Source organism: Paenibacillus sp. sgz302164 (assembly GCF_056120505.1).
Genome location: NZ_JBVYOL010000019.1, coordinates 1 through 57,671, shown reverse-complemented (window position 1 = coordinate 57,671; position 57,671 = coordinate 1). Strand labels below are relative to the sequence as shown.

General features: G+C 54.5%; 51 protein-coding genes, 1 riboswitch and 1 other annotated feature (1 of these 53 running past the window's edge). Of the genes, 39 read left to right on the top strand and 12 right to left on the bottom strand.

Annotated features, from left to right (window positions below; all coding sequences use genetic code 11):
* From AC0LWT_RS27270 to ileS, 23 genes are all read left to right on the top strand, one after another.
* A protein-coding gene (locus AC0LWT_RS27270; RefSeq protein WP_474684439.1) for a stage V sporulation protein D crosses the window boundary here: on the top strand, positions 1-1,575 show its 3' portion. 360 nt of this gene lie to the left of the window's left edge; 1,575 of the gene's 1,935 nt are visible here — the last part of the coding sequence; its start codon lies beyond the left edge, outside the window; the stop codon is at positions 1,573-1,575.
* A gap of 116 nt (positions 1,576-1,691) precedes the next feature.
* Complete coding sequence (locus tag AC0LWT_RS27265; RefSeq protein WP_474684438.1) at positions 1,692-3,182, top strand: UDP-N-acetylmuramoyl-L-alanyl-D-glutamate--2,6-diaminopimelate ligase; 1,491 nt, start codon at positions 1,692-1,694, stop codon at positions 3,180-3,182.
* Positions 3,179-4,570, top strand: coding sequence for a UDP-N-acetylmuramoyl-tripeptide--D-alanyl-D-alanine ligase (locus tag AC0LWT_RS27260; RefSeq protein WP_474684437.1), 1,392 nt, complete (start codon positions 3,179-3,181; stop codon positions 4,568-4,570). Before AC0LWT_RS27265 ends, AC0LWT_RS27260 begins: the two co-directional genes overlap by 4 nt.
* 88 nt (positions 4,571-4,658) lie before the next feature.
* Positions 4,659-5,594 carry a phospho-N-acetylmuramoyl-pentapeptide-transferase gene (gene mraY, locus AC0LWT_RS27255; RefSeq protein ID WP_474684514.1) on the top strand — a complete coding sequence of 312 codons (936 nt, stop codon included), beginning with the start codon at positions 4,659-4,661 and terminating at the stop codon, positions 5,592-5,594.
* A 3-nt stretch (positions 5,595-5,597) separates the two neighbouring features.
* Positions 5,598-6,992: a UDP-N-acetylmuramoyl-L-alanine--D-glutamate ligase gene (murD, locus tag AC0LWT_RS27250; protein ID WP_474684436.1), complete on the top strand. Its 1,395-nt coding sequence runs from the start codon at positions 5,598-5,600 to the stop codon at positions 6,990-6,992.
* A gap of 59 nt (positions 6,993-7,051) precedes the next feature.
* Complete coding sequence (gene spoVE, locus AC0LWT_RS27245) at positions 7,052-8,149, top strand: stage V sporulation protein E (protein WP_474684435.1); 1,098 nt, start codon at positions 7,052-7,054, stop codon at positions 8,147-8,149.
* A gap of 6 nt (positions 8,150-8,155) precedes the next feature.
* Positions 8,156-9,226 (top strand): undecaprenyldiphospho-muramoylpentapeptide beta-N-acetylglucosaminyltransferase, encoded by a 1,071-nt coding sequence (murG, locus tag AC0LWT_RS27240; protein WP_474684434.1) that lies wholly within the window; start codon positions 8,156-8,158, stop codon positions 9,224-9,226.
* A gap of 184 nt (positions 9,227-9,410) precedes the next feature.
* A complete protein-coding gene (gene murB / locus AC0LWT_RS27235) occupies positions 9,411-10,316 on the top strand; it encodes a UDP-N-acetylmuramate dehydrogenase (RefSeq protein WP_474684433.1) in 906 nt (301 codons plus the stop codon).
* Between the two features lie 15 nt (positions 10,317-10,331).
* Positions 10,332-11,600, top strand: coding sequence for a UDP-N-acetylglucosamine 1-carboxyvinyltransferase (gene murA, locus AC0LWT_RS27230; protein WP_474684432.1), 1,269 nt, complete (start codon positions 10,332-10,334; stop codon positions 11,598-11,600).
* A gap of 239 nt (positions 11,601-11,839) precedes the next feature.
* Entirely contained in the window at positions 11,840-12,778 is a 939-nt protein-coding gene (locus tag AC0LWT_RS27225; protein WP_474684513.1) for a cell division protein FtsQ/DivIB, read from the top strand.
* Positions 12,779-13,039: 261 nt separating this feature from the next.
* Positions 13,040-14,302: a cell division protein FtsA gene (gene ftsA / locus AC0LWT_RS27220; protein ID WP_474684431.1), complete on the top strand. Its 1,263-nt coding sequence runs from the start codon at positions 13,040-13,042 to the stop codon at positions 14,300-14,302.
* A gap of 39 nt (positions 14,303-14,341) precedes the next feature.
* Positions 14,342-15,460 carry a cell division protein FtsZ gene (ftsZ, locus tag AC0LWT_RS27215; protein WP_474684430.1) on the top strand — a complete coding sequence of 373 codons (1,119 nt, stop codon included), beginning with the start codon at positions 14,342-14,344 and terminating at the stop codon, positions 15,458-15,460.
* Between the two features lie 241 nt (positions 15,461-15,701).
* Positions 15,702-16,622, top strand: coding sequence for a sigma-E processing peptidase SpoIIGA (gene spoIIGA / locus AC0LWT_RS27210; protein ID WP_474684429.1), 921 nt, complete (start codon positions 15,702-15,704; stop codon positions 16,620-16,622).
* A gap of 93 nt (positions 16,623-16,715) precedes the next feature.
* Positions 16,716-17,438, top strand: a complete 723-nt coding sequence (sigE, locus tag AC0LWT_RS27205) for an RNA polymerase sporulation sigma factor SigE (RefSeq protein WP_474684428.1) — start codon at positions 16,716-16,718, stop codon at positions 17,436-17,438.
* A 195-nt stretch (positions 17,439-17,633) separates the two neighbouring features.
* Positions 17,634-18,416, top strand: a complete 783-nt coding sequence (sigG, locus tag AC0LWT_RS27200) for an RNA polymerase sporulation sigma factor SigG (protein ID WP_474684427.1) — start codon at positions 17,634-17,636, stop codon at positions 18,414-18,416.
* A 132-nt stretch (positions 18,417-18,548) separates the two neighbouring features.
* Positions 18,549-18,848: a YlmC/YmxH family sporulation protein gene (locus AC0LWT_RS27195; RefSeq protein WP_474684426.1), complete on the top strand. Its 300-nt coding sequence runs from the start codon at positions 18,549-18,551 to the stop codon at positions 18,846-18,848.
* A 113-nt stretch (positions 18,849-18,961) separates the two neighbouring features.
* Positions 18,962-19,831, top strand: coding sequence for a peptidoglycan editing factor PgeF (pgeF, locus tag AC0LWT_RS27190; RefSeq protein WP_474684425.1), 870 nt, complete (start codon positions 18,962-18,964; stop codon positions 19,829-19,831).
* Positions 19,832-19,857: 26 nt separating this feature from the next.
* Positions 19,858-20,562: a YggS family pyridoxal phosphate-dependent enzyme gene (locus AC0LWT_RS27185; RefSeq protein WP_474684424.1), complete on the top strand. Its 705-nt coding sequence runs from the start codon at positions 19,858-19,860 to the stop codon at positions 20,560-20,562.
* 17 nt (positions 20,563-20,579) lie between these two features.
* A complete protein-coding gene (locus AC0LWT_RS27180) occupies positions 20,580-21,002 on the top strand; it encodes a cell division protein SepF (RefSeq protein ID WP_474684423.1) in 423 nt (140 codons plus the stop codon).
* A 32-nt stretch (positions 21,003-21,034) separates the two neighbouring features.
* Positions 21,035-21,310 carry a YggT family protein gene (locus AC0LWT_RS27175; protein ID WP_474684422.1) on the top strand — a complete coding sequence of 92 codons (276 nt, stop codon included), beginning with the start codon at positions 21,035-21,037 and terminating at the stop codon, positions 21,308-21,310.
* Between the two features lie 2 nt (positions 21,311-21,312).
* Entirely contained in the window at positions 21,313-22,095 is a 783-nt protein-coding gene (locus AC0LWT_RS27170) for a YlmH family RNA-binding protein (protein ID WP_474684421.1), read from the top strand.
* 156 nt (positions 22,096-22,251) lie between these two features.
* Complete coding sequence (locus tag AC0LWT_RS27165) at positions 22,252-22,728, top strand: DivIVA domain-containing protein (RefSeq protein WP_474684420.1); 477 nt, start codon at positions 22,252-22,254, stop codon at positions 22,726-22,728.
* Positions 22,729-22,786: 58 nt separating this feature from the next.
* Positions 22,787-23,035 (top strand) — a binding site (T-box leader).
* Between the two features lie 57 nt (positions 23,036-23,092).
* Positions 23,093-25,861 (top strand): isoleucine--tRNA ligase, encoded by a 2,769-nt coding sequence (gene ileS / locus AC0LWT_RS27160; RefSeq protein ID WP_474684419.1) that lies wholly within the window; start codon positions 23,093-23,095, stop codon positions 25,859-25,861.
* A gap of 53 nt (positions 25,862-25,914) precedes the next feature.
* Here ileS and AC0LWT_RS27155 read toward each other — a convergent pair whose 3' ends face one another.
* Complete coding sequence (locus AC0LWT_RS27155; protein ID WP_474684418.1) at positions 25,915-26,610, bottom strand: TraR/DksA C4-type zinc finger protein; 696 nt, start codon at positions 26,608-26,610, stop codon at positions 25,915-25,917.
* A 154-nt stretch (positions 26,611-26,764) separates the two neighbouring features.
* Here AC0LWT_RS27155 and lspA point away from each other — a divergent pair, with 154 nt between their 5' ends.
* Genes lspA through AC0LWT_RS27140 form a run of 3 tightly spaced genes read left to right on the top strand, consistent with a single transcriptional unit; the run spans position 26,765 to position 29,384 of the window.
* Positions 26,765-27,283 carry a signal peptidase II gene (lspA, locus tag AC0LWT_RS27150; protein ID WP_474684417.1) on the top strand — a complete coding sequence of 173 codons (519 nt, stop codon included), beginning with the start codon at positions 26,765-26,767 and terminating at the stop codon, positions 27,281-27,283.
* Positions 27,258-28,187, top strand: coding sequence for an RluA family pseudouridine synthase (locus AC0LWT_RS27145; RefSeq protein ID WP_474684416.1), 930 nt, complete (start codon positions 27,258-27,260; stop codon positions 28,185-28,187). The genes lspA and AC0LWT_RS27145 overlap by 26 nt, the downstream gene beginning before the upstream one ends.
* A gap of 39 nt (positions 28,188-28,226) precedes the next feature.
* Positions 28,227-29,384: an aminotransferase A gene (locus AC0LWT_RS27140; protein WP_474684415.1), complete on the top strand. Its 1,158-nt coding sequence runs from the start codon at positions 28,227-28,229 to the stop codon at positions 29,382-29,384.
* A 185-nt stretch (positions 29,385-29,569) separates the two neighbouring features.
* Here the strand turns inward: AC0LWT_RS27140 and AC0LWT_RS27135 are convergent, their stop codons facing one another.
* The 7 genes from AC0LWT_RS27135 to AC0LWT_RS27105 all read right to left on the bottom strand — a co-directional run bounded on the left by AC0LWT_RS27135 (position 29,570) and on the right by AC0LWT_RS27105 (position 39,017).
* Positions 29,570-30,697 (bottom strand): N-acetyldiaminopimelate deacetylase, encoded by a 1,128-nt coding sequence (locus AC0LWT_RS27135; RefSeq protein ID WP_474684414.1) that lies wholly within the window; start codon positions 30,695-30,697, stop codon positions 29,570-29,572.
* Between the two features lie 20 nt (positions 30,698-30,717).
* Positions 30,718-31,428, bottom strand: a complete 711-nt coding sequence (gene dapD / locus AC0LWT_RS27130; protein WP_474684413.1) for a 2,3,4,5-tetrahydropyridine-2,6-dicarboxylate N-acetyltransferase — start codon at positions 31,426-31,428, stop codon at positions 30,718-30,720.
* A gap of 128 nt (positions 31,429-31,556) precedes the next feature.
* The gene (locus tag AC0LWT_RS27125) at positions 31,557-33,077 is read right to left on the bottom strand and encodes an MDR family MFS transporter (RefSeq protein WP_474684412.1); all 1,521 of its coding nucleotides are present in this window, start codon (positions 33,075-33,077) and stop codon (positions 31,557-31,559) included.
* Positions 33,078-33,410: 333 nt separating this feature from the next.
* Complete coding sequence (locus AC0LWT_RS27120; protein ID WP_474684411.1) at positions 33,411-33,722, bottom strand: hypothetical protein; 312 nt, start codon at positions 33,720-33,722, stop codon at positions 33,411-33,413.
* A 151-nt stretch (positions 33,723-33,873) separates the two neighbouring features.
* Positions 33,874-34,068 (bottom strand): hypothetical protein, encoded by a 195-nt coding sequence (locus tag AC0LWT_RS27115; protein WP_474684410.1) that lies wholly within the window; start codon positions 34,066-34,068, stop codon positions 33,874-33,876.
* Positions 34,069-35,397: 1,329 nt separating this feature from the next.
* Positions 35,398-37,290 (bottom strand): ABC transporter ATP-binding protein, encoded by a 1,893-nt coding sequence (locus tag AC0LWT_RS27110; RefSeq protein ID WP_474684409.1) that lies wholly within the window; start codon positions 37,288-37,290, stop codon positions 35,398-35,400.
* Complete coding sequence (locus tag AC0LWT_RS27105) at positions 37,287-39,017, bottom strand: ABC transporter ATP-binding protein (protein WP_474684408.1); 1,731 nt, start codon at positions 39,015-39,017, stop codon at positions 37,287-37,289. The genes AC0LWT_RS27110 and AC0LWT_RS27105 overlap by 4 nt, the downstream gene beginning before the upstream one ends.
* Before the next feature lie 148 nt (positions 39,018-39,165).
* Here AC0LWT_RS27105 and AC0LWT_RS27100 point away from each other — a divergent pair, with 148 nt between their 5' ends.
* The 9 genes from AC0LWT_RS27100 to AC0LWT_RS27060 all read left to right on the top strand — a co-directional run bounded on the left by AC0LWT_RS27100 (position 39,166) and on the right by AC0LWT_RS27060 (position 49,035).
* A complete protein-coding gene (locus AC0LWT_RS27100; RefSeq protein WP_474684407.1) occupies positions 39,166-39,627 on the top strand; it encodes a MarR family winged helix-turn-helix transcriptional regulator in 462 nt (153 codons plus the stop codon).
* Between the two features lie 346 nt (positions 39,628-39,973).
* The gene (gene pyrR, locus AC0LWT_RS27095) at positions 39,974-40,528 is read left to right on the top strand and encodes a bifunctional pyr operon transcriptional regulator/uracil phosphoribosyltransferase PyrR (RefSeq protein ID WP_474684406.1); all 555 of its coding nucleotides are present in this window, start codon (positions 39,974-39,976) and stop codon (positions 40,526-40,528) included.
* On the top strand, positions 40,525-41,433 hold the full coding sequence (locus AC0LWT_RS27090; protein ID WP_474684405.1) for an aspartate carbamoyltransferase catalytic subunit: 909 nt from the start codon (positions 40,525-40,527) through the stop codon (positions 41,431-41,433). Before pyrR ends, AC0LWT_RS27090 begins: the two co-directional genes overlap by 4 nt.
* A 20-nt stretch (positions 41,434-41,453) precedes the next feature.
* Positions 41,454-42,737, top strand: coding sequence for a dihydroorotase (locus tag AC0LWT_RS27085; RefSeq protein WP_474684404.1), 1,284 nt, complete (start codon positions 41,454-41,456; stop codon positions 42,735-42,737).
* Positions 42,738-42,850: 113 nt separating this feature from the next.
* Positions 42,851-44,023 (top strand): glutamine-hydrolyzing carbamoyl-phosphate synthase small subunit, encoded by a 1,173-nt coding sequence (carA, locus tag AC0LWT_RS27080; protein ID WP_474684403.1) that lies wholly within the window; start codon positions 42,851-42,853, stop codon positions 44,021-44,023.
* Positions 44,010-47,219: a carbamoyl-phosphate synthase large subunit gene (gene carB, locus AC0LWT_RS27075; RefSeq protein WP_474684402.1), complete on the top strand. Its 3,210-nt coding sequence runs from the start codon at positions 44,010-44,012 to the stop codon at positions 47,217-47,219. Before carA ends, carB begins: the two co-directional genes overlap by 14 nt.
* A 16-nt stretch (positions 47,220-47,235) precedes the next feature.
* Positions 47,236-47,967 (top strand): orotidine-5'-phosphate decarboxylase, encoded by a 732-nt coding sequence (gene pyrF / locus AC0LWT_RS27070; protein WP_474684401.1) that lies wholly within the window; start codon positions 47,236-47,238, stop codon positions 47,965-47,967.
* Between the two features lie 41 nt (positions 47,968-48,008).
* Positions 48,009-48,650 (top strand): orotate phosphoribosyltransferase, encoded by a 642-nt coding sequence (pyrE, locus tag AC0LWT_RS27065; RefSeq protein ID WP_474684400.1) that lies wholly within the window; start codon positions 48,009-48,011, stop codon positions 48,648-48,650.
* A gap of 68 nt (positions 48,651-48,718) precedes the next feature.
* Positions 48,719-48,806, top strand: a riboswitch (cyclic di-GMP riboswitch).
* Between the two features lie 19 nt (positions 48,807-48,825).
* The gene (locus tag AC0LWT_RS27060) at positions 48,826-49,035 is read left to right on the top strand and encodes a YjfB family protein (RefSeq protein ID WP_474684399.1); all 210 of its coding nucleotides are present in this window, start codon (positions 48,826-48,828) and stop codon (positions 49,033-49,035) included.
* Positions 49,036-49,380: 345 nt separating this feature from the next.
* On the opposite strand, the gene AC0LWT_RS27055 is transcribed toward AC0LWT_RS27060, so the two are convergent.
* Entirely contained in the window at positions 49,381-49,677 is a 297-nt protein-coding gene (locus tag AC0LWT_RS27055) for a hypothetical protein (RefSeq protein ID WP_474684398.1), read from the bottom strand.
* 538 nt (positions 49,678-50,215) lie between these two features.
* Positions 50,216-51,097 (bottom strand): LysR family transcriptional regulator, encoded by an 882-nt coding sequence (locus AC0LWT_RS27050; protein ID WP_474684397.1) that lies wholly within the window; start codon positions 51,095-51,097, stop codon positions 50,216-50,218.
* 123 nt (positions 51,098-51,220) lie between these two features.
* Between AC0LWT_RS27050 and dapA the strand changes: the two genes are divergently transcribed.
* Complete coding sequence (dapA, locus tag AC0LWT_RS27045; protein WP_474684396.1) at positions 51,221-52,096, top strand: 4-hydroxy-tetrahydrodipicolinate synthase; 876 nt, start codon at positions 51,221-51,223, stop codon at positions 52,094-52,096.
* Between the two features lie 23 nt (positions 52,097-52,119).
* Positions 52,120-52,506, top strand: a complete 387-nt coding sequence (locus tag AC0LWT_RS27040; protein ID WP_474684395.1) for a RidA family protein — start codon at positions 52,120-52,122, stop codon at positions 52,504-52,506.
* A gap of 68 nt (positions 52,507-52,574) precedes the next feature.
* Here AC0LWT_RS27040 and AC0LWT_RS27035 read toward each other — a convergent pair whose 3' ends face one another.
* Both AC0LWT_RS27035 and AC0LWT_RS27030 read right to left on the bottom strand, forming a co-directional pair.
* Positions 52,575-53,081: a GNAT family N-acetyltransferase gene (locus AC0LWT_RS27035; RefSeq protein WP_474684394.1), complete on the bottom strand. Its 507-nt coding sequence runs from the start codon at positions 53,079-53,081 to the stop codon at positions 52,575-52,577.
* Between the two features lie 27 nt (positions 53,082-53,108).
* Positions 53,109-54,494, bottom strand: a complete 1,386-nt coding sequence (locus AC0LWT_RS27030) for a dipeptidase (RefSeq protein ID WP_474684393.1) — start codon at positions 54,492-54,494, stop codon at positions 53,109-53,111.
* Between the two features lie 336 nt (positions 54,495-54,830).
* Here AC0LWT_RS27030 and AC0LWT_RS27025 point away from each other — a divergent pair, with 336 nt between their 5' ends.
* Positions 54,831-55,496, top strand: a complete 666-nt coding sequence (locus tag AC0LWT_RS27025) for a GntR family transcriptional regulator (protein ID WP_474684392.1) — start codon at positions 54,831-54,833, stop codon at positions 55,494-55,496.
* Positions 55,497-55,515: 19 nt separating this feature from the next.
* Positions 55,516-57,207 (top strand): dihydroxy-acid dehydratase, encoded by a 1,692-nt coding sequence (ilvD, locus tag AC0LWT_RS27020; protein ID WP_474684391.1) that lies wholly within the window; start codon positions 55,516-55,518, stop codon positions 57,205-57,207.
* Positions 57,208-57,671: the final 464 nt, after the last annotated feature.

Sequence of the window (57,671 nt, the reverse complement as noted above, 5' to 3'; positions counted from 1 at the left end):
AAGCCTACAGGCCGCAAAATTACAGTTGAAAAAGCGCAGGAAATCCGCAATTTGAAGCTGCCCGGCATCGTCGTCGCGGAAGATAACAAGCGTTATTATCCGTTCGGCACGCTGGCCGCCCATATACTCGGGTTTACAAACGCATATAACGAAGGATTGACCGGTGTAGAAGCCAAGTACAACAAATATTTGAACGGCATTCCCGGCAGCATTTCCTACATGGCCGATGCGGCGGGAAGGCAGCTGGAAGGCACGACGGACGAGTATGTGAAGCCCAAAGACGGCCTGAACCTGCAGCTGACGATCGACAGCCACTTGCAGTCCATTATGGAGCGGGAGCTTGACCAGACGATGCTGCAGTACCAGCCGCAAAACGTGCTGGCAATCATGATGGACCCGAACAATGGGGAAATACTGGCGATGGGCAGCAGACCGACCTATGAGCCCGGCAATTATAAAGAATACGCGTCCGAGACGTATAACCGGAACCTGCCGATATGGAAAACGTACGAGCCCGGTTCCACGTTTAAAATTATTACGCTGGCAGCTGCGTTAGAGGAGAAAAAGGTAGATTTAAAGAACGAAGGTTTTTACGACCCCGGCTTCATCGAAGTGGGAGGGGCGAGGCTGCGCTGCTGGAAACGGGGCGGGCACGGCAGCGAGACGTTTTTGCAAGTTGTCGAAAATTCCTGCAACCCGGGATTCGTCGTGATGGGGCAGCGCCTCGGAAAAGATAAGCTGTTCGACTACATTTCGAAATTCGGCTTCGGCAAAAAAACGGGCATCGATCTGGGCGGGGAAGAGAACGGAATCCTGTTCAAGCCTTCGCAGGTCGGTCCGGTGGAACTGGCCACAACCTCATTCGGGCAAGGGGTTTCGGTGACGCCGATTCAGCAAATTTCGGCCGTCTCGGCGGCAATCAACGGGGGCAAGCTGTTCAAGCCCCATGTCGCCAGATCGTTCTCCAACCCGGAAACCGGAGAGGTTGTAGATGTGATCGAACCCGAGCTGGTGCGCAACGTCATATCGGAAAATACGTCCAAGCAGGTGCGTGAAGCGCTGGAAAGCGTAGTCGCCAAAGGAACGGGCCGCAATGCGTTCATCGACGGATACCGGGTCGGCGGCAAAACCGGTACGGCGCAAAAAGTAGTGAACGGCCGCTATTCGCCGGATGAGCATATCGTTTCGTTCATCGGCTTCGCTCCGGCCGACAATCCGCGCATCGTCGTGTACGCTGCCGTAGACGATCCGCAGGGCATTCAGTTCGGCGGTCTGATCGCCGCTCCGCTGGTCAGAAACATGATGGCGGACGCTCTGCGCTACATGAAAGTTGAGCCCAGCAAGCAGCAATTGGACCGCGATTATCGCTACGGAGAAACGCCGGTCGTCGAAGTGCCCAATTTGATTGGCGCTACGGTCGAAGACATTTATGAAGATTTGAATATGAACTTCAAGCTGGCAAAGTCGGGGAACGGCAAATACGTGATGAGCCAAGCGCCGAAACCGGGCGCCAGGGTCGAACAAGGATCGACGATCCGCATTTTTTTGTCGAACAGCGAACCGCCGCAGCAATAAATTTCCTTTACTTGCGAAAAAAAGATGGGCCGCAGACATGTTTTGCTTTTCTCGGCGCATAAAATTGTCCATAATAGATACGATTGCAATTTTGTTTAAAACGGGAGGGTTTGCCGATGAGACTGAAAGAGCTTGCTTCCGCACTGCTCGTTGCCCATATACACGGAGATGGCAATACGGAGATTACCGGCATCGAGTCCGATTCGCGCAAAGTGCACGCGGGCGATTTGTTTCTTTGTATCCCGGGACTGGCCGCGGACGGCCATGATTTTGCCCCCAAAGCCGTAGAGCTGGGGGCTGCGGCGCTCGTTACGGAGAGAGCGTTGGACCTGCCGGTGCCTCAATTGGTCGTAAAAGACGCCAGGTATGCCATGGCGGCATTGTCGGCTCATTTTTACGGGTACGCCGGAAGCACCATGAAAGTCATCGGAGTGACGGGGACGAACGGCAAGACAACTTCAACTTATTTGATCGAGCGGATTTTGAGCGATCAAGGATATAAAACAGGCTTGATGGGGAACATCCACATCAAAATCGGCGCGGAATATTCGGAGAACAAGGCGACCAACACCCAGGAAGCTTTGGAGCTTCAGCGCATTCTCAGAAAAATGGCGGATCAGCATACCGATTACTGTATTATGGAAGTATCTTCGCACGGGCTGGATATGGGAAGAGTCAAAGGGGTTCGTTTCCGCACGGGCCTGTTTACGAATTTGACGCAGGATCATTTGGATTACCACCAAACGATGGACAATTACAAAGCCGCCAAAGGGCTGCTTTTTTCCAGGCTGGGCAACGAATTTACCGCCGATCCGAACGGCAGGCAGTACGCGGTGCTCAATGCGGACGATCCGGCCTCGGCCTATCTCGCCAAGCAGACGTCCGCGCAGGTCGTCACCTACGGCATCGACAACGAATGCGATGTGCGGGCGACCGACATTCGAATGACCGCGGAGGGCGTGGAATTCTGTCTCGTTTCATTTGCCGGCGAGGCCCTGTTCCGCATGAAGCTGTTCGGCAAATTTAACGTTTACAATGCGCTTGGGGCAATTGCCTCAACTTTGGCGGAAGGCGTTCCGCTTGAGCAAATCCGGAATAGTTTGGAAAGTGTGGCCGTCGTGGAAGGGCGAATGGAGCCTGTGATCGAAGGCCAGAACTATTTGGTCCTGGTTGATTACGCCCATACACCGGACGGCCTGGAGAACGCGCTGACGGCGATTCGGGAATTTGCCGAAGGCCGCATCATTACGTTGTTTGGCTGCGGCGGTGACCGCGACCGTACGAAACGTCCGCTCATGGGCAAAGTAACGGCGAAATACAGCGATTATTTATATGTGACCTCGGATAATCCGCGGACGGAAGATCCCGAGGAAATTCTTCGGGATATCGTTCCAGGACTTGAGGAAGCCGGATATTCGAGCGATAAATACGAGCTCATCGCGGATCGCAGAAAAGCGATACAAAAGGCTATTGAAGGGGCAGGCCCCAAAGATGTAGTATTGATAGCGGGAAAAGGCCACGAAACGTATCAGGATATCATGGGGGTCAAGCATGATTTTGATGATCGTTTGGTGGCTAAGGCTGCGATAAGGGGAAGAAAGCAATGATCAGTCGTACATTGGGGGAAATCAGGGAAATGCTGGATGCCGCCTTCGCGGAAGGCGGAGCGGGGGATGCGGCTTTGCGCATACAGGGCGTATCGACGGATACCCGGACGATTCAGCCGGGAACGCTCTTCGTGCCGCTGATCGGCGAGCACTTCGACGGGCACGCCTATGCGGCGGAAGCCTATGACAGGGGCGCTGCTGCGGCTTTATGGCAGGCGGACCGGCCGAACCCGCCCGAGGGCATGCCGATTGTCATCGTGCAGGATACGCTCGCTGCGCTTCAGCAGCTTGCCAAAGCTTACCGCAAGCAGCTGCCGGTGCGGATCGTCGGCATTACCGGCAGCAACGGGAAAACGACGACCAAAGATTTGGTCGCGTCCGTGCTGGGCGGCACATACAAGGTGCATAAGACGAAAGGAAATTTCAATAATCATATCGGATTGCCGCTGACCTTGCTGCAGCTGGAAGAAACGACCGAATTCGCCGTCGTGGAAATGGGCATGAGCGGCAGGGGTGAGATCGAGCTGTTATCCAGGCTCGCCGAGCCGGAGGCGGCGATCATTACGATGATCGGCGAGTCGCATTTGCTCCAGCTCGGCACACGCGAGGAGATCGCCCGCGCGAAGGCCGAGATCGTGAGCGGGATGCCGGACGGCGCGCTGTTCGTCTATAACGGAGACGAGCCGCTGATCGAGCAGGCGCTGGCCGAGGGTGCGCTGCCTGAAGGGTTGCGGACGATCCGCTTCGGCAGCAGCGAGCAAAGCGGCCTGCATCCGACGCACATTCGCATGGATGCGGACGGGGCTCATTTCTCCATTAACCGGCCGGACTACCCGGAATTGTACATCCCGCTGCTCGGCACGCACAACGTGATCAATGCGCTGGCCGCCATTGCGATCGGAGAATCGTTCGGCGTGCCGCCGCAAGCCGTTGCAGCAGGCCTCGCCTCGCTGCAAATGACCAGCATGCGCATCGAGAAGCTGACGGCAGCCTCGGGGCTGACCGTGCTCAACGATGCGTATAACGCGAGCCCGGCGTCGATGCGCGCGGCGATCGCGCTGGCCGAGCAGCTCACCGGTTTCGGCCGCAAGTTCGTCGTGCTCGGCGACATGCTGGAGCTCGGCGAGCAGGAAGAGCAGTTCCATCGCGGCATCGGCGCGCTGCTGTCGCCCGACCGCATCGACGGCGTCTTCACGTTCGGGCGGCTTGGCGGCTTGATCGCGGAGGAAGCCGCCAAGGCGTACCCGCAGGGACGCGTGCGCTCCTACGACGACAAGCGGCTGCTCGCTACCGCGCTCGCCGAGCTTGTGCAGCCGGACGACTTGGTGCTCGTCAAAGGCTCGCGCGGCATGCGGCTTGAACAGGTCGTGAACGCCCTGCTATCCTAAACTTATTGCAAATATTCAAGCTTATCGCCCCTTGCCTTTAGGGAAGCGAGCAGGAGGAACCAAAGTGGAAAACGCAATATTATTGACGATGGGTGTGGCCTTCGTGCTCGCGCTCATCATGGGACCGCTCTTTATTCCGATTTTGCGGCGGATGAAATTCGGCCAGCAAATCCGTACCGACGGTCCGCAAGGCCATCTCAAAAAACAAGGGACCCCGACCATGGGCGGCACGATCATTTTGCTCGCGCTGGCGCTGGCAACGCTGCGCTTTGCCGACAAAACGACCGATCTGCTCATCCTGCTGATCGCTTCGCTCGGCTATGGGCTCGTCGGCTTTCTTGACGACTATATTAAAATCATTTTCAAGCGCTCTCTCGGGCTGACGGCCAGACAGAAGCTGTTCGGACAGCTGCTGATTTCGGCGATTGTCTGCTTCCTGCTCGTCAGGGAAGGCCACAGCACGGACTTGTTGGTTCCTTTCATCGAATTTCATCTCAACCTGGGCTGGCTGTATTTCCCGCTGATGGCGATCCTGATGCTGGGCGCGTCCAACGCGGTCAATTTCACGGACGGCCTGGACGGCCTGCTGGCGGGTACCAGTGCCATCGCTTTCGGAGCCTACACGGTCATCGCGATGAACAACACGCAGCCGGAAGCGGCGATTTTCTCCGCAGCCATGGTCGGCGCCGTTCTCGGATTTCTCGTCTTCAACGCCCACCCGGCCAAAGTGTTCATGGGCGATACGGGTTCGCTCGGCATTGGCGGAGGGCTTGTAGCGGTAGCGATCCTGACGAAAGCCGAGCTGCTGCTTGCGGTCATCGGCGGCGTGTTTCTCGTCGAGATTTTGTCCGTCGTCATTCAAGTGGTATCCTTTAAGACAAGAGGCAAGCGCGTTTTCAAAATGGCGCCGATCCATCATCATTTCGAATTGGTCGGCTGGTCCGAATGGCGCGTCGTCATCACATTCTGGGTGGTCGGCTTAGTTCTTGCCGCGCTCGGATTATATATGAATGAGGTGTTATAGATCATGAAGCATCCGCGGGAATATCGTGGACTTGAAGTCGTTATTTTGGGCTTGGCTCGCAGCGGAGTCGCTGCGGCTAAGCTTTTTCATCACTTTGGAGCCATCGTCCAAGTGAACGATAAAAAGGAGCGCAGCGCATGCCCTGAAGCCGATGAATTGGAGGCTCTGGGTATTTCTGTTGTATGCGGGCATCATCCGGACTCGCTCGTTCATAAGGGCGTGGCGCTCGTAGTGAAAAATCCGGGCATTCCGTATACCGTGGCGCCGGTCCGCATAGCCGGGGAGCTGGGCATCGAGGTCGTGACCGAGGTCGAGGTCGCCTATCATATTTCTCAAGCGCCGATCATCGGCATTACGGGCTCGAACGGCAAGACGACGACGACGACCCTGATCGGCCAAATGCTGAACGCAGGCGGTCTTTCGCCGGTGGTAGCGGGCAATATCGGCCGCGCTTTGACCGAGGCTGCGCCGGAAGTGACCGGGTCCGACTGGCTCGTTGTGGAGCTGAGCAGCTTCCAGTTAAAGGGAACCGTCGATTTCAGACCGAAAATCGCTCTTCTGCTCAACGTATATGAAACCCATTTGGACTACCATGGCTCGATGGACGACTATATTGCGTCCAAAGCGAAGCTTTTTGCCAATCAGACGGTTCAGGATACGGCTGTTGTGAACTGGGACGATCCGGTGTGCCGGTCGCTGGTTCCGGGTCTGAAGGCGAAGCTGCTGCCTTTTTCGATGAAAGAAGCGCTCGCATTCGGCGTCTATTTGGACGCACGCACGGATACGATCGTATATTCGGATGGGGAAGGCGTCATACATACGATTCTGCCGGCCAAAGAAATGGGCATTCCGGGAAGCTACAACGTGGAAAACGCGCTGGCTGCGGCCGCTGCGGCGATTACGGCGGGCGTGAAGCCGGAAGCGATTGCGGATGTGCTCAGAAGCTTCAGGGGCGTCGAGCACCGGCTTGAGTTTGTGCGCGAGCTGAACGGCGTCACCTTTTACAACAATTCGAAAGCGACGAACTCGGCGGCTTCGATCAAATCGATCGAGGCGTTCGACCGGGGGGTTGTGCTGATCGCCGGCGGGCTGGACCGCGGCTCGGATTACATGGAGCTGCTGCCGGTTTTCCGCGAACGGGTGAAAGGCCTCGTCACACTGGGGCAGACGAAGGAGAAAATTAACCGCATCGCCGAGCTGGCAGGGATTAGCCGGGTCAAAAGCGTCGATACTGCTAAAGATGCAGCGGACGCGGTATCCCAGGCGGTACGGCTTGCTTCGCAAATGAGCGAAGCGGGCGACATCGTGCTGCTTTCGCCGGCTTGTGCCAGCTGGGACATGTTTCCATCCTATGAGGACAGGGGACGCATGTTTAAGGAGTCCGTGCATAACCTTTAAGTAGGGCCTATCCATATTCGGCGGATAAGCCCACTACACTTGTGTAAGAGGTGTTTGGTATGGGCAAAGCACGGTCCGCTCCGGATATATGGATTATTATTCCTACCTTGTTGTTATTGACAATCGGCGTTATTATGGTGTACAGTGCCAGTGCGGTTCTTGCTTACCGGGAATTCGGAGACTCGCTGTATTATTTGAAAAGGCAGCTCTTGTTCGCCGTTCTCGGCATTGCCGCCATGTTTTTTACGATGAATGTGGATTACTTGGTTTGGAAAAATTATGCCCGCATCGCGCTGCTTGTCTGTTTCGGCCTGCTCCTCATCGTGCTGATCCCGGGAATCGGGGTTGTCCGGGGGGGCGCCAGAAGCTGGCTCGGCATCGGCGCATTCGGCATTCAGCCTTCCGAATTTATGAAGATCGGCATGATTCTCTTTTTGTCCAAAATGCTCTCGGATCAGCAGTCGAAAATCACGCTGTTTACGAAAGGGCTTATGCCGCCGCTCGGCATTATGGGACTTGCTTTCGGACTGATCATGCTCCAGCCGGACTTGGGGACGGGAGTCGTCCTCGTCGGCGCTTCTCTGCTGATCATTTACACGTCCGGAGCCAGGCTGCTTCACTTATCCTACCTGGGCATGGTCGGAGTGGCCGGCTTTGTCGGGCTCGTCATTGCGGCGCCGTACCGCCTGAAGCGAATTACCGCGTTCCTTGACCCTTGGCAGGATCCGCTCGGGGCCGGCTACCAGTCGATTCAATCGCTGTATGCGATCGGGCCTGGGGGCCTCGTCGGACTGGGACTCGGCATGAGCCGGCAAAAATACAGCTATTTGCCCGAGCCTCAAACGGATTTCATCTTCTCGATTATTGCGGAAGAACTGGGCTTTATCGGCGGCACGCTCGTCCTGCTGCTGTTCACGATATTGGTGTGGAGAGGGATGAGGACGGCGCTAACCGCGCCAGACACCTTTGCCAGTCTGATCGCTGTCGGCATTATCGGCATGATCGCCGTGCAGGTGATTATCAACATCGGAGTTGTCATCGGCATGTTTCCGGTCACCGGCATTACGCTGCCGCTGATCAGCGCCGGAGGCTCCTCCCTGACGCTGATGTTGACTTCGATCGGCATTTTGCTGAACATATCCCGCTATTCGAGGTGAATGACCATGAAAACGATCGTCTTTACCGGAGGCGGCTCGGCCGGGCACGTCACGCCTAACATTGCGCTGATGACCAAGCTCAAGCGGTTAGGCTGGGAGATCCGCTACATCGGATCGGCGACCGGCATCGAGAAGGATATCATCGAAAAGGAAGGCATTCCTTTTTATCCGATTTCCTCCGGAAAGCTTCGCAGATATTTTGACTTGAAAAACTTGAAAGATCCTTTTAAAGTCGTGAAGGGCGTATACGAGTCTTATAGACTGCTGCGCCGCCTCAAGCCCGCCATCGTCTTTTCGAAGGGCGGGTTCGTTTCCGTCCCCGTCGTTTTCGGCAGCAAGATGAACCGGATTCCTGTCATTATTCATGAGTCGGACATAACGCCGGGTTTGGCGAACAAGCTTTCGATTCCTTTTGCGACCAAAGTTTGCGTAACGTTCCCCGAGTCGCTGAAGCATGTGCGGGAACCCAAAGCGGTGCTGACCGGCCTGCCGATCCGCGATCAGATCAGCGGCGGCAAAGCTTCCCGGGGATACCATCTGTGCGATTTCCACAGCGGCAAGCCTGTCGTGCTGGTCATGGGCGGAAGCTTGGGCTCGCAAGCGATCAATCATGCGGTCAGGGAGAGTTTGCCCCGGCTGCTGGAACATTTTCAAATCGTGCATATTTGCGGGAAAGGCCATATAGCCCCTGACCTCGCGGGCCGGAGAGGCTACAAGCAGTTCGAGTACATTTCGGAGGATTTGCCGGATGTGATGGCGATGTCGGAGCTTGTCATTTCCCGCGCGGGCGCTACTTCGATCTATGAGTTTTTAATATTGGAAAAACCGATGCTGCTCATTCCGCTGACGCTTCAGGCAAGCCGGGGAGATCAACTCCTCAATGCGCAATCGTTCCAAAAAGCCGGCTATGCCGACGTGCTGTTCGAGGAGCAGCTTTCTGCGGACTCGCTCGCAGAGCGGGTCGAATCGCTGTACGCGAAGCGCGACGATTACAAGGCTGCGATGAAATCCCGCCAGGAGACCGATGCGGTCCAGGCGATCGTCCGGCTGATTGAAACTTACAGTTTACCCTCATAACTTTGACGGATTATGAATAGGCGATTGTCACACTCTCTTTCGATTTTACATAAACTACACTATAACCGTGACAGAAACCAAACGGCTTTATACAGCGCGACGCTCCGGAAACCGGCCATTTTCGGCCCGCTTGTATATTTGGAATCTTACAATTCCGCCCTGCGTTCTGTGAAGGAGGTTTCCCATGCAGCAGTTAATTTCGGCTTTGCAAGCAGCAGGCATTCATGACATTCGAACGAATGAACGTTTGGCCCCCTATACGACTTGGAAAATAGGAGGACCTGCCGACGTGCTGGTCATTCCCCGCAGTATCGATCAGATTGCCGCCGCCATACGGACCTTGCACGACAGCGGCATCCCGTGGACGGTCATCGGACGCGGTTCGAATCTGCTGGTGAGGGATAAAGGCATCAGAGGGGTCGTCATCAAGCTGGGCAGCGAGCTGGAAACGCTCCGTTTCGAGGGCGTTACCGCATACGCCGGCGCCTCGTATTCGTTCATCAAGCTATCGATTCTGGCTGCCAAAGAAGGGTTAACCGGGCTTGAGTTCGCGGGAGGAATTCCCGGCACTGTGGGAGGCGCCGTCTATATGAATGCAGGGGCCCATGGATCTGATGTGTCACGCATACTCAAGAAGGCTGATGTGATTCTGGATACAGGGGAATTGGTAACGATGCAGGCGGAGGATTTGCAGTATGCGTATCGGCATTCGATTCTGCATACGCTGCCCGGCATCGTAACGGAAGCTGTCTTCGAGCTGCAGGCCGGAGACCGCAAGGAGATTGCCGGCGCCATGGCGGCGTACCGGGATCGCCGGCTTCGCACTCAACCGCTTCAATTGGCTTGCGCAGGCAGTGTTTTCCGCAATCCGCCAGGGGGCTTTGCGGCCAAACTGATCGAAGAGGCCGGCCTGAAAGGCAAGAGGGTCGGCGGAGCGGAAGTGTCCGCTCTGCATGCCAATTTCATTGTCAATACCGGGAACGCAACAGCCGAGGATGTTCTCGCCCTTATACAGGAGGTGCAGCGGGACGTACTGAACAAGTACGGAGTATCGCTTGTGCCGGAAGTTTTGGTGGTGGGCGAGAGGTAAATCGGAGGTGGAACTTTGGAGAAGCTCGTTATCGAAGGTGGAAAACCTCTCTCGGGAGCCATCCAGATACACGGCGCTAAAAACGCCGCATTACCTATCTTAGCAGCCTGCATCTTAGCTAGCGGTACTCATACGTTGACGAATGTTCCCAATTTGCTGGATATCGATACGATGCTGCGGATTCTCCGCGCCCTGGGTTGCCGGGCCGAGCAGCAGGACGATACCGTAACCGTTCTTACATCCACAGCTCATTCCTCCCATATCCCTGAAGAATTGATGGGGCAAATGCGCTCCTCCATCTTTTTGATGGGTCCGCTACTAGCCAGATTCGGCAGCGTGACCGTGTACCAGCCTGGAGGCTGCGCCATCGGCGAACGCAAGATCGACTTGCATCTGAAAGGTCTGCAAGCGCTTGGAGCCCGAATTGAAGAGTCCGCCAACAAAATCGTATGCACCGCCGGCTCGCTGCAGGGAAGCGAGATCGTTCTTGACTTCCCGAGCGTAGGCGCCACGGAAAATATTATGATGGCTGCCGTGCTGGCCGAAGGCACTACAACGATTTACAATGCGGCCAGAGAACCGGAAATCCAGGATTTGCAAAATTTTCTGAACACGATGGGCGCCGATATTATCGGGGCGGGTACCGACACGATTACGATTCGCGGAGTCAAGACGCTTGAGCCCTGCACGTACCGCATTATCCCGGACCGCATCGTGGCCGGCACGTTTCTGGTCGCTGCGGCCGCTACAAGGGGAAGCGTCACCCTGGAAAGGGTGAACCCCGCCCATCTGACCTCCGCGATTCACGTCCTGAAGCGCGCAGGTATCCAAATCGCAATTGACGGTGATATAATACATGTGAGCTGTCCAGCGAGGCCGAAAGCCGTAGAACGGATCGTCACCTCGCCGTATCCCGCATTTCCGACCGACCTGCAATCCCAGGTCATGGTTTTGCTCTCTTTGGGCGACGGACTCAGCGTCATGAAAGAAACGATTTTTGAAGGCAGATTCAAGCACGTAGACGAACTGTCCCGCATGGGGGCGGATATACGTGTCGATCTGAGCTCCGCCTTTATCCGAGGCGTTCCGAGGCTTTACGGAGCGACGGTTGAGGCCACGGATTTGCGCGCCGGCGCCGCTCTTGTCATTGCCGGTCTGGCTGCGCACGGCACGACGATCGTTGAGCAAATTCATCATATTGATAGAGGTTATGATAGAATTGAGGTTATGCTGACCAGATTGGGTGCCTCCGTGCACCGCCAATCCCCGGTTCCGAGCGAGTAAGCACGTCCAGGCTCTGGCTGCTCCCTTCCTGCCCGCAGGAGGGGGCGGACGGTTTGCTGCGGCCGGCTGCTCGCATACCGGTGCAGCGCATATCTCCATACTGCAAAAACGAGCCAGCTGCAGTTTGCGTTACTGGCCGATTCAACTGCTCTCCATTCCGCTAACGCGTTTGTCCGGGGGCGGAAATCTTTGGCGCTTTCTATCAAGGAGAAGGAGAGGGCGGTAATTAATAATAGGTGGTGCCCATCTTGCCCGAAGACCGCAAAGTACCCGCCATACCCAATCCGAAGCCGCGCTCGCGTTCGAACCGGAAGCTGCTGGGCTTCTTGTTCTTTTTTTTCATCACCGTGCTGGTGATCCTCTTTTTCCAATCTTCCTTAAGCCGAATCAGCGAAATACAAATCGAAGGCAATGAGCTGATTTCCGCCGATGCGATCGGACAAGCCGCCCAGGTTGCCGCCGGCGATCATTTTTTTGCCGTCAGCTCGGGGGCGATTGAAAGCCGCGTAGCGAAGCTGCCCATCGTCAAGGCGGTCGAGGTTACGAAACATTTTCCCGGCGTTATTCACATTCAGGTGCAGGAGCATCCCAAAGTAGCGTTCCAAATCGCAGCCGACGGCCGCAAGCAGGCTGTGCTCGCCGACGGTGCTGTCGTCGCTTTGGCCGACGGTAATTTTCCGCTGGACAAGCCGATTCTGACGGGATGGTCGGACTCCGATCCGAACAAAATCGCGCTTTGCAAAGCGCTCGGCAGCATTCCCGCCGCTTCCCTGTCCGACATTTCGGAAATCAAACCGGACCCTTCGGATTCATACCCGGATAAGATCAAGCTGTATACCCGGTCCCAGTTCGAGGTGTATACGACGATCGCCTACTTGCCCGCGAAAATTGACAAACTGCCGGCATATATAGCAAGCTTAGGAGAAGATCATATTACGAATGGCATTATTAAAATGTTCGAGGTCGACAATCACGCTCCGTTCGATCCTTCCGACTCGTCCCCAAAAGACGCTGCCGGCCAGGACGGGGCAAAATCGGGAAGCAATGCGGATTCCGCTGCGGATTCGAAAAAGGATGTGAAAAAAGATGCGGATAAGTCTGACGCCAAATCCGTTCCCAAAAATACGCCCAAACCGAGTCCCAAACCGACGACGAAAGATACGGCCCGGCCATCGTGACAAAAAAACGCAAATAGACTACTCAATCCATTGAAATAATGTTAAAATTAGTTTTATGGTTACTTTTTTCAATATTCTTTCAAACTAGCAACTTTTCGTGGAAACGATTGCCAATGCGTAAGCGATAATGCAATTTGAGACTTGAACTTGCAGCAAAAAAAGCGTAAAAAAAAGAGGGAATATGGCTACGGTGTGGAATAAGTACAAATGCACGCGTGAAGAACGCTCATTATTACCCAAGTTACAGGAGGTGCCAAGGGATTGAGCAACAATGACATCATTGTTAGTTTGGACATCGGTACATCCAAGGTTCGTGCTATTATTGGGGAAGTCGTGAACGGAACCATTAATATAATAGGTGTGGGATCTGCCGATTCGGAAGGTATTCGTAAAGGCGCTATCGTCGACATCGATCAAACCGTCAACTCGATTCGCAGTGCGGTAGATCATGCCGAGCGCATGGTAGGTGTACAAATATCCGAAGTTTATGTTGGAATTTCCGGCAACCATATCGCTCTTCAATCGAGCCATGGCGTCGTCGCCGTTTCGAATGAGGACCGGGAGATCGGAGATGAAGACATTGATCGGGTCATTCAGGCAGCCAGAGTTATCGCACTACCTCCCGAGCGTGAAATCATTGGAGTCGTACCCAAGCAGTATTTAGTCGATGGGCAGGAGGGAATTAATGATCCCCGCGGTATGATCGGAGTCCGGTTGGAAGTGGAAGCGACGATCATTACCGGAGCGAAGACCGGGATACATAATTTGCTTCGCGTCGTTGAAAAATCCGAATTAAAAGTGGCCGGTCTCATTTTGATGTCGCTGGCTTCCGGTCAGCTCGCTTTATCCAAAGACGAGAAAGCGATCGGAACCGTGCTTGTAGACGTCGGAGCGGGATCGACGACGATCGCCGTTTTCGAACAAGGAAATTTGCTTGCGACTTCCACGATTCCGATCGGCGGCGAATTTATTAGCAACGACATTGCCATCGGGCTTCGAACGCAGCTGGAAATTGCCGAGAAAATCAAGTTGAAATACGGCTGCGCGTCCATAGACGATTCTGCGCCGGATCAACTATTCAAAGTTGCGAGAATCGGAAGCAACATCGAAAAAGAATTTTCACAGGTCGATCTCGCGAATATTATTGAGCCTCGCGTACAAGAAATTTTCCATCTCATTCGCGCGGAAGTGCATCGTTTGGGTTACGGCGAGTTGACCGGCGGGTACGTGCTGACCGGCGGAACCGTTTGTATGCCGGGCATGCTTGCCGTCGCACAAGCCGAACTAGCAACATCCGTACGCATTGCCGTTCCCGATTTTATCGGCGTGCGGGATCCTTCCTTTACAAGCGGTGTTGGCATTATTCAATTCGTTTCCAAATATATGAGAACTCGCAGCACGGGCGGCTCAGGCTTCGCCAAGAAAATTGCCGCCAAGGCTCCGAGCAAAAAATCCTCCGGCACCACAACGACAAAACCCGGTTGGATGGAACGGGTGAAAAATTTTTTCAGCGAGTTCATTTAGCTTTGGCAGTGAAAGTATAGTTAGGAGGATATGGCTCACATGTTTGAATTTGATCTGGATATGGACCAGTTGGCTCAAATAAAAGTAATTGGAGTAGGCGGCGGCGGTAGCAACGCCGTGAACCGCATGATTGAGGGCGGCGTAAGAGGCGTCGAATTCATCACGGTAAATACGGATGCGCAAGCGCTCCATCATGCGCAGGCGGAGATTAAACTGCAAATCGGGGACAAGCTTACAAGAGGTCTCGGAGCGGGCGCCAATCCGGAAGTCGGCAAGAAAGCGGCTGAAGAGTCGAGAGAGATGATTTTAAACTCGCTGCGCGGCGCCGACATGGTGTTCGTTACAGCGGGAATGGGCGGCGGCACCGGAACGGGAGCCGCTCCGGTCATCGCCGAAATTGCCAAAGAAGTCGGTGCTTTGACCGTAGGCGTCGTTACGCGCCCGTTCACTTTTGAAGGTCGTAAGCGCTCTATGCAGGCCGAACAAGGGATTGCCGCTCTGAAAGAGAAAGTCGACACGTTAATTATTATCCCTAACGACAGGCTGCTTGAAATCGTAGACAAGAAGACTCCTATGCTTGAAGCGTTTCGTCAGGCTGACAACGTGCTTCGTCAAGGGGTACAGGGCATTTCCGACTTGATTGCGGTGCCGGGATTAATTAACTTGGACTTTGCAGACGTCAAGACGATTATGACCGAGCGCGGATCGGCCCTGATGGGCATCGGCGTGGCGACCGGCGAGAACCGCGCTGCCGAAGCAGCCAAAAAAGCGATTTCCAGCCCCTTGCTGGAAACTTCGATCGAAGGCGCTCGCGGCGTTCTGATGAATATTACCGGCGGCACAAGCCTGAGCTTGTATGAAGTCAACGAAGCTGCCGATATCGTCGCTTCCGCTTCCGACATCGAAGTGAACATGATTTTCGGTGCGGTTATTGACGAGCGGTACAAGGACGAAATTCTGGTAACGGTTATCGCCACAGGCTTCGATCATAAAGTTGTGCAGCCTCAACCGCAGGTCAAACGTCCTTCCGCAGGCCAATCCGAACCTGCCGGCGACAACCGTTTGAACAATCTGAGACCTTTCGGCACGCAGACTTCGAACGACCAGTTGGACATCCCGACATTCCTCCGCAATCGCGGGCGGAATACCGACAAATAAATACACATTGCTCACATAGTAACCGAAGCCCCGCCACATTGGGGCTTCGGTTTTTTGCCGTTTCCGGGCCTTTTGAGAGCCTTCGGCAAGCCGCAGCAATTGACAAAAAAAGTTGCGTCCGACTGGCAAGTTTAGACAGACTTTGAAATATGATTACTATATACTGGTCTGGAGCCTAAATAATAAGTTTTCGCCAGAAAACTTGCTCCGCAAGCGTCTTCCTTGGGGAGGTGAGCAAATCGTGGTCGTATATGCGGATCTCATATTCCTGCTGAACTTTCTGATGGACGCGGCTATGCTCGCAGTGACGGCGAAGACCCGGAAAATAAAGTTCAAATGGTGGAGAATCGCGCTTTCGGCCAGTATCGGCGCTTCGTATGTCGTGTTAATGTTCGTTCCGGAGCTTTCCATCCTATTTACATTTTCTGTGAAATGTATATTTTGTATCGGCATGATTATGACAGCTTTTGGATTCGGCAGCCTACAAAATTTTTTGCGAAACCTGGGAACGTTCCTGTTGGTTAACTTTTCTGTCGCCGGGGGCATATTCGGCATCCATTATGTGCTGTCGTCCTCGTCGGATGTAATGGACGGCCTTTTGTTTACCCATGCCGGGGGCATGGCGTTCAAGCTGCAGATCGGCCTCGTATTCATCGTGATTGCCGCCGGCGTTATGTTCTGGTGGTTCAGAACCGTGTTTCTGAGCACTAAGCAGCGCGAGGAGTTAACGGCTTTTTTGGCGGAAGTAAGCATTTATGTGGATGATTTTACCGTTTCCTGCAGAGGTTTGATCGATACGGGCAACCAGCTCTACGATCCGTTGACGCGAACCCCTGTCATGGTCATGGAAGTGTCCGAATGGGGGGAAGTGCTGCCGGAAGAATGGCTGCAGCGCATTCGTTCGGCTGACGTTGACCAAATCATCAGCGGCCTCGGGACGGAGGAATTTGCATGGCAGGACCGTTTGCGTCTTGTGCCTTACCGGGGGGTTAACCGCAATACGCAGTTTATGCTGGCCATCAAGCCCGATAAGGTGGTGATTACCTACAACGACAAGCAAATCGAGGCCTCCAAAGTGCTGATCGGTTTGGATGGAGGCAAGCTTTGCAGCGACGGATCGTATCAGGCGATCATACATCCCACCTTGGTTGCCGCGGGATAACGCTTTCAATTGCCGTTCGACCGGGGAAAAAGAGCCCGGCACATGCTTACGAAGTCAGTTTTGCTTACGCAAAACTCTTAGGAGGAAACCAACATGCTCTTGAAGTGGAAATTGCTCTTGCAAATTTTTTATTACAAAATATTGATGAAGCTCGGGCTCAAAGGCGAGGAAATCTATTACATAGGCGGAAGCGAGGCGCTGCCGCCGCCGCTTACGAGAGAAGAAGAAGAATATTTATTGGAAAAGTTACCATCGGGGGATGCGGCTATACGTGCTATGCTGATCGAGCGCAACCTGCGTTTGGTTGTCTATATAGCAAGAAAGTTTGAAAACACCGGCATCAACATTGAGGACCTGGTTTCCATTGGCGCGATAGGGCTTATCAAAGCGGTGAATACGTTCGATCCGGAGAAGAAGATCAAGCTGGCTACCTATGCTTCCCGCTGCATCGAGAATGAAATTTTGATGTACCTGCGCAGGAACAGCAAAATTCGCACCGAAGTTTCATTCGACGAACCGCTGAATATCGATTGGGACGGCAACGAACTGCTGTTATCCGACGTGCTGGGGACGGAGAACGATACGATTTACCGCAACATCGAGGAGCAGGTGGACCGCAAGCTGCTGCATAAAGCGCTGGATAAGCTGACGGAACGCGAGCGCATTATTATGGAGCTGCGCTTCGGCCTACAGGACGGCGAGGAAAAAACGCAGAAAGATGTCGCCGATCTGCTCGGCATCTCCCAATCTTACATCTCCCGGCTGGAAAAACGAATTATTAAAAGGCTGCGCAAAGAATTTAATAAAATGGTTTAGCGAAGAGGGGCCGGCGCCTCTCTTTTTGCTTTGAAAAAATTTTTTCGCTTCCCGAATCGAAAATAATGCAGGACTAACGCGAGGGAGCAAGTTCAAACCCTTTTGTCAAGTGGGTCCGGGCGGGTTTTAAGGCGAATAAATCAATCGTTCGCGGGGATAATTAACATTAATGTTTCTCCTTGGGAGGTAATCACGGTGACCCGAAATAAAGTCGAGATATGTGGTGTTGATACCGCCAAACTGCCTGTTCTGACCAATGCGGAAATGCGGGAGCTATTCGCTGAGCTGCAAACGAAACAGGAGCGGACTGCAAGAGAGAAATTAGTGAACGGGAACCTTAGACTGGTTCTCAGCGTGATTCAGCGATTTAACAATCGGGGAGAGTTTGTGGACGACCTTTTTCAGGTGGGGTGCATCGGCTTGATGAAGGCTATCGATAACTTCGATTTGGGCCAGAACGTCAAATTTTCCACGTATGCCGTGCCGATGATCATTGGCGAGATCCGCCGCTACCTGCGCGATAATAACCCGATCCGCGTTTCGCGGTCCTTGAGGGATATTGCTTATAAAGCTTTGCAGGTGAGAGACAGTCTGACGAATCAAAACTCGCGGGAGCCGACGATATACGAAATTTCCGAGGCGCTGAACGTTCCGAAAGAAGATGTCGTCTTTGCGCTTGACGCGATCCAAGACCCGGTCTCGCTGTTCGAGCCGATTTACCATGATGGAGGAGACCCTATCTACGTGATGGACCAAATCAGCGACGAGCGCAACAAGGATATGTCCTGGATCGAGGGCATTGCCTTGCGGGAAGCGATGCGGAAGCTGAACGACAGGGAAAAAATGATTTTGTCCATGCGTTTTTTCGAAGGGAAGACGCAAATGGAGGTGGCCGACGAAATCGGAATTTCGCAGGCGCAAGTTTCCAGGCTGGAGAAATCGGCCATTTCCCAGATGCAAAAACACGTCAAGACCTGAAATTTCATAAAGACCGGATCGGCTTAGACAGGCCGGTACGGTCTTTTTTTGATTGGCAGGACATTTTGCCCACACCCCACATATACTAGTACAAAGCCGGAAAAACTTCAGAAAATGCGAGGGTGTCGCCTCATGAAAATATCCGATTTTCAAACGAAGGACGTTATTAATATTGTCGACGGGAAAAAGCTGGGGCAAATCAGCGATTTGGAACTGGACTTGCGGCAGGGGCGCATCGAATCGATCGTCGTGCCGAACCAAAGCCGTTTTTTCGGCTTGTTCGGATCGGGTACCGATGTCATCATCCCGTGGAAACATATCGTGAAAATAGGAGCCGACGTCGTACTGGTGAAGTTGGACGATACGCGGCCTTACCGGCAAAGCGACGAGAGCGAGCAGATTTACGAGTACAATCAGCAATTTCGCGCTTGAAGTCAAGCACACGGGCAGGCAGTCCCGGATAGGGCAAGCCTAGCAAAGATCGTGTGTCTTTTCATTTTGTGCTAAAGTAGAGACAAAGATGCAATAAGGGAGAGGAACAGAGCGTGGAACCGTTTGTTAGTCGTGTTATAGAAGGAAAGCCGACGCTTTTTGCCCTGGAGAGCTGGATGCGGCAGTTTCCGGAGCTTACCGCCGGATTTACGTCGCGGCACGGAGGCGTAAGCGAAGCGCCCTACGGAACGCTGAACTGCGGGCTGCATGTCAATGATGCCGCAGAGCGGGTCGTTCAAAACCGCGAGCTCATCGCCGAAGCGGTAGGCCTGCCGTTCGCCCGCTTTACTTACGCCGAGCAGGTGCACGGCTGCGAAGTGCAGGTCGTTGGAAGAGCCGATGCGGGCCGAGGGCGCTTGAGCCGGGAGACGGCGATTCAGGCGCGGGACGCTTTCATTACGAATGAAGCGGGCATCGTCCTGTGCGCCCAATTTGCCGATTGCGTGCCGCTTTATTTTTACGATCCCGTTCAGCGGGTGGCAGGGCTTGCGCATGCAGGCTGGAAAGGGACCGTGTTAAAAATTGCCATGGCTACGATAACCTCAATGACAAATACTTTTGGTAGCAAGCCGGAGCACATCCGGGCCGCCATAGGACCGTCGATCGGCGTTTGCTGCTACGAAGTGGACGATACCGTCGCGAGCCGGGTGAAGGAAGTTTTGCTGGAGATACATGCTTCCGCAGCGGCTGCCGAACCTATTCTTCAAGAACGGGCAAACGGGAAATACATGCTCGATCTGCAAGGTTTGAACCGAATTTTGATACTTCAAGCAGGAATTTTGTCGTCCCATATCGAAGTAACTCAGTTGTGTACGAGTTGCAGCACCGATATGTTCTTTTCCCATCGAAAAGAAGGCGGTTCTACGGGAAGAATGATCGCTTGGATCGGAATGACCGAACCGGACCGGCAAGATTTCGCGTGATGCATGGAAACGAGGTGGCAGAATAGATGAGTTTACGCGGACAGATTGACGCGGTGGAGGCCCGAATTGCCGCTGCCTGCGAGCGTTCCGGCCGCCGGCGGCAAGAGGTTATGCTTATAGCTGTTACGAAATACGTCTCGCTCGAGACGGCCAGAGCGGTGCTGGACGAAGGCGTCCTGCACATCGGGGAGAACCGCTGGCAGGATGTGAAGCCGAAGTGGGAGGCGCTGCACGATCGCGGCACCTGGCATTTTATCGGACATTTGCAGACGAACAAGGTAAAAGATATCATCGGGAAGTTTGCTTACATTCATTCGCTTGACCGCCTTTCTCTTGCCAAGGAGCTGGACAAGCAGGCGGCGGCGTCAGGGTTGCAGGTTCAATGCCTCATTCAGGTCAACGTATCCGGTGAGGAAACCAAGTACGGTTTGAGACCTGAGGAGCTTTTCGACTTTGCCGCCGAAGTGAACAACCTGAAACATATACATATAGCAGGCCTGATGACAATGGCGCCTTACGAGCTGGAAGCCGAGGCGACAAGACCTGTTTTTCGCGGATTGAGAGAGCTGCGGGATCGTTTGAACGGACAAGGCATACTGCCTTATGCAGTCGAGCACTTGTCCATGGGGATGTCCGGAGATTTCGAGGTGGCGATAGAGGAAGGGGCGACCATGGTGCGCCTGGGGACAGTTTTGGTCAAAGAATCGGGTGAAACCGTACAACCAATATAGAGAAGGAGGTATTCCTTATGGGTGTAATGAACCGCTTTATGAATTTTCTCGGGCTGCAGGAGGAGGAAGAAGTCGTCGAACGCGAACGGATTGTGGAGCAGCCGGAAGAACCTGAAACCAATCCATACGAGATTCGTAGTAAAAATAAGGCCAACGTCGTCAGCATTCATTCGCAAAAAAATGCCCGCGTTGTGCTCAGCGAACCGCGCACGTACGATGAAACGCAGGATATCGCCGACCATCTTCGTTCCCGAAGAGCGGTCATCGTCAATCTGCAGCGGGTTCGATCGGATCAAGCCGTCCGTATAGTGGATTTCCTGAGCGGAACGGTATATGCTTTAAATGGGTCTATTTCCAAACTGGGGCCGAATATCTTCTTGTGCACGCCCGATTCGGTCGATATTCATGGACATATCTCCGAGATGATGAGTGAGGAGTAGACGCATATCCTGACATTGAGGTGACTGCGCAAGTGCTTTACCAAATTGATGTGATTTTAAGTTACTTAGAGCAAATTTATTACTTCATGATTATCGGCTACATCCTTCTTTCCTGGTTTCCGAACGCAAGGGAAAGCTTTATCGGAGAGCTGCTGGGCAAGCTCGTCGAGCCGTATTTGCGGCCGTTCCGTAAAATCATTCCTTCGATCGGATTCATCGATCTTTCGCCGATCGTCGCCTTGCTCGCGCTGCACTTTGTCGTTCTGGGCATTCGAACCATTATTACTTTTATAGTTGGAGCGTTTTAACCTTGCAAAAAGAACTTTATTCGCACTTTCACCCGGACGAACACCACTTTGTCGACAAAGCGTGGGATTGGGTGCAGCGGTCCGCCGAGCAGCATGCCGTAAAACGGACGGATTTTCTGGACCCCAGGCAGGCTTTTATTTTGACCACGCTGGCGAACCGGCATCCCGATGTGCACTGCCGTCTGGATGGCGGTTACACCGGGGCCGAACGGAAGCGGGCGATCATTGCCCCCGATTACCGGCCCGTGGACGATGAAGATATGGGAATCGCGGTTTTGGCCGTTTCGTCCGGCGACGGCAAGTTTTTGACATTGGAACATGGAGATTACATGGGCGCCATTCTTGGACTCGGCATGAAGCGGGACAAGATTGGCGATATTCATGTTATAGAGGGAGGCTGCCACTGCCTGGTCGCAGAGGAGGCCGCCGATTACTTGCATCTGCACTTATCCCAGGTGCACCGCGTGCATGTCCAGACGGAGCTGCTTCCGCTGGATAAACTGCAGATCGCCTCAGTGCAGCTGGACGAACTGAATCTGTCCGTCGCTTCGATGCGCATGGATGGAATCGTCAGCGACGTATTCCGCTTGAGCCGCGCCAAGGTGCTGATTCCGATCCAGGCCGGCCGCTGCCGCGTCAACTGGAAGGTCGAGGAAGATCCGAGCAAACAGCTGAAGGAGGGCGATATGGTGTCCCTTCAAGGCTTCGGACGGTTTAAGGTGCTTGAAGTGGAAGGGATTACAAAAAAAGGCAGAATGCGCGTGAAGATCGGCAAGTATGCCTGAAATTGGACACGATATATGCGGATTTGCAGGAATTTCTTATTTTATGTCGAACTGAACATGCAGGATACTGATATCCGCCGTTGGGTGGAATCGGGATATACATACGAAGCTTTTTGTTGATTATTATTCTGCTATGTTTACAAAGGAGGTGCACCAATGCCACTAACGCCATTGGACATACATAACAAGGAATTTTCCCGTTCATTCCGCGGTTATGATGAGGATCAGGTCAACGAGTTCCTGGATCAGGTGATCAAGGATTATGAAGCGCTTATCCGTGAAAATAAAGATCTGCACAATCAGACGGTTGCGCTGCAGGAACGTCTTGACCATTTTGCCCATATCGAAGAAACGTTAAGCAAAACGATTATCGTAGCCCAGGAAGCAGCCGACGAACTGAAGAACAATTCGAAGAAAGAAGCGCAGCTGATTCTTAAAGAGGCGGAGAAGAACGCCGACCGCATTATTAACGAAGCATTGACGCGCTCGCGTAAGGTTGCATTGGAAATCGAAGAGCTGAAAAAGCAGGCTTCCATTTACCGCACGCGTTTTCGGACTTTGCTGGAAGCGCAGCTGGAGCTTCTCAATAACGAGGGCTGGAACAGCATGCAGATGGATCATAGCGAACCGTAAGGGCAGGTCGTATTGACTAAGCTTGGCGAATTCGTTATACTCCTGTTAAATGTATCGCAGCAAAGCGATGACTGGACCGAGTAGGACGTAACCGCAGTGCCAGCGAGTTAGGGATTTGGTGTGAGCCTAACCTCTGCAGCGTGCCGAATATCCCCCAGGAGCATCTCTCGAAGCCGAGTAGAGAGAATCGGGTCATGCCGTTATCCATGATCGAGTGAAAGAGCAGCCGAAGCGCGAGGCATATCGCGAACGCTGCGTATGCTTTTTAACGAGGGTGGTACCGCGAGCAGAGCTTCTCGTCCCTTTGGGGATGGGAGCTTTTTTTGTTGTGCGGCAGTTGAAATTTCTAAAGGAAGTGGAACGAATGGATTACGGAAAAACATTGAATTTATTGCAAACCGAATTTCCGATGAGAGGCAATCTGCCTCAGGCGGAGCCGAAAATTCAAGAGCAGTGGGCAGCCGAGGACATTTACGCGAAAGTTCGGGAGAGCCGCAAAGGCAAGCCGAAATTCGTGCTTCATGACGGGCCTCCGTATGCGAACGGTGACATTCATATCGGACATGCGCTGAACAAGGTGCTGAAAGATATTATCGTACGATTCAAAACGCTGCAGGGCTACGACGCGCCTTACGTTCCGGGCTGGGACACGCACGGGCTGCCGATCGAACAGGCGATCGCCAACAACGGCAAAGTCGACCGCAAAAAAATGTCCGTACACGAGTTCCGCGAGTACTGCAAAGAGTATGCGCTGCAATGGGTCGACAAGCAAAAGAGCCAATTCCAGCGCCTGGGCATCCGGGGCGATTGGCAAAATCCTTATATTACGCTGCAGCCGGAGTACGAAGCGCAGCAAATTCGCGTATTCGGCCAAATGGTGCAAAAAGGCTACATTTACAAAGGCCTGAAGCCTGTTTATTGGTCTCCGTCGTCGGAAAGCGCGCTCGCCGAGGCCGAGATCGAGTACAAAGAGAAAGTATCGACTTCGATTTATGTCGCGTTCCCGGTTCAAGACGGCAAAGGCAAACTGCCGCAGGACGCTTCCATCGTCATCTGGACGACGACGCCATGGACGCTTCCGGCCAATCTGGGCATCAGCTTGCACCCTGAATTTGATTACACGGTCGTGCAGGCGGCCGGCAAAAAGTATGTGCTGGCGCAAGGGCTGCTGGAAACGGCCGCCAAGGAGATTGGCTGGACGGACTACGAAGTGCTGTCTACCGTCAAGGGCAGCGAACTGGAGTATGTAACGTGCAAGCATCCTTTTTATGACAGGGAATCTCTCGTCATGGTCGGCGAGCACGTCACGCTTGAAGCCGGTACCGGCTGCGTGCATACCGCTCCGGGACATGGCGAGGACGACTTCGTCATCGGCCAGCGCTACCAGATCGGCGTGCTTTGCCCGGTGGACGATCAGGGCCATTTTACGGCGGAAGCACCCGGTTTTGAAGGGCTTTTTTATGAAAAAGGCAGCAAGGTCATCGTCGAGATGCTGCAGGAGTCGGGTCTGCTGCTGAAAGCGGGCGAAATCAAGCACCAATACGCGCACGACTGGCGGACGAAGAAACCGGTCATCTACCGTGCGACGGAGCAGTGGTTCGCTTCGATCGATAAATTCCGGCAGGAGATGCTGGATGAGATCAAAAAGGTCAAATGGACGCCCAACTGGGGTGAAGTCAGGCTGCACAACATGATCGCCGAGCGCGGCGATTGGTGTATTTCGCGGCAGCGCACATGGGGCGTGCCGATTCCGATTTTTTACTGCCGCAGCTGCAACGAGCCGCTGGTCAACGAGCAGACCATTGAGCATGTGGCCGGGCTGTTCGCCAAGGAAGGCTCGAATTCGTGGTTCATCAAGGACGAGCATGAGCTGCTGCCGGAAGGAACGGTATGCGCCAAATGCGGCCATGACCGCTTCCGCAAGGAAACGGACATTATGGACGTATGGTTTGATTCCGGGTCCAGCCATGCCGGCGTTCTGGAGACCCGTCCGGAGCTGCAATGGCCGGCCGACCTGTATTTGGAAGGCTCCGACCAATACCGCGGCTGGTTCAACTCGTCGCTGATCACCGGCGTTGCCGTGCGCGGACAGGCTCCGTACAAAGGCATTTTAAGCCACGGCTTTACGCTTGACGGCGAAGGCCGCAAAATGTCCAAATCGATCGGCAACACGATTGATCCGAGCCAGGTTTGCAACAAGCTCGGAGCGGATATTCTCCGGCTGTGGGTGTCTTCCGTCGATTACCAATCCGATCACCGGATTTCGGATAACATTTTGAACCAGACGACGGAAGTATACCGCAAAATCCGCAACACTCTGCGCTTCTTGCTCGGCAACTTGAGCCATTTTAACCCGGCTGCCGACCGTGTGGCTCCGGAGCAAATGTCCGAGCTGGACCGGTTTGCCCTGATTCGTTTAAACCGTATGATAGACAAAGTGGTAAAAGCCTATGAGGCTTACGAATTCCACGTTGTCTATCAGGTGATTCATCATTTCTGCGCCGTCGAGATGAGCTCGTTCTATCTGGACGTCATCAAGGATCGCATGTACGCAGGCGCGCCGAACGATGCCGCGCGTAAAGCTTCCCAAACGGTGCTGTATGACGCGCTTACGGCAATTACAACATTAATTTCGCCGATTTTGCCGCATACCGCGGATGAGGTCTGGAAGTACATTCCTGAAGCGGGATTGAGCAGCGTGCAGATCGCCGAGCTGCCTGAAGTGCAGGCGGATTTGTATGATGCGGAGCTGGAAGAGAAGTGGAACAGCTTCCTCGATGTGCGCGACGAAGTGCTGAAAGCTTTGGAAGAAGCGCGCAAAGAGAAAGTGATCGGCAATTCATTGGGGGCGGCCGTTCATCTGTATCCGAATGAGGCCGTTCACAGCCTGCTGAGCAGGCTGGAGCAGCTCGATCAATTGTTTATCGTTTCCGCCGTGACTGTCCACGAGCCGTCGGCTCCGAAGCCGCAGGACGGGTATGCGGCGAAGGATGTCACGATTCAGGTAACTGTGGCGGAAGGCGAGAAGTGCGAGCGCTGCTGGATAGTTACTCCTGAAGTTGGGCAAAATAAAGAGCATCCGACTCTTTGCGTCCGATGCAGTGAGGTTGTTGCCGCTCATTATCACGAGTAGCGGGACAAAGAAGCAAACGAGCTGACGCCGGCGGCGAAGCTCGTTTGTCCTGTTCAATTTTGGTCATCCACGTTCTCTGCATCAGGTCCGAGTTCGAGCAGAGGATCGCCTTCGCCGCTGCTCATGTAGTCCCGGTACGCTTTGCTTCTGACGATCGTCACATGTTCGCCGTATAAGTCGGTCGCTACGAAGCTTTCAAACGATTCGACAAAACCTTCGTGTTCGTCGGCTTCGATGTACATGTCTTTATAGTCGTCGACATTCGGGTCTTCGGCAAAAGCGGGAGTGTTGGAAGTTCCCCAACTTTCCACGATTTGCCACGCGTCCTCGCCGTCGAACTGGTTTTGCCCGTCAAGTTCGTCCAGACTCGTTCTGCCGAACGGTGGGGAAAGCAGCTTTTCCTCGACAGGTCTGCGTTCGGACTCGTGAGGATCCGGCACATGCCGGATGCAGTATACGGTAGTCGGAATGGCTTGAAGCCGTTCGAATGGAATAGGAGCTTGGCAAAAAACGCATAGGCCATAATCGCCTTTGTCCATATGCTCCAGCGCTTCGTCAACTTGCATCAGCTGAAATCCGGCATGTTCGTTCAGTGAAATGTCTTTCCCGCGCTCGTAAATTTCCGAAGCGATGTCGCCGGGATGGTTGTCGTACATGGACAGTTCGCCGGTATTTTCGATAAAAGAGCTGGACAAACCGAAATTGCCGTTCCGGTCGAAATGCCGTTCGAGATCAAGTTTTTCCTCCAACAGCTACAGATGCAATTCGCGAATTTGCTGCTCGGTTAAATGGTTCATAAGTACAGCTCCTTTCCTACAGGTGTTCCATAACGTTATAGTTCCGAACGGAAGCTTTTTTTAGTGAGGTAATTCCTTGTATATCAGGGACCTAGGAGGAAATAAAGTGAAATATTATATTTACGCGCTTATCGTTTTTTTGCTCGATCAGGCTACCAAATGGGTTATCGTACAAAAGATTCCGCTCGGCGAAGAACGCTCGGTGATCGGAGAATTTTTCGTCATCACTTCTCATCGCAACCGCGGAGCGGCCTTCGGCATTTTGCAAAATCAAAGATGGTTTTTCATTATCGTGACACTAGTTGTCGTCATAGGGATTCTATGGTATATCAGACGCACGATTCGCGAGGGCAAGGGCCTGCTTTCATTTGCGCTAAGCCTGCTGCTGGGCGGGGCGTTAGGCAATTTTCTCGACCGCGCGCTGTTCGGGGAAGTCGTCGATTTTCTGCAATTTACGTTTGACTTTTCGTTGTTCGGCAAGGCGATCTATTATATTTATCCGATCTTCAACCTTGCGGATTCGGCCATCGTGATCGGGGTCATCCTGATATTCCTGGATTCCATACTGACGGCAAGAAGAGAGAAAAAAGGAGCCGGACATGAGCACAAACCAGACCTCACCTGATCCGGCGGAGTGGAGCGTCTCGGCCGAGTACACGGGTGAACGCATTGATAAATTCATTACCGAATCGTTGGAAGAAGAAGTTTCGCGGACGCAAGTACAGCAATGGCTGAAGGACGGGCACGCGGCGGTCAACGGCCGGCCGGTCAAGCCGAACTACAAGCTGTCGGAGAACGATCATATCGTGCTCACGATTCCGGAGCCGACGGATGCGGAATTGACCGGCGAACCGATCCCGCTGGAAGTCGTCTATGAGGATTCCGATGTGATCGTCATCAACAAGCCGCGGGGCCTTGTCGTTCATCCTGCGCCGGGACATTATTCCGGCACGCTGGTCAACGCCTTGCTGTATCACTGCAAGGATTTGTCGGGCATCAACGGCGAGCTGCGCCCGGGCATCGTACACCGCATCGACAAAGATACGTCGGGCCTCATCATGGCCGCCAAAAACGACAAAGCCCATGCAAGCCTCGCCGAGCAGTTGAAAGCTCACACCGTCAACCGCAAATATATCGCCTTGGTTCACGGCACCATTCAGCATGAGCACGGCACGATCGACGCTCCAATCGGGCGCGATTCCCACGACCGCAAGATGTACACCGTGACGGACAAAAACAGCAAGCACGCGGTCACGCATTTTCTCGTTCTGGAGCGTTTTGGGGACTTCACGCTCGTCGAGCTGAAGCTGGAGACAGGGAGAACGCACCAGATTCGCGTTCATATGAAATTCATCGGCCACCCGCTCGTCGGAGATCCGATGTACGGCAAAAGCAAGGGAATGCTGATGGAAGGCCAAGCGCTGCATGCCGCGGTACTCGGTTTCGTGCATCCGCGAACAGGGGTAACGATGCAGTTCGAAGCGCCGCTTCCTGCGGATATGGAGCATCTGATCCATACCTTAAAGTAAGGAAGCCGCAGCGTTTCCATAGGCAGAGGGGAGAAACGGATGGAACATTTAATCAATCCGCAAGTGAAGGAAATTCAAATATCGGGCATCCGCAAAATTTCCAATCTTGTAAGCACGATTCCCGGCGCGCTGACGCTGACGATCGGCCAGCCGGATTTTCCGACTCCGCGGCATATTATCGAAGCAGGACAGCAAGCATTGGAGCAAAACAAGACGGTCTATACGCCCAATCCCGGCTTGCTGGAACTGCGCGAAGCGGCGTCCCGCTTCGTCCGGAATAAATACGGCCTGGACTACCGGGCGGCCGATGAAGTTATAGTGACCGTCGGGGCGAGCCAAGCCGTCGATATCGCCCTGCGCACCATTCTTACGCCAGGTGCGGAAGTCATTATCCCGGCGCCGATCTACCCGGGCTACGAGCCGTTAATCCGGCTGGCAGGGGGCGTTCCGGTCTATGTGGATACGCGCGCGAACGGTTTGAAATGTACAGCGGATTTGCTGGAGCCGCATCTTACAGAGCGCACGCGCTGCGTGATCCTCTGTTATCCGTCCAATCCGACGGGACATGTGCTTTCGGAACAGGAACTCACGGAGCTGGCTCATTTGCTGGAAGATAAGGACTTATTTATTTTATCTGATGAAATTTATAGCGAGCTGATTTACGGGGACAGCCACCGGTCCATCGCTGCGATGGGCAAGCTGCGCGAGAAGACGATTGTCATTAACGGTCTTTCCAAGTCTCATGCGATGACAGGCTGGCGGATCGGGTTTGTTTTTGCTCCGGCATATTTGACCGGGCATATGGTCAAGGTTCATCAGTATAACGTGACATGCGCCAGTTCGGTAAGCCAATATGCGGCGCTCGAAGCATTGACGAACGGTGTGGACGACGCGCTGCCGATGCGGCAAGCTTACGAAGCCCGCAGAGACTATGTGTACGATCGGCTGATCGCGATGGGCTTCGAGCTGGAAAAGCCGAAGGGGGCTTTTTACCTGTTCCCCTCCATCGCCAGATTCGGGCTGAAATCGGAAGAGTTTGCGCTGCGGCTGCTTCAGGAAGAGAAAGTCGCCGTCGTACCGGGCGATGCGTTCACCTCATACGGGGAAGGCTACATGCGCATTTCCTACGCGTATTCGCAGGAAGTGCTGGAGCAATCGCTGGACCGTCTGGAGCGTTTTGTCGGCAAGCTGAAATGAGATAAACCTCTATCGAGGTCGTTCGAAGATGAGCGACCGCGTTTAGAGGTAGGTTTATTCGCCAATAAGAATGCCGTTCTACACGCTTTAGCGCTGTAAGAACTTAAACATTCTTATGTGGTAAGAAAAAAAGCCTTCGCACCGACACGGGTTCTACACCGGTGGTTGCGGAGGCTTTTTTCGCTTTATGACTGGCTCGATTTGTACAGCAAATACGAAGTGATCGTCTCGATGGCGATGCCGATAGCACGTTCGTCGGGCTCTATTTTGGCGTGGTGCAGTCCATGCGGCGTTTCGACGCCAAGCCAGAACATGAAGCCCGGGATTTGCTCCAAAAAGTAGCCGAAATCTTCGCCGGTCATCGCTTCCGTGCATTCCACGAGATTGGCTTTGCCGCTGCCGCGCAGCCACTCCATAAATTCCAGCGTCAACGGCGGATCGTTGTACACCTGGCGGTAGTTGGAGCCGTAGTTGATGGACACCCGGCAGTCGAACGAGCCTTCGATCCCGGCCGCTACGGCTTCGATCCGTTTTTTGACGTTGGCCATGGAGGCGGCGGACAGGGTGCGAATTGTACCTTCCAGGCGGGCTTTCTCGGCGATGATATTTTGCTTCGTGCCGGCTTCCATTTTGCCGATCGTAATGACGGCCGAATCGAGCGGATTCACGTTGCGGGACACGATCGTTTGCAATTGGCCGACCATTTGCGAAGCCGCTACGATCATATCGTTCGCCTGATGCGGGTAAGCGGCGTGACCGCCTTTGCCGAGCAGGTCGATGAAAAGTTCAGACGTATTGGCGAACAAAATTTCCGGCTTCGTGGCAATCGTGCCTACGGGATACTCCGGCGCTATATGCAGCGCAACGATCTGATCGGGCTTCCAGTCCTGCAGCTCTTTGGCGGCAAGCATCGGCAAAGCGCCTCCGGGACCTTCTTCGGCAGGCTGGAAGAGCACGACAAGGTCGTCTTTCATCGGATGATGCGCAAAATGGGAAACAACGCCCATACCGATGGACATGTGCAGGTCGTGGCCGCAAGCGTGCATATAACCCGGATGCCGGGAAGGGAACGGAAGAGAAGTCTCTTCCGTTATAGGCAGCCCGTCCATATCCGCGCGATACCCGAACCGCTTCGAAGGAGCAGTCCCCGCGATATGAACCAGAATGCCGGTACGCCAAGTGCGGATCGTCATTCTGTCCTGAGGCAGGCCGGCCAAATAGTCCAAAAGCAGCCGCTGCGTTTCAAATTCCTGAAAGCCGGGCTCCGGAATTTGATGGAGCTGCCTGCGCAGTTCGATAAATGGGCTATGCATGGCGAATCCCCCCAGAGTGCTTACAGCGTGCGAAGATCTTGCAAAATTTCCGTTTTGGACTTCGTTTTGTCGTCCACTTTTTTGATCACTCTGGCTGGCGCGCCCGCTACGACGGTATATTCCTCGACATCCTGCGTGACGACGGCTCCGGCGGCAACGACAGAGCCTTTGCCGATGCGGACGCCTTCCAGAATGACCGCGTTGGCTCCGACGAGCACATCGTCTTCAATGACGCACGGCTGTGCGGAAGGCGGCTCGATTACGCCTGCTACGACTGCGCCTGCGCCGATGTGACACATTTTGCCGATCTGCGCTCTTCCGCCAAGCACTGCGTTCATGTCGATCATCGTGCCGTCGCCAACGGAAGCGCCGATGTTAATGAGGGCGCCCATCATGATGACCGCATTGTCGCCGATGTGCACTTTGTCGCGGATAACCGCGCCTGGCTCGATGCGGGCATTGATCGGTTTCAGGTCAAGCATCGGAATCGCGGAGTTGCGGCGGTCGGCCTCAACGACATAATCTTCGATCAGCGCTTTGTTTTGCTCCAAAACGGGCTGAATGACGCTCCACTCACCGAAAACGACGCCGCTTCCGCCTGATACGAAGGACTGGGAGCCTTCACCGAAGTCGATGGAATCCAGGTTTCCTTTTACATATACTTTAACAGGAGTCTTTTTTTTGCTTTCTTTAATAAATTGAATAATTTCCAGGGTGTTCATTTCACTCATGTTTGACATCTCCTTATTGATTTGGGTTGACTCTCCTATATTATCAGAAAGGGAGCGTTTCAGCCAATGCGTTTGTATGGACAAGCCAAAAAAATGCGGCTCCCGGGATCGGGAACCGCCGGCGACTGTCAGGCTGCGCTTTGTTTTTTATTTTGTCCGGCAGTGCCGATCTTGTCGTTTGTAAGGAAGAACATGAACACGATCACAAATACGGCCGGGACGATCGCCCAGGTGAAAGCGTGCGTAATGGAAGAAGAGAGTATGCTGGTAATTTTATCGAGAACCGGTGTCGGGATTTGCGCTCTCGTCTGCGGATCGAGCAGGGCGCGCGGATCGCTCGCGGCCCCGGCCGGCATTGGCCCGGTCCCGCCCAGCGCGTCGGCCATTTTGTGCGTGAAGTTATTGCGCTGGATGATGCCGTATACGGTAATGCCGAGCGCCATGCCAAGCTCCCTAACAAAGGAGAGCGTAGAGTTGGCCGAGCCTCTTTGCAGCGGGCTCATGTTATGGATGGCGGCCATGCCCAGCACGGAGAAGGAGGCGCCTGTGCCGAAGCCGGCGATCACCATGTAGACGGTAATGAGCCATCGCGGAGTGGATGCCGTCAACGTCGTCAACAAGATGATGGCGATCAGGAAAATAGCGCCGAAGACGAGCATAACGTTGCGGTAGCCGAATTTACCGGCCAGGACGGCGCCGATCTGGCTTGAGGCCACGACGCCGAGCATCATGGGCAGCAGGATCAGGCCCGAGTTCGTCGCGCTTCCGCCCGCTACGCCCTGTATATAGATCGGGATGTAAACCGTCGATACGATAAAAGCGATGCCGTAGCAAAGCCCGACCAGCGTGCTGCCGCCGAACAGGCGGTCGCGGAACATGGAGAAGGAGAGAATAGGCTCCTGGGCTTTCGTCTCCGCCCACAGAAATGTGACCAGCAGAACGGCGAAGCCGGCAAATAAACCGAGAATGGGCGGCGAGTCCCAAGCGTATTTGTTGCCTCCTAGCTCAAGACCGAACATGAGGCAGACGACCGCCCCGACGAGTGTTGCTGCGCCAAGCCAATCGATTCGCTGTTTCGAGTGGATCGGCGATTCTTTGTAATGGACGGCAATGAAGATGAAGGACAGTATGCCGAGCGGCAGGTTGATGTAGAACACCCAGCGCCAGTCGATGTAATCGGTGATGTAGGAGCCGAGCAGCGGCCCGAATATGCTGGACAGCCCGAAAGTTGCGCCGAACAGACCGGTAATTTTGCCCCGCTGCTCCGGCGGAATCACGTCAAAAATAATCGTGAACGCAATCGGAATCAGCGCGCCGCCGCCAATACCTTGAATGGCGCGGTAAATGCTGAGCTGAACGATGCTTTGAGCGGTCCCGCACAGGATGGAACCGAGCAGAAATACGATCATGCCGAATATGAAAAACCGCTTCCTGCCATACATATCGGACAGCTTGCCGAAAATCGGCATACCGGCCATCTCGGCTACCATGTAAGCCGACGTTACCCAAATAAACTTGTCGAAGCCCCCGAGCTTGGCGACGATCGTTCCCATAGCCGTTGCGACGATCGTATTGTCCATCGAAGACATCAGAATCGAAAGCAGCAGGCCCGCGATGATGAAACCTACTTTGTTTTGCGTTGCTGTCATTGAACTTGTCACTCCTTTGATATGCGTTGCGTGCGCGTTACTTTCATTTCTCCACGTCCCTCATTGTACATGCGAAGACCAGTCCGGCTCCTCGGTCTCGAGACGTAACTTGCGAAGGACCGCCGGATGAATTGCTCACGTTCTATTATAAAAGAGCAACCCTGACAACAGAGCGTCAGGGTTGAGATTGTCCTTACGGTGCGTATACCAACGCAGCCGATGTTGCTTGCGGCCAGTGCAGTCAAGTGCAGCTAATGCGGGGCGGTGCGGCCAAAAACGGCAATACCGCCAATGTGGCCAGTGCCGGCAATATCGCCAATGCTGCGAATGCCGCTAACGCCACCAGTGCGCCAATGCTGCCAACACTATCAACGCTACAAGTGTTGCCATTGCAACCTGTACAGCCATTGCAACCTGTACAGCCAATGCGATCAGTGCAGCTAGAGCTGTCAACGCCGCCAATGCAGTAAATGCGCAGAAAACCCGCGAAAAGTCGTCAGTCTGCCCGGAAACCCACACGCCAAAGCCGGTCGCACAAATCTGCCTAGTTGAGCAAAGAAAACCTGCAAAAGTACAGTTTTTGCCCGGCTGATACGCCGGCAACGAAAAATTCCTGCGAATGTGCAGGCTTTCCTCCAAGAACATGTGTTTTGGACCGTTTTCATCAAAAATTCCTGCACAATCGCAGGCTTTTCGCCAAGACGAACCGTTTTTAAGGAAAAAACCTGCACTTTTGCAGGCATTTCCCTGCCAAGCCGCCTAGTGCCTCTGCTTCAGCACCTAACCTGTTGCCTGGTTAAGCAAAGAAAACCTGCAAAAGTACAGTTTTTGCCCGGCTGATACGCCGGTAACGAAAAATTCCTGCGAATGTGCAGGCTTTCCTCCAAGAACATGTGTTTTGGACCGTTTTCATCAAAAATTCCTGCACAATCGCAGGCTTTTCGCCAAAACGAACCGTTTTTAAGGAAAAAACCTGCACTTTTGCAGGCATTTCCCTGCCAAGCCGCCTAGTGCCTCTGCTTCAGCACCTAACCTGTTGCCTGGTTGAGCAAAGAAAACCTGCAAAAGTACAGTTTTTGTCCAGTTGATACGCCGGTTACGGAAAATTCCTGCAAATGTGCAGGCTTTTCGTCACGAACTGGGGTTCTGGACCGTTTTCATCAAAAATTCCTGCACAATCGCAGGCTTTTCGCCAAAACGAACCGTTTTTAAGGAAAAACCTGCACTTTTGCAGGCTTTTCCCTAGCCAAGCCGTCTAGTGCCCTCTGCTTCATCGCCGCAGCCCGTGCAGGAGAGGCGTAGGGTGGGGGCGAGGGCTGACCCGCCATCCGTGCACGCGCAACGCGCCGAGAGAAGCACGCGTGTTGCCGCGCGAACATGCAGCCCGCCCCGTGCACGCGCAACGCGCCGAGAGAAGCACGCGTGTTGCCGCGCGAACATGCAGCCCGCCCCGTGCACGCGCAACGCGCCGAGAGAAGCACGCGTGTTGCCGCGCGAACATGCAGCCCGCCCCGTGCACGCGCAACGCGCCGAGAGAAGCACGCGTGTTGCCGCGCGAACATGCAGCCCGCCCCGTGCACGCGCAACGCGCCGAGAGAAGCACGCGTGTTGCCGCGCGAACATGCAGCCCGCCCCGTGCACGCGCAACGCGCCGAGAGAAGCACGCGTGTTGCCGCGCGAACATGCAGCCCGCCCCGTGCACGCGCAACGCGCCGAGAGAAGCACGCGTGTTGCCGCGCGAACATGCAGCCCGCCCCGTGCACGCGCAACGCGCCGAGAGAAGCACGCGTGTTGCCGCGCGAACATGCAGCCCGCCCCGTGCACGCGCAACGCGCCGAGAGAAGCACGCGTGTTGCCGCGCGAACATGCAGCCCGCCCCGTGCACGCGCAACGCGCCGAGAGAAGCACGCGTGTTGCCGCGCGAACATGCAGCCCGCCCCGTGCACGCGCAACGCGCCGAGAGAAGCACGCGTGTTGCCGCGCGAACATGCAGCCCGCCCCGTGCACGCGCAACGCGCCGAGAGAAGCACGCGTGTTGCCGCGCGAACATGCAGCCCGCCCCGTGCACGCGCAACGCGCCGAGAGAAGCACGCGTGTTGCCGCGCGAACATGCAGCCCGCCCCGTGCACGCGCAACGCGCCGAGAGAAGCACGCGTGTTGCCGCGCGAACATGCAGCCCGCCCCGTGCACGCGCAACGCGCCGAGAGAAGCACGCGTGTTGCCGCGTGAACATGCGACCCGCCCTCCGCGCACGCGCAACGCACCGGGAGAAGCACGCGTGTTGCCGCGCGAACATGCAACCCGCAATCCGCCACCCGGACTATCCGGCGTTCGGATTGGCTGCAGCGTGGACGAATTGGCTGTTGTGCAGTTCGGCGTAGAAGCCGTTTTGCGCCAGGAGCTGTTCGTGCGTGCCCTGTTCGATGACGGCCCCCTGATTCATGACGAGTATCAGGTCGGCGTCGCGTATCGTGGACAGGCGGTGGGCGATCACAAAGCTGGTGCGGCCCTGCATCAAGTTGTTCATCGCCCGCTGGATCGAAACCTCGGTCCGCGTATCGACGCTGCTCGTCGCTTCGTCCAAAATGAGAATCGGCGGGTCGGCCAGTATGGCACGCGCGATCGTCAGCAACTGCTTCTGGCCGTGCGATATGTTCGAAGCCTCTTCGTTCAAAACCGTATCATATCCTTCCGGCAGCGTGCGGATAAAGTGATCGGCGTAAGCTGCCCTGGCTGCGCTCACGATCTGCTCTTCGGTCGCTCCTTCGCGGCCGTAGGCGATGTTGTCGCGGATCGTCCCGTTGAACAGCCAGGTGTCCTGCAGCACCATGCCGAACAGCCCGCGCAGGTGACTGCGCGTCATTTGCCGCGAGTCGACGTCGTCTATGGCGATGCGGCCGCTCTGCAGCTCGTAAAAGCGCATGAGCAGGTTGACGATCGTCGTTTTGCCTGCGCCCGTCGGTCCGACGATGGCAACCGTCTGCCCGGGCTGCACGTCGATGTTCATGTCGGTAATCAGCGGCGTATCTTCCTTATAGGCAAACTTGACGTTTTCGAATTGCACCCGTCCTGAGACATGTGCAACGGATTTGGCGTCGGCGGCATCCTGCTGTTCCTCAGGTTCATCCAACAGTTCGAATACGCGCTCCGCCGCCGCGATGGTGGACTGGATAACGTTGGCGATGTTGGCTACCTGGGTGATGGGCATGCCGAACTGACCGGAATATTGGATGAAAGCCTGGATATCGCCGATTTTGATCGAACCGTGGGTCACCATAATTCCGCCGATCACACTGACCAGCACAAAGCCGATATTGCCGATAAAGCTCATCAGCGGAAAGATCAGACCGGATATAAATTGCGCTTTCCAACCGGACTGATACAGCTTTTCGTTAATTTCGTTGAATCGCTCGATCGATTTGCTTTCGTGGCCGAAAGCTTTGACGATCGTATGTCCGGTGAACATTTCCTCGACATGGCCGTTCAGTGCGCCAAGGTTTTTTTGCTGGCCGGCAAAATGCTTTTGCGACCTGGAGGCGATGAACTTCGTACAATAAATGCTGAGCGGAAGCGTGGCGATCGTTGCGAGCGCCAGAAGCGGACTTATCGTCAGCATCATGACGATAATGCCCAGCAGCGTTACAATCGACGTAATCAGCTGCGTCAAGCTTTGCTGGAGCGTGGAGCTGATCGTGTCGACATCGTTCGTGGCGCGGCTCATCACATCGCCGTGGCTCTTCGAATCGAAAAAGGAGAGCGGCACGCGGGCGAGCTTGTCGTTAACTTGTTCGCGCAAATCGTAGACGATTTTTTGCGTGACGGTAACCATAACGCGCTGCTGAAAATAGCCGAACAGAGCGCTAAGCACATACAGAACGGCAAGCAGGATCACGATTTGGGCGATGGCGTTAAAATCGATGCCTGCGCCTGCGATGCCTTTCAGCTTTTCCATGGAACCTTCGAAAAGCTTGGTCGTTGCATTGCCCATCAGCTTCGGGCTGATAATGCTGAACAGGGTGCTGAGAACCGCCATCAGAAGCACAAGTGCCAGCTGCAGGCGGTAAGGCTTCATGTAGCCGAGCAGCCGCTGCAGCGTAACTTTGAAGTTTTTGGCCTTTTGTACGGGTCTGCCCATACCGCCCATGCCGCCGCGCCCGAAATGCGCCGGCCCGACTCCTGCGGACGATTCGTTTGCTTTGCGTTTTTCACTCATGCGATATCCTCCTCCGAAAGCTGAGAGGCGACGATTTCCTGGTATACCTTACAGGTGCGCAGCAGCTCTTCATGGCTTCCGATGCCCGCCATTTGTCCGTCCTCAAGCACAATGATCCGGTCTGCGTCCATAATCGTGCTTACCCGCTGGGCGACAATCAGCATCGTGGCGTGCGTGATTTCTTCTTTTAGCGCCCTGCGCAGTTTGGCATCGGTTTTGTAATCGAGCGCGGAGAAGCTGTCGTCGAACACGTAGATGCCCGGCTTTCTGGCCAGCGCGCGGGCGATCGACAGGCGCTGTTTTTGACCGCCGGACAGGTTCGTTCCCCCTTGGGAAATGAGCGATTGATAGCCGTCCTGCATATGTTCAATAAACTCGTCGGCCTGTGCGGTCCGGGCGGCTTGCTTCACTTCCTCGTCCGACGCGGTCTCGCAGCCGAAACGGATATTGTCGGCAACGGTGCCGGAAAAAAGGACGGCTTTTTGCGGCACGTAGCCGATGCTTTCGCGCAAGCTTGCGAGCTGCAAAGATTGAATAGGGACCCCGTCAATCGCAATACGGCCGCTCTCGGCATCGTAGAACCGCAGCAGCAAATGCAGGAGGGTCGACTTGCCGGAGCCCGTTCCGCCGATAATCGCGGTCACTTGCCCCGGCTCGGCGCGGAAGCTCAAACCCCGGATAGCCGGCTGCTCGGCGCCGGGATAGCTGAAGGTCACATCCTGAAACTCGATGAGCCCCCGATTGCGGTTTTGCGCGAACGGAAGGGCGTCCGCAGCGCTGCTGATGGCCGATTCGGTCCGGAGCACTTCGTTAATGCGGACGGCCGACGCCGATGCCCGGGGAATCATGACGAAAATCATCGTCATCATAAACATCGAGAACATAATCTGCATGGCGTATTGGATGAACGCGATCAAATCGCCGATCTGCATGTCGTTCTGGTCGATCCGGATGCCCCCGAACCAGAGGATGACGACGACGGCCAAATTAAATACGAGCATCATCAGCGGCATCATCGTAGACATGAGAATGTTCACTTTGACGGCGGTTTGCGTAAAATCGAGATTCGCTTTTTCAAATTTCTTTTTTTCGTTGTCCGTCCGGTTGAACGCGCGAATGACGCGGATGCCTGTCAAATGCTCGCGGAGCACGAGATTGATCTGGTCGATTTTGACTTGCATCGCTTTGAAAAGCGGTATGCCTTTACGCATAATGGCGATGATTGCGAACGTTAGAATCGGAATGACGGCGATAATGACCAGAGCGAGCTTGGCGTCTTTGTATATCGACATGATCACGCCGCCTACGAGCATCGCAGGAGCTCCGATAAACATGCGCAGCATCACGATGACCTGCTGGACCTGCGCGATATCGTTGGTCGTGCGAGTAATCAAAGAGGAAGTGCCGAGCTTGTCGAACTCGCCAAGCGAAAAGCTTTCGACATGGGCGAACACGCTGCGCCGCAAATCCCGGCCGAAGCCTGTCGCGGTTCTGGCGAGCATGTAACTGGCGATAAAAACGCATATCGTGGCTCCCAGAGCGACGAACAGCATGTAGGCCCCGAATTTCAGGATGAACGGAATATCCCCCTTCACGACGCCGGTGTCGACGATGTCGGCGAGCAGGGTGGGCAAATACAGCTGGGCAAGCGACTGAAGCAGCATGAAAGCGATGACGCCGGCAACTTGAAACTTATACGGCTTCAAATAGCGAAACAGTTGGAACATAATGTGCTCATCGTTCCCTTCATAAATAATGAATAAAATTCGAAAAGAATATAACGTGTGCGATATGTCGTATACGAAATATATGGTATGTGCTATAATCATTTTTGTCAATAAGAGGTTTCTTTACTCGGAAGGGGATCGATTTTGCATGTATAGAATAGAAGAAGACGCTACATATATCCGTACGACAGTGGCCAGACTGTTCAAATATATAAAATGTGTGGAACGTTCCGTCGACCAGGACGGAGAGCAGGAAAGCATAACGCTGGTGCAGGGTGCCGTTCTTAATCATGTAAACCACCATCCGGGCCTGTCGCTGAAGCAGTTGAGCCAGAAGCTCGGGCTTGCGCACAGCACGATCTCGGGCATTGTGGACAGGCTGGAGAAAAAGAACATGGTCGAAAGGCGCACGGACGAAAACGACAAACGGTTTATACGGATATATATGACTAAAAATGTCGAATCGTATTTGTTGCACAAGCGCCCCATGCTGCTGGATGCCGCTTTGGCCGCACGCATGGAACAGGTCGGCGAAGAAGACCGCGAGCAAATCCGCGCCGGATTGAAAGCGCTGGAGAAACTGCTTTTGCAAGATCATAAAGGCTGCTAAGCAAATACAGGATATGCCGGACGGAGTCCGCCTGGCCCTTTAGGTATTTAATGGTTGACTTCTCATGTCGAAAATGGCATAATTCTATCAAATGAATAAGTACCTTTAAAAACAGTCCAGAGAGGCTGGCAAGGTAATCGTAACGAGAAGACGGCACGCGGGCGAACAGGTGGTTCGTCCATGTGATAAGCTTGAGGGATGCATATGCCCTCATGCCCCGGTCTGTCTCTGCGTGCGCACAAGTAACTCCTTGCCGAACGATGGCGAGGAGTTTTTTAGTTTCTCTGCAAGCTGAAGCTTACGAAGCGAGTTTTGCCGGTGCAAAACTTTTTGGGAGGCGGATTGGATGGACGAGACAGCTGAACACAGCATTATGGACGAAATGGGAATTCGCAGAGCGTTGACGCGGATTGCGCACGAAATACTGGAAAAGAATAAAGGCGTAGAGACGTGCACGCTGATCGGAATTCGGACCAGAGGGATTTATTTGGCCAAACGCGTGGCGGAGCGGATTTTGGACATCGAGGGCGTGCCGGTTCCCGTCGGGGAAATCGACATCACTTCGTACCGCGACGACCGGATTAAGGTGAAGTCGGTGGACAACGTCCAGGAAGGCGGCAAGCTGCACATCCAGGATAAAAGAGTGATTCTGTTCGACGACGTGCTGTTCACGGGCCGCACCGTGAGGGCGGCGATGGATGCGCTGATCGACCTCGGCCGGCCGCAGATGATACAACTGGCCGTACTGATCGACAGAGGGCACCGCGAACTGCCGATCCGGCCCGATTATGTAGGCAAAAACGTTCCCACTTCGAAAAGCGAAAAGATTGAAGTGCAGTTGACGGAAATTGACAATAAGGATCAAGTGATCATTTTACAGCATAGGGGGAAACAGGAATGAGCATCGCGGGCGTACAAACGACGAAACATTTCTTGGGTCTGAAAGGGCTTGACGCACAGGAGATCACCGGCATTTTGGATCGCGCCGCCTACTGGGAGCAGCATCCGTCGAAGGTGACGAAAGAGCTGCAGGGCCGATTCGTGGCGAACCTCTTTTTTGAAAACAGCACGCGAACCCGTTTCTCTTTCGAACTGGCGCAAAAAAGGCTTGGCGCGGAGGTGCTGAATTTCTCGGCTGCGGAATCCAGCGTGCAAAAAGGCGAGTCCATCTACGATACCGTCCGGACTTTGGAGTCGATGGGCATCGACGCAGGAGTCATCCGCCTGAAGCCGACCGGCATTCTGCAGGAGTTGGCGGAAAAAATCAAAGTGCCGCTCATCAACGCGGGGGACGGCAATAACGAGCATCCGACGCAGGCGCTGCTTGATTTGTACACGATGCGCAAACATTTCGGCGACATCAAGGGGCTGACGGTTGCGATCGTCGGCGATATTTTGCACAGCAGGGTCGCCCGTTCGAACCTGTGGGGACTGCGGGCGCTCGGCGCGAACGTGAAGTTCTGCGCGCCGGACAATATGCAGGCGCGGGAGCTTGGCGAGTACGCGCCGTACGTATCCTTCGAAGAAGCGCTTAAGGCCGACGTCGTGATGATGCTCCGCGTGCAGCTGGAGCGCCACGACAAAGGCATAATCCGCTCGGCGGAGGAGTACCGCGAGCAGTACGGATTGACTGCGGAGCGGGCCGGCCGCATGCAGCCGCATGCGATCATTATGCATCCGGCTCCGGTGAACCGGAACGTAGAGATCGACGACGAACTGGTCGAACATGAGAAATCGAAAATTTTTACGCAAATCGCAAACGGCGTGCCGATCCGCATGGCGGTCATCGAGCGGGCTTTATCATAGAACAGGGGGAAGGCTTACCAATGGGAATTTGGATACTGAACGGATGGACGGTAAACGCCGATAACGAGCGAGTTAAGCAGCACATTTTCATCGAGAACGATACGATCGTCCAGGTTCTGGACGCCCAAAGCGCAGCGGCTCCGGTCACGGAAGGACATACGGTCATCGACGCGGCGGGCAAGCTGGTCGCCCCGGGATTCATCGATATGCACGTCCATCTGCGCGAGCCGGGTTTTGAGCATAAAGAAACGATTGCGACAGGAACGCGCTCGGCGGCCAGAGGCGGCTTCACGACGATTGCCTGCATGCCGAACACGCGGCCGGTCATCGATACGCCGGATACGGTGAATTACATACTGGACAAGGCGCAAACCGAAGGCGTCGTCCGCGTTCTGCCGTACGGCTGCATTACGAAAAACGAGCTCGGCCGCGAGCTCACGGACTTCGCCGCTTTGAAGGAAGCCGGCGTCATCGGCTACACGGATGACGGCGTCGGCGTGCAAAGCGCGCAGATGATGAAAGATGCGATGGCGCTGGCCGCATCGCTCGGCATGCCGATCATCGCGCACTGCGAGGATAACACGCTCGTCGAGGGCGCGCCGGTAACGGAAGGCGCGTTCGCCCGGAAGCACGGGCTCAAGGGGATTCCGAACGAGTCCGAGGCGATTCATGTAGGGCGCGACGTGCTGCTGGCCGAAGCGACCGGGGTTCACTACCATGTGTGCCATGTCAGCACCGAGCAGTCGGTTCGCCTGATCCGCCACGCGAAGCAGTTCGGGATCAAAGTGACCGCCGAGGTATGCCCGCATCACCTCGTGCTTTCCGATGAAGATATTCCAGGGCTTGACGCCAACTGGAAAATGAACCCACCGCTGCGTACGCCGCGCGATGTACAGGCTGTGATCGAAGGGCTGGAAGACGGCACGATCGACATCATCGTAACCGATCATGCGCCGCACAGCGAGGAAGAGAAAGAGAAGGGCATGCAGCTTGCGCCGTTCGGCATTCTCGGCTTCGAGACCGCGTTCCCGCTGCTGTACACCAAGTTCGTCCTGACCGGCCGCTGGACGCTCGGCTTCCTGATCGACCGGATGACGGCGAGACCTGCCGATGTGTTCGGCCTTCCGTACGGCAAGCTCCAACCGGGCGCCGCGGCGGATGTAACGATCGTCGATCTCGAAGAGGAGCGCGAAGTACGCAAAGAAGAGATCGTATCGAAAAGCAAAAATACGCCGTTTATCGGCTGGAAGCTGCAAGGCTGGCCGGTTGTTACGATTGCGGCGGGAAAAGTTGTTTGGTCCTAAGCACTGTACGGCGAGCGGAAACTCGTGTATATTTATACAGAAGAATCTTTATTTATGCAGATCATTGACGGTTCGCATGGATCGTTCGAACATAACGAAGGAGTTGAAGAAACATGCAGGCAAGATTGTTGCTGGAAGACGGCACCCTTTTTACAGGCAAATCGTTCGGCAGCGAGGGTGACTCGGTCGGAGAAGTTGTATTCAATACAGGGATTACCGGTTATCAGGAGGTGCTTTCCGATCCGTCGTACTGCGGCCAAATCGTGACGATGACGTATCCGCTTATCGGAAACTACGGCGTAATCCGGGACGATTTCGAGTCCGTGCGCCCGTTCATTCACGGGTTTGTGGTTCGCGAGCATGAAGAAATCCCGAGCAACTGGAGAGCGCAATACACGCTCGGCAGCCTGCTCAAAGAATACGGCATCATCGGAATCAGCGGCATCGACACCCGCATGCTGACCCGCAAAATCCGCCATCATGGCGTTATGAAAGCTTTGCTCACCACATCCGATAAATCGGTTGCCGAGCTGTCGGAAATGCTCAAAGCGACGCCTCTGATGACAGACCAGGTGTCCCGCGTGTCCACCAAAAGCGTTTACGGAGCACCAGGCCACAAAGAGCGCGTCGTGCTCGTCGATTTCGGCGCCAAAAGCGGCATTATCCGCGATTTGAGCAAACGCGACTGCGACGTCGTCGTCGTGTCTCAAGACGCTACGGCCGAGCAAATTCGCCGGTTGGCGCCGGACGGCATTTTGCTGTCCAACGGCCCTGGGGACCCGAAAGACGTGCCTCACGCGGTGCAAATGATTAAAGAACTGCTCGGCGAATTCCCGATCTTCGGCATTTGCCTCGGCCACCAGCTGTTCGCGCTCGCTTGCGGAGCCGATACGGAGAAGCTGAAATTCGGCCACCGCGGCGGCAACCATCCGGTTAAAGATCTGATTTCCGGACGCTGCTACATTACATCGCAAAACCATGGCTACACAGTTAAGGAAGATTCCATCGCCGGAACGGACCTTGACGTGACGCACATTAACAATAACGACCGCACGATCGAAGGTTTGAGACATAAAAAGCATGCGGCTTTCTCGGTTCAGTATCATCCGGAAGCGGCGCCGGGTCCATTTGACTCGAGCTATTTGTTCGACGATTTTATCGCGATGATCCGGGAGCATAAGCTGGCTAACCCGCAGCCGCCGCGCCAGGCGCAAATGCTCGCGGAATGGAAGGCGCAAGCAGCAAAGACAGCGGACAAGGGGGAACTGCAGTATGCCAAAAAATAATACGCTCAAAAAAATTCTCGTGATCGGCTCCGGTCCGATTGTTATCGGCCAAGCCGCCGAGTTCGACTATGCGGGAACGCAGGCATGCCAGGCTTTGAAAGAAGAGGGCATGGAAGTTATTTTGATCAACAGCAACCCGGCCACGATCATGACCGACACGAATATGGCCGACAAAGTATATATCGAGCCGATTACGCTTGATTTCGTAACGCAAATTATTCGCCAAGAGCGTCCTGACGGGCTGCTTCCGACGCTGGGCGGCCAGACGGGGCTGAACATGGCTGTGGAGCTGGCTCGCGCAGGCGTTCTGGAAAGCGAGAATGTGAAGCTGCTCGGCACCCAACTGACCGCGATTGAAAAAGCGGAAGACCGCGACCTTTTCCGCGATTTGATGAGAGAGCTGGAGCAGCCGGTGCCTGACAGCGTCATCGTGACGACTGTAGCACAAGCGCTTGATTTTGCCGGTGAAATCGGCTTTCCGATTATCGTGCGTCCTGCTTACACACTTGGCGGAACAGGCGGCGGTATCTGCAATTCTATTGAGGAATTGAGCGAAACGGTCGCATCCGGGCTTCGCTACAGTCCGATCGGTCAATGTCTCGTAGAAAAAAGCATCGCCGGCATGAAAGAAGTCGAGTATGAAGTGATGCGCGACGCGAACGACAACTGCATCGTCGTGTGCAACATGGAAAACTTCGATCCGGTTGGCGTCCATACGGGCGACAGCATCGTCGTGGCTCCGAGCCAGACGCTGTCCGACCGCGAATACCAGATGCTCCGTTCCGCATCGCTGAAAATCATCCGCGCGCTGAACATCGAAGGCGGCTGCAACGTGCAGTTTGCGCTCGATCCGCACAGCTTCCAATATTATGTCATCGAAGTGAATCCGCGGGTAAGCCGCTCCTCGGCGCTCGCTTCCAAAGCGACGGGCTATCCGATCGCCAAAATGGCGGCTAAAATCGCCATCGGCTACACGCTGGACGAAATTGTCAACCCGGTAACCGGGCAAACATACGCTTGCTTCGAGCCGACGCTGGATTACATTGTATCGAAAATTCCGCGCTGGCCGTTCGATAAATTTACGGCGGCAAACCGCAAGCTCGGCACACAGATGAAAGCGACAGGGGAAGTAATGGCCATCGGCCGCACTTTCGAAGAGTCGATTCATAAAGCGATCCGCTCGCTGGAAATCGGTGTGCACCGTTTGTTCCTGAAAGAAACGGATTTGCTGGATAAGGAATCGCTGGAGCTTCGCCTGCAAAAGCCGGACGACGAGCGCCTGTTCCTTCTGGCTGAGGCGTACCGCAGAGGCTACACGGTCGAGCAGCTGCAAGACTTGACGAAAATCGACTGGTGGTTCCTGAACAAACTGGCCGGCATGATCAAATATGAGGCGGAAATCGCCAAATCCGATCTTTCAGCGGCATTGTTGCTGGAGGCGAAGCGCAAAGGGTTTACGGACCGGGCTATCGCCGAAATCCGCACGCTTGCCGGCTGCACATCGTTTACGAAAGAAGCGGAAGTGCGCGCTCACCGCTTGCAGCAAAACATCAAGCCTGTGTACAAAATGGTAGATACTTGCGCGGCCGAGTTCGAAGCTTCGACGCCTTACTACTATTCGACCTATGAGCAAGAGGACGAAGTAACGGAAACGAACAAGGAGAAAGTCGTCGTGCTCGGCTCCGGTCCAATCCGTATCGGCCAAGGCATCGAGTTCGACTACTCCACCGTGCATGCGGTGTGGGCGATCCAAGCCGCCGGCTATGAAGCGGTCATTATCAACAACAACCCGGAAACCGTGTCTACGGACTTTAATACGTCAGACCGCTTGTACTTCGAGCCGCTGTTCTTCGAAGACGTGATGAACGTGATCGAGCGCGAAAATCCGATCGGCGTCATCGTGCAATTCGGCGGCCAAACCGCGATCAATCTGGCGGCCCCGCTGGACAAAGCCGGCGTGCGCATTCTCGGTTCCGACCTCGAAAGCATCGATACGGCTGAAGACCGCAAAAAATTCGAAGCGCTGCTGGGAAAACTGCAAATCGCGCAGCCGCAGGGCGGTACGGTAACGTCCGTCGATCAGGCGGTAGGCGTTGCCGCAGGACTTGGCTATCCGGTGCTCGTTCGTCCTTCTTACGTCCTCGGCGGACGCGCGATGGAAATCGTCTATTCCGACGAAGAATTGCTCAGCTACATGGAGTATGCGGTGAAAATCAATCCGGAGCATCCGGTTCTGATCGACCGTTACATGCTCGGCAAAGAAGTCGAAGTCGATGCGATTTGTGACAAGGAAACGGTTCTGATCCCGGGCATTATGGAGCATATCGAACGTGCAGGGGTACACTCCGGCGACTCGATCGCCGTCTACCCGCCGCAGACGGTTTCCGCTGAAATTAAACAGAAGATCATCGATATTACGACAAAAATTGCGCTCGAACTGAAAGTTGTAGGACTGGTCAACATCCAGTTCGTCATCTTCAACGATGAAGTGTATGTGATCGAGGTGAATCCGCGCTCGTCCAGAACGGTTCCGTTCCTGAGCAAAGTGACGAACATTCCGATGGCGAATGTGGCAACCCGGGTCATCATGGGGCAAAAGCTTGCCGATATGGGCTACGAAAGCGGCTTGTGGCCGGAAGACCACTACGTATCCGTGAAAGTGCCGGTGTTCTCCTTCGCGAAGCTGCGCCGCGTGGACACGACGCTTGGACCGGAGATGAAATCGACCGGCGAAGTGATGGGCCGCGATACGAACTTTGCAAAGGCGCTGTACAAAGGCTTGATCGGCGCAGGCATGAAAATTCCTGCTGCAGGTTCGGTCGTCGTAACGGTGTCGGACAAAGATAAAGACGAGGCGATTGAAATCATGAAAGGTTTCTACCGTCTCGGCTACAAAATTATCGCCACAGGCGGAACGGCCAAAGCGCTGGAAGAAGCCGGCCTCCCGGTAACGACAGTGAACAAGCTGAGCGAAGGCTCGCCGAACATTCTCGACCTGATCCGCGGCGGCGAGGCGCAGTTCGTCGTGAACACGCTGACGAAAGGCAAAACGCCTGAGCGTGACGGCTTCCGCATCCGCCGCGAAGCGGTGGAGAACGGCGTTGTCTGCATGACGTCGCTTGACACGGTCCGTGCGCTCTGCAACATGCTTGAAGCGGTCAACTTCTCCTCCCGTGCCATGCCTGTGCATGCTTAAGGGGCGGTGAGTGCGAATGAGTACCTACACTCGTGCGGACGTTGCCGGAAAGATCATGGTCGCTCTGGATTACCCGACAGCCGAAGGGGCCAAGGAGCTGCTGCGGCAGCTCGAAGGCATCCCTTGCTATATGAAAGTGGGCATGCAGCTGTTTTTCGCTGCGGGCCCAGGCTTTGTAGCCGGTCTGAAGGATAAAGGCTATAAAGTGTTTTTGGATTTGAAAATGCACGACATCCCGAACACGGTGAAGGGCGGGGCGGAGAGCATTACGCGCCTCGGCGCGGATGTGTTCAACGTCCATGCAGCCGGCGGCAAGCGGATGATGGAAGCGGCTCTCGAGGGCGTGGACAAAGCCCTCGCTCCGGGAGCGGGACGCCCGATTGTCATCGGCGTCACCCAGCTGACCAGCACCGGCCAGCAGGTGCTGAACGAAGAAATCGGCCTGACAGGCACTGTCGAGCAGGCCGTGCTTCGCTATGCCCGCCTGGCGCAGTCGGCTGGGCTGCAGGGCGTCGTTGCGTCACCGCTTGAAGTGACGCAAATCAAAGCGGCGTGCGGTGACGCATTCGTCACCGTAACGCCGGGCATTCGCCCTGCGGGCGCCGATATCGGCGACCAGACGCGCGTCATGACGCCGGCTGAGGCGTTCGCGCAGGGCACCGATTTTGTCGTGATCGGCCGCCCGATTACGGCGGCGGCCGATCCCAGAGCGGCGATGGAGTCGATCATCGCCTCCGTCGCGCTTTGACGGGCCTGCCCCTACATTCGAAAGGAACGGTGTGAGAGAACATGAGTCAGCTTGAAACGATAGCGAAGCGAGTTGCTTCCTCATTATTGGAGATAGGAGCGGTAACGCTTCGCCCGCAGCAGCCTTTTACGTGGACATCGGGCCTCAAGTCGCCGATTTATTGCGATAACCGGCTGACCATGTCTCATCCGGCTATACGCGAGCTGATTGCAGACAGTTTTGTGCTGCTGATCAAGGAAAAGTTTCCGCAAGCCGAAGTGGTCGCCGGCACGGCGACTGCCGGCATTCCTCACGCGGCATGGGTCGCACAGAAGCTGGGCCTGCCCATGATATACGTCCGTGACAAAGCCAAAGGCCACGGCAAGGAGAACCTGATCGAGGGGACTGTTAAGCCCGGTCAGCAAGTCATCGTGATCGAAGACCTGATCTCAACCGGCGGAAGCTCGCTGAAAGCGGCTTTGGCCGTTAACGATGCGGGGGCGAAAGCATTGGGCGTTCTCGCGATCTTTTCCTATCAATTGGATAAGGCGGCGGACGCTTTCCGGGAAGCCGGAATGCCGCTTCATACGCTTTCCAATTATACGAAGCTGCTTGAAGTAGCTTTGGAGCAAGGAGCAATCAAAGAAGAAGACATGGAACTCCTCCGCTCCTGGCGGGCAAATCCGGCTCAATTCGGACTGTAATCTTGCGCAGAAATTGACGATTTAGGATAAATGGCCTATACTGAAGGGGCGCAAAGTTCTGCCTGACATCTGCGAAACGGCAAACGGCGCGAAAGCGTCTGACGCAAAGCTACAGGGGCTAATCGGCTTGCAGCCGTACGCCAGCCAGCTACCGAACGGTGAGAGGAGGAAGATTATGAGCGTAAATGCCCCGCTATCCGCGGTCGGAAGCGGCAATGCTTTGCAGCAAGCAGTCGGACTGCAGCTGCTGAAAAAAATCAATGATACGCAAACGGCGCAAGCAAGCGTGATGCTGGAAGATTTCGCGAAATCCCAGCAGCAAGTTGCGGCGGCCGCCGCTTCAGTCACCCCCCACTTGGGGCGCAGCATCGACATTCGTGTATAATTGCACAAAGCCGGGAAGCTCTACCTTTTCGAAAAGGAGAGCTTCTTTTTTTGTGGCTTGGCGCGCACCGGATTAATACTTGCTCGTTAAGGCCTAATTGGTCTGGCAACGTAGAATGAGCCTCGCATTTACGAGTTTGTCGCGCAATATTCTTGCAAAAACCCCCATGACGTCGTGGACATCACCCCACAGAATGAAAATAATTCAGGTCTATTGTGTCTATTTTCGTATAAAGTGGAGCATTTTGCGCTTTGACGAGCTTGCCGTGGTAAATTCCTGCAGAACGCGGAGCATTTTGCGCATTGACGATCTTGTCGTGGTATTATCCTGTAGAAAGTAGTGCTTTTAGCACTTTGACGAGCTTGCCGCGAAAAATTCCTGCAAAAGTGCAGTTTTTTTCGTATTAACGAGCTTGCCGTGGTAAATTCCTGCAAAAGTACAGTTTTTTTCGCCCATATACGGGGTTAGCGCCAGTTTGGTCGGAAATTCCTGCACAATCGCAGGCTTTTCCTCCAAACGAGCCGTATCCATCGAAAAAGCCTGTACTTTTGCAGGTTTTGCTGGAGCTATGCCTCTTTTCAAACGGCTGGGCCGTTCTAATTGGGTGGGGATAGAGTGCCTTCCCGCAGTTAAAGCCGACAATGTACATCTTACCAACAAGCGAGGGCGGGCGGGGGATGCGATTACGATGCGGCTCCAGTCAGGCGAAGCCGTTTCTCAACGCCCGCAAATCTCAGGCGCGCGTTGTGTCGCCAACGCATGTCGACGCTCAAAAAAGCATAAAGAAAAAAGAAACTTATGGCAACCTGGTTGTTGATAAGTTTCTTTTTTTGGGGTATGATGCGAGTATTGAAATGATAACAATTCTCAACTCGGGCGGAGAACTCGGGAAGCGTCCTTACAGGCTGTTTGTGCCGGCCCGAGCGATGACGCGGATCGATCGCACTGCGTGCGGTGTTGCACGGCATGACGCCGGTCGACCACGGCCACACTGCTACAGCCTGTAGCGGAAAAGGCTGGTGGTGGTCGGCCGCCGTCGAGCGTTTCGGCAGCAGCTACAGCCCGCAGAGGAATAGGCTGCTGGTGGCCGGCAGCCGTTGAGCGTTTCGGAGGCAGCTACAGCCAGCAGCGGAAAAGGCTGCTGGAGGTCGGCCGCCGTCGAGCGTTTCAGCGGCGGAGCTTAGGCTGGTTGAGGCGCCGACAACATGTCGATGAAAGCTTGCAGCGCTTGGGACATCCATTTTTTGGGGTGGATGAGCAGTTGCAGGTCCACGCTTAAATTCGGATGAGCGATCGGGATGACGGCAAGCTGCTTGCGTGCCAGTTCGGATTCCACGGCGATCCGGGGCAGCAGGGCGATGCCTAGCCCGTTCATGGCGCACTGCTTGATCGCTTCCAGGTTGCCCAGCTCAAATCCGATGCGAAAAGGGATGCTCTGGTCTTTCAGCAGCTTTTCGAACAAGTTGCGGTATATGCAGCTTTCTTCCGTGACGATAAATTCGTTATGCCCAAGATCGGCCAGCGAAACCTGCTTCGCCAGCGCCAGCGGGTGGCCGGGAGGGGCGACCAGCACGAGCGGTTCTTCCCGAACTTTGATGCAGCGAAGCTGGGTGTCGGCGGGATATTGGTCGAGGATGAGCCCGACATCGTAATCGCCCTCTTTTACTTTCGCAATCAGCGACGTTTCATCGTCCGGCAAAAGTTGGATGCTTAAACCGGGGAATTGCTGTTTGAATTTGTGCAAATAAGGCGGCAAATAATAGGCGGCCAAGGAATCGATCGTGCCGATCGTCAGCGCGCCGTTAACTTGCCTGGCAATCATTTCCTTAGACTGGTCGTAGAGATCGAGCATTTGCACGGCGAGCTTCAGCAAGCTTTCACCCGGAGGCGTAAGCCTAAGCTGCCGTCCGTATCTTTCAAAAAGCGGCACTCCGTAATCCCGCTCCAGCTTTTGAATCTGCATCGTCACGCTGGATTGCGCGTAGCCGAGTTCTTCGGCTGCCCGGGTGAAGCTTTTTTTCCTTGCCACTTCGCGGAACGTCCGAAAATAAGTTAAGTCCATGCCGGCCACCTCGCATTATCAATATTTTTGATGAGCATTATCATTTATTATAGCTAACAGTGATGAACGGTTCCATGCTAAAGTGAAGTAACAATAAATTTAACTATTCGGAGGTTATTCGCCATGTTGACTGAACGAGAGCTTCAAGGCATATATGTACCTGTTGTTACGCCTTTTGACGAGGAGCGGGAGGTGGATGTGGCTTCCTTTTACAATTTGGTATACCAGTTGTTCGAGGATGACATCGACGGATTGATCGTTAACGGAACGACGGGAGAGTCGCCGGGGATATCGGAGGAAGAGCTCGCACTCCTGTTTGCTGCGGCGCAAACCGCACGGCAAGCATCGGGTACGAACGCGCCGCTTGTCGTCGGGACAGGCACCAACGATACGGCTTCGACCGTGAAAAAGACGGAAAAAGCCGGACAACTGGGCGCAGACGCGGCCCTTGTCGTTGTTCCGTATTATAACCGGCCGAGCCAGCAGGGCATCGTTGAGCATTTTCGCCGCGTCGCGGAGGTTGGCGTGCCTGTCATCGTATACGAGATTCCGTATCGCACCGGAGTTGCGCTGGAGCTCGATACGGTACGGACCATTTTTGAGATCGACGGCGTTATCGGCATGAAAGATAGCACCCCCGGGATTCATCTTGTGTCCGAGCTTTCGCGGCTTGGTTCCAAACCGGTGCTGTGTGGAGACGATATGAATCTGTTTGCCGCTCTGTGCTGCGGGGCCAAGGGTGCTATGAGCGCTTCGGCGAACGTGGAAACGGATCGTTTTGTCGACATGTACAACCATTTCAGGGAAGGCCGGCTTGCCGATAGCAAACGGCTGTTTGAGGAACTGCTTCCGCTTATCCGGCTGCTGTTTGCCGAGCCGAATCCTGCGCCGCTGAAATGGCTGCTGGCCCAGAAGGAGCTTATCGCATCGGACGCAGTGCGGTTGCCTATGGTGCCGATTAGCGGCGCGCTGCAGCAGAAACTGGTCTCATACGTATAAGGATGGAGGGAGGAGGAGCCGGCGTGATGCGCAAGCAAGTATTTTCGGGCTCGCCTTGGGAACCGCGGGTCGGCTACTGCCGGGCAATCCGCGTAGGCGGCAGGATTGAGGTGGCGGGAACGACGGCGATGAGAGACGGCGAAGTCGTTGGAGTCGGCAGCGCCTATGAGCAGACGAAGTGCATTTTGCAAATTATTGAGCGTTCCCTTCAGGAGCTTGGCGCTCAAATGTCCGATGTCGTACGTACAAGAATGTTTGTAACGGATATTTCTTTGTGGGAGGAAATCGGCAGGGCGCACGGCGAAAGTTTCCGCGATATTCAACCGGCGGCAACGATGGTGGAGGTCAAGGCGCTCATTGACCCACGTCTCCTGGTCGAAATTGAAGCGGAGGCTGTTGTAAGCGAATAATTAAAAAAACGCGTATGATCATCGTCAAAGTTTAGGGAGATTGACGGATCATACGCGTTTTGTTTTTGTCAGCCGACTCGTTTGCCGAGGATGATGAGATCCCGTTCCACGCCGTCCAGTTCGGCAACGCCCGGCATATGGGCCCAAGTCTCGAAGCCGCAGCTGCGGAACAGCTTCAGGCTCGGTTCGTTATGTCCGAAGATGAAGCCGAGCAATGTTTTGAGCTGCAGTCCCGGACAAGCGTCTATCGCACGCTGGAGCAAGCTGCGCCCGATGCCGCGGCCGCGGCAAGCTTCGTCGATATAAATGCTGATTTCGGCAGTAGCGTTGTAGGCAGGGCGGCCGTAAAAGGATTGAAAGCTGAGCCAACCGCAAAGGTTCTCACCGCTTTCCAACACCCACAGCGGCCGGAAGCCGGGGGCATGCTCGTGAAACCACGGCTCGCGGCTTTGCACGGACACCGGCGACGTATCGGCGGTTACCATCCGCCCGGCTACGGTGGAATTGTAAATGCGAACGATTTCCGGAAGGTCCTCCAGGGATGCATCGCGGATCGTATAGTCTTGTATGCTCACGGGAATCTCCTTTCGCCGGGATGCGGTTTATTTGCCGGATTTGCCGGACTCGGCAAGTTTCAGCCAGAAGCGCGAAATCGTTTCCAGCCCTTTATCCCAATTCGCGAGATGGAAATGCTCGTCAGGGGCATGCAGATTTTCCCCAGGCAACCCGAAGCCGAGCATGACGACCGGCGCATCCAAAAGCCGGCCGAACACTTCAACGATCGGGATCGACCCGCCGCTGCGCGTATATACGGGCCATGCTCCGTACGCCGCTTCGTAAGCTTCGGCGGCGGCGACCATGGTCGGATGGTCAATCGGCGTTATAAACGGATTGCCGCGCAATTGACGGCTCATGACGACCTTGACGCCGGGAGGCGTATGCCCTGCGATGTGCGTTTCCATCGCATTCATAATTTCGTCCGGCGTCTGTGCGGAGACGAGACGGCAGGCGATTTTGGCCGACGCCCGGTTCGGGATGATGGGCTTGATGCCCTCGCCTTGAAAACCGCCGCTCACCGACGTGATTTCAAGGGTCGGTCTGGACGTGGTCTGCTCGTAAAACGAGTAGCCTTGTTCCCCGAATAACGTGTCCACGTTCAATTCGCTGCGAATTTTGCCGGCATCGGGCTCGACTTTCTTGAACGACTCCCGTTCCTGCTCGGACAGTTCGATGACTTTGTCGTAGAAGCCTTCCACGGCTACTTTGCCGTCGGAATCATGGAACGAGCCGAGCAGCTTCGAGAGCGCGTGTATCGGATTTTGCACGGCGCCGCCGTAAAGTCCGGAGTGAAGGTCGCTGCTAGCGCCTTCCACCGTAATTTCCACGCCGGCCAGTCCGCGGAGGCCGTACATAAGCGCCGGTTGGCCGGGGGCGTGCATCTGCGTATCCGACAAAGTGATAACGTCGGCGGACAGCTTGTCTTTGTACTTCTCGACAAAAGCCGGCAAATGCTTGCTGGCAATTTCCTCCTCGCCCTCGATGCAAAACTTCACATTCACCGGAAGCTTTCCCTCTGTGCGCAAAAAGCCTTCGATGGCTTTTACATGAAGTATCAACTGGCCTTTGTCGTCGGTGCTGCCGCGGGCATACAGTTTGCCGTCCTTGATGACGGGTTCGAACGGGGACGAAGTCCACAGCTCCAACGGTTCGGGAGGCTGGACATCGTAGTGTCCGTAAATGAGCACGGTAGGCGCTCCCGGCGCATGAAGCCAGTCGGCATATACGGCGGGGTGGCCGCCGGTCGGCATGATCTCGACGTTGTCCAGGCCCGCTTGCCGCAGCGCCTCCGCAGTCCACTCGGCGCAGCGCAGCATATCGGGCTGGCGCTCCGCAACCGCGCTAATGCTCGGAATGCGCAGGAATTGCATTAACTCCTCTATATGCCGATCCCTCTGCTGTTCAAAATAAGTGATTAAAGATTCGATCATGAGGCAGCGCTCCTTAAAGTTTTTCGCCAGAAAAACTGGCATCGAAAGCATAAGCTTAAAGTTTTTCGCCAGAAAAACTGGCGTTGGAAGCATAAGCTTAAAGTTTTTCGCCAGAAAAACTGGCATCGGAAGCATTCCGTTCCCGCTATTTAACTTCCCCGCGGCAAGGCGGTTTTCCTGCCGGCATGAGGGGGCGTTTTTGGAGAAGCTTTAGACTGTCATCGGCAGCATTTCCATTTTTGGACTGAGGGATACCTCTTATGAAATAATCCTTGCCAACAATATATATATGCGATATATTGCATATAACTAAACAAATAACGAAGGAGGATGACAATGCCAATACCTAAAAATTTTGTCTCGCCGATGCGAATGTCTGCGAAGGAAAGAGTTTTGTCCCAAATCCAAAGGTGGATTATCGATGGAACGCTGCAGCCGGGCGAAAAGCTCCTCGATGCCGAATTGGCGGAGTCGCTTGGCGTGAGCCGCACACCGATTCGGGAGGCTTTTCAATTATTGGAGGTACAGGGGCTCGTCTCGACCCATCCCGGCAAAGAAACAAAAGTGACGGTCATCGAGAAGGATGACATTTTCAAGATGTATTCGACGATGGCCGCGCTTCAAGCTTTGGCGTCGGAAGTGACCGCGAAAATTATCGTACCGGAGCAGATCGAGCAGTTGCGCGCGATTAATCTGGATTTTGCCAGCGCCATCAAAAACGGTCAGGCTTACCAAGCGATGGAGGCAGATGAGCAGTTTCATAACCTTATCGTAGAGCTTTCGGATAATCCTTATGTTGCTTCTTACAGTGCCTCGCTTCAAATTCATATCCGGCGCTTCAAATACGTGTTCTTAAAGCAGCCGATCACCGCGACACAGGCTTCAGTCGATGAGCATGATTCGATTATTGATGCTTTCGAGAAGAAGGATAGTGATCGGGCGCATGCGATGATGAAGCAGAATTTTATCCGTCCGATGCAGGAACTGCACGGAATACTCTAAGCAGAGGGGCGAAGGGATCATGGCAGAAAGCAAAGATTTGCGTATTCGCAGCAAAGTTATAAGCGAGGGTGTCAATCGGGTGCCGAACAGGGCGATGCTGCGGGCTGTCGGTTTTACCGATGAGGATTTCAAGAAGCCGATGATCGGTATAGCCAGCACGTGGAGTGAGGTAACCCCGTGCAATATGCACATCAACGAGTTGGCTGTGCATGCCAAGCAAGGGGTACGGGAGAACGGCGGGGCACCGCTTATTTTTAATACGATTACGGTATCGGACGGCATTTCAATGGGTCACGAAGGCATGCTGTTCTCATTGCCAAGCCGTGAAGCCATAGCGGATTCGATAGAGATCGTTACGGGGGCGGAGCGCTTCGATGGCCTGGTTGCGGTAGGCGGCTGCGACAAGAACACCCCTGCCTGCCTCATGGCGATCGGCCGGATGAACATTCCTTCCGTCTACGTGTACGGCGGCACGATTCAACCAGGCGAGCTCGATGGCAAGAAAGTCGATATCGTCACTGCTTTCGAGGCCGTCGGCAAATATCATGATGGAAAAATGACAGATGAAGAGCTTCACAAGGTTGAATGCAGCGCTTGTCCGGGTCCGGGCTCTTGCGGCGGAATGTACACGGCTAATACAATGGCCGCCGCTGCAGAAGCAATGGGGATGAGCCTGCCGGGATCCTCCTCGACGCCGGCGATTTCACCAAACAAAGCAGCGGAATGCGCTGAGGCGGGAAGACAGGTCATATCGCTGCTTGAGCAGGATATTTATCCAAAAGACATCATGACGAAGAAAGCGTTCGAGAATGCAATTACGGTTGTCATGGCCTTGGGCGGTTCAACGAATGCGTTTCTGCATCTTCTTGCGATTGCACATTCGGTTGGTGTGGATTTAACATTGGATGATTTTGAGCGGATACGTCTGCGTGTTCCCCATCTGGCCGACCTGAAACCGAGCGGCAAACATGCCATGCAGGATTTGAACGATATCGGAGGCATTCCAGGTGTAATGAAGCTTCTGCTCGCAGAGGGACTGCTTCATGGGGACTGTCTGACGGTAACCGGTAAATCATTGGCTGAGAATTTAGCGGCGGCGGATTCATTGCGGGAAGGTCAAGAGATCATTCGCCCGTTGGATAAACCGCTGAAGCCGAACGGACCACTGGTTGTGCTCAGAGGCAACCTTGCACCCGAAGGAGCTGTGGCCAAAATGTCGGGTATGAAAAAGTTGCGTTTTGTCGGACCGGCGAAAGTATATGACAGCGAGGAGGCCGCAACCGAAGCCATTCTGAAAAATGAGATTCAAAAAGGGGATGTGTTGGTCATCCGCTATTGCGGTCCGAAGGGTGGACCGGGTATGCCGGAGATGCTGTCGGTTACGGCACTAATTGTTGGCAAAGGGCTCGGAGGGGAGGTCGCGCTTATGACGGACGGCAGATTCTCGGGCGGCTCGCACGGGTTCGTGGTCGGCCACGTATCTCCTGAAGCACAAGTAGGCGGCCCCATCGCGCTGCTGAAGAACGGGGATATCGTAACCATCGATAGTGAAATGCAACAGATTACGTTTGAGGTGACAGAGGAAGAGCTGGCTGCGCGGGCGCAAGCATGGGTACAGCCTCCACTCAAAGTATCATCGGGCGTGCTCGCCAAATATGCCCGATTGGTTGCATCAGCCTCCAAAGGCGCGGTTACAGACATTTTTGAATAAATGAGAGTTTAGAGAGAGCTCCGGGGTAAACTGCCCCACTTTGCCTCGAAATTTCACCTAAAGAAAGGACCTCATTCTCCACTTGGCAGTGGAATTTGAGGTCCTTTTGCTCGATTTTTGGGCTGTTCCCATACTTTGCGAACGTTTTTGGGGCAGCCTCCAGGCTGCCCGAGAAACCCACCTGCCAGAACCGCTCACACTACTGACTGGCTTTGAACGATGAAAGCCTGCAAAAATACAGTTTTTTTGCTTGTCGAGAGTCGGGGATGAAATATTCCTGCAATTGTACTGGCTTTTCGCCGGCGTATGGGCTAAAAGCTCATTTTCGTCGAAAATTCCTGCACTTTCGCAGGTTTTTCGCACTAGCTTTGCATCAAACCTGACATGAAAAATTTGTTTCAAAATGTTCCTAAAACTGTATTTTATTGATGCTTTTTGTCTGGCGGATAATTAAAAAATCTCCT

Excerpts from the sequence above, each read along its gene's own strand:
- AC0LWT_RS27265 (WP_474684438.1), top strand. The coding sequence starts at position 1,692 with ATGAGACTGAAAGAGCTTGCTTCCGCACTGCTCGTTGCCCATATACAC.
- AC0LWT_RS27260 (WP_474684437.1), top strand. The coding sequence starts at position 3,179 with ATGATCAGTCGTACATTGGGGGAAATCAGGGAAATGCTGGATGCCGCC.
- mraY (WP_474684514.1), top strand. The coding sequence starts at position 4,659 with ATGGGTGTGGCCTTCGTGCTCGCGCTCATCATGGGACCGCTCTTTATT.
- murD (WP_474684436.1), top strand. The coding sequence starts at position 5,598 with ATGAAGCATCCGCGGGAATATCGTGGACTTGAAGTCGTTATTTTGGGC.
- spoVE (WP_474684435.1), top strand. The coding sequence starts at position 7,052 with ATGGGCAAAGCACGGTCCGCTCCGGATATATGGATTATTATTCCTACC.
- murG (WP_474684434.1), top strand. The coding sequence starts at position 8,156 with ATGAAAACGATCGTCTTTACCGGAGGCGGCTCGGCCGGGCACGTCACG.
- murB (WP_474684433.1), top strand. The coding sequence starts at position 9,411 with ATGCAGCAGTTAATTTCGGCTTTGCAAGCAGCAGGCATTCATGACATT.
- ftsZ (WP_474684430.1), top strand. The coding sequence starts at position 14,342 with ATGTTTGAATTTGATCTGGATATGGACCAGTTGGCTCAAATAAAAGTA.
- sigE (WP_474684428.1), top strand. The coding sequence starts at position 16,716 with ATGCTCTTGAAGTGGAAATTGCTCTTGCAAATTTTTTATTACAAAATA.
- AC0LWT_RS27195 (WP_474684426.1), top strand. The coding sequence starts at position 18,549 with ATGAAAATATCCGATTTTCAAACGAAGGACGTTATTAATATTGTCGAC.
- AC0LWT_RS27185 (WP_474684424.1), top strand. The coding sequence starts at position 19,858 with ATGAGTTTACGCGGACAGATTGACGCGGTGGAGGCCCGAATTGCCGCT.
- AC0LWT_RS27180 (WP_474684423.1), top strand. The coding sequence starts at position 20,580 with ATGGGTGTAATGAACCGCTTTATGAATTTTCTCGGGCTGCAGGAGGAG.
- AC0LWT_RS27165 (WP_474684420.1), top strand. The coding sequence starts at position 22,252 with ATGCCACTAACGCCATTGGACATACATAACAAGGAATTTTCCCGTTCA.
- ileS (WP_474684419.1), top strand. The coding sequence starts at position 23,093 with ATGGATTACGGAAAAACATTGAATTTATTGCAAACCGAATTTCCGATG.
- AC0LWT_RS27145 (WP_474684416.1), top strand. The coding sequence starts at position 27,258 with ATGAGCACAAACCAGACCTCACCTGATCCGGCGGAGTGGAGCGTCTCG.
- AC0LWT_RS27140 (WP_474684415.1), top strand. The coding sequence starts at position 28,227 with ATGGAACATTTAATCAATCCGCAAGTGAAGGAAATTCAAATATCGGGC.
- AC0LWT_RS27135 (WP_474684414.1), bottom strand. The coding sequence starts at position 30,697 with ATGCATAGCCCATTTATCGAACTGCGCAGGCAGCTCCATCAAATTCCG.
- dapD (WP_474684413.1), bottom strand. The coding sequence starts at position 31,428 with ATGAGTGAAATGAACACCCTGGAAATTATTCAATTTATTAAAGAAAGC.
- AC0LWT_RS27125 (WP_474684412.1), bottom strand. The coding sequence starts at position 33,077 with ATGACAGCAACGCAAAACAAAGTAGGTTTCATCATCGCGGGCCTGCTG.
- AC0LWT_RS27120 (WP_474684411.1), bottom strand. The coding sequence starts at position 33,722 with ATGTTCTTGGAGGAAAGCCTGCACATTCGCAGGAATTTTTCGTTGCCG.
- AC0LWT_RS27115 (WP_474684410.1), bottom strand. The coding sequence starts at position 34,068 with ATGCCTGCAAAAGTGCAGGTTTTTTCCTTAAAAACGGTTCGTTTTGGC.
- AC0LWT_RS27110 (WP_474684409.1), bottom strand. The coding sequence starts at position 37,290 with ATGAGTGAAAAACGCAAAGCAAACGAATCGTCCGCAGGAGTCGGGCCG.
- AC0LWT_RS27105 (WP_474684408.1), bottom strand. The coding sequence starts at position 39,017 with ATGTTCCAACTGTTTCGCTATTTGAAGCCGTATAAGTTTCAAGTTGCC.
- AC0LWT_RS27100 (WP_474684407.1), top strand. The coding sequence starts at position 39,166 with ATGTATAGAATAGAAGAAGACGCTACATATATCCGTACGACAGTGGCC.
- pyrR (WP_474684406.1), top strand. The coding sequence starts at position 39,974 with ATGGACGAGACAGCTGAACACAGCATTATGGACGAAATGGGAATTCGC.
- AC0LWT_RS27090 (WP_474684405.1), top strand. The coding sequence starts at position 40,525 with ATGAGCATCGCGGGCGTACAAACGACGAAACATTTCTTGGGTCTGAAA.
- AC0LWT_RS27085 (WP_474684404.1), top strand. The coding sequence starts at position 41,454 with ATGGGAATTTGGATACTGAACGGATGGACGGTAAACGCCGATAACGAG.
- carA (WP_474684403.1), top strand. The coding sequence starts at position 42,851 with ATGCAGGCAAGATTGTTGCTGGAAGACGGCACCCTTTTTACAGGCAAA.
- carB (WP_474684402.1), top strand. The coding sequence starts at position 44,010 with ATGCCAAAAAATAATACGCTCAAAAAAATTCTCGTGATCGGCTCCGGT.
- pyrF (WP_474684401.1), top strand. The coding sequence starts at position 47,236 with ATGAGTACCTACACTCGTGCGGACGTTGCCGGAAAGATCATGGTCGCT.
- pyrE (WP_474684400.1), top strand. The coding sequence starts at position 48,009 with ATGAGTCAGCTTGAAACGATAGCGAAGCGAGTTGCTTCCTCATTATTG.
- AC0LWT_RS27060 (WP_474684399.1), top strand. The coding sequence starts at position 48,826 with ATGAGCGTAAATGCCCCGCTATCCGCGGTCGGAAGCGGCAATGCTTTG.
- AC0LWT_RS27050 (WP_474684397.1), bottom strand. The coding sequence starts at position 51,097 with ATGGACTTAACTTATTTTCGGACGTTCCGCGAAGTGGCAAGGAAAAAA.
- dapA (WP_474684396.1), top strand. The coding sequence starts at position 51,221 with ATGTTGACTGAACGAGAGCTTCAAGGCATATATGTACCTGTTGTTACG.
- AC0LWT_RS27030 (WP_474684393.1), bottom strand. The coding sequence starts at position 54,494 with ATGATCGAATCTTTAATCACTTATTTTGAACAGCAGAGGGATCGGCAT.
- AC0LWT_RS27025 (WP_474684392.1), top strand. The coding sequence starts at position 54,831 with ATGCCAATACCTAAAAATTTTGTCTCGCCGATGCGAATGTCTGCGAAG.
- ilvD (WP_474684391.1), top strand. The coding sequence starts at position 55,516 with ATGGCAGAAAGCAAAGATTTGCGTATTCGCAGCAAAGTTATAAGCGAG.